Here is a 56,071-nt window from a genome sequence, read left to right on the forward strand (position 1 = left end):
GCCGACCACCCGCGCATCCGCTTCTCCCTCGTCCAGAACTACGGCGAGGCCATGCTGGAGAAGCTCCGGGCCGGCGAACTCGACCTGTGCCTGACCTCTCCGCTGCCGGACGCCCCCGACCTGGTCGCCCGGCGCCTCGACGAACAGCGGCTGCGGCTGGTGGTCCCGGACGACCACCGGCTCGCGACCCGCAAGCGCATCCGCCTCGCCGAGGCCGCCGAGGAAACCTTCGTCACCCTGGAGCCCGGCTACGGCATGCGCCGCATCACCGACGACCTGTGCGCGGAGGCCGGGTTCACCCCGAAGGTCGCCTTCGAGGGCGAGGAGGCCGAGACCCTGCGCGGCCTGGTCGCCGCCGGCCTCGGCGTGGCCCTGCTGCCGCCCCCGGCCGTGGCCCGCCCCGGCGTGGTCGAGCTGACGGTCACCGCCCCGCGGGCCGTCCGCGAGATCGGCCTCGCCTGGCTCGACGGCCACCCCGACACCCCGCCGGTGGCGGAGTTCAAGCGCTTCCTGCTCTCCCGCCGCGGCCGCCTGATCCCCGAACTGGAACCCCTGCCCTAGCCGGGCCACTGCCGACCGACCTACCCCGCCCGGTCCGGCCAACTCCACATTCCAGCCTCGCCGGCGTTTGAGGCGCGGGGTCTGGGGCGGAGCCCCAGGAAACCCGGCTCCGCCGGGCAGGGGGGGGGGGGGGCCGCCCCCCGCGCCCCCCCCCCGCGGCGGGGGGGGGGGGGCGGGGGGGCGGGGGGCGGCCCCCCCCCCCCCCCGAAACCCGGCTCCGCCGGGCACCGGGCTCGGCCCGGACCCGCGCCTCAAACGCCGGCGAGGCTGGGTTTGGCTCCGGCGAGGCTGGATACGGCCCCCGGCGGGGCTGGGTGCCCCTGAGGCAGGCTGGATTGGCCTCGGGCGTTACGGGCCCGGCGGTCGGGGCGGGGACAGCAAGTAGCCCGCCTGGAAGCGGGACTTGGCGCCCACCGCTCGCATGATCTCGGCGATGTGCCGCTGGCAGGTCCGCTCCGACATGCCCAGCCGGCGCGCGATCACCTTGTCCTCCAGCCCCTCCGACAGCAGCCGGACGATCGTCTGCCGCAGCTCGTCCGAGATCGACCGGGCCGCCTCCGGGCTCACCGACATGGGGAAGGGCTCCGCACCCACCCAGGAGCGTTCGAAGGCCGCCGTCATGAAGTGCACGACACTCGGCTCCCGCACCACCAGCGCCGCCCCGCTGCGGTCCGGCACCGCCATCAGCCCCGTGTGGTCGTCGAAGATCAGCATCCGCATCAGCCCGTCGCCCAGGGTCCGTACCTGGGCGCCCAGCGCCGTCACCCGCTCGACGTACGCCGCCGTGGGGCGTGAGTAGCGTGCCGTGTGCTGGTAGATCGTGCGCATCCGGACCCCGCGCGTCAGCAGTGACTCGTCCCGCCCGATCGACTCCTCCAGCGTCTCCAGCGGGCGGCCCCCACCCGGCTGCGAGGTCAGCAGCTCCCGCTCGCACGCCGCGACCAGTTCCGCGATCAGCCCCCGCACCGCCCCGAGGTCCGTGACCAGCTCCAGCCGGCCCGATGCGCTGAGGTCCCGGTGCGCGGTCCCCGCCTCGTACGCCGGCACCAGCGCCTCCAGCCGCCCGCGCAGCCGGTCCATCTCGTCGTGGGTCTCCCGTACGAGCAGGGCCAGCGGGGCCAGGGCCCGGGCCGCCGCGGCCCGGGGGGCCACCGCGCTCCAGCGGTCCGGGTCGTCGCCCGGGGCCCGCTGGAGCAGATGCGCGGCCGCCAGCTCGGTGATCGCGGCGGCCGCGCGTACGCCCAGGGCCCCGGTGGCCTCGCACAGGTCAAAGGCGTGCCGCTCGACGGCGTACGCGTACAGGCGCCGGGCGGCGGGGCTCAGCTCCCCGGCAGTTCCGGCCGGCCCGGATTCCTCGGGAGGCATATGCGTATGCGTCCCGAGTTGTGCCCATTTATAAACCCCTCGTGTTCCCGCAAGGCGGCAAGACGACGCCTGGACGGCCACCATCGGCATATGCCGAAGAGGCACAGTGGCAACACGGCGTGAGGGGGAAGCGCGGTATGCGGCAGCGGACACCCAGGCGAGCACGGGGGCCCGTGTCCTGCTGAGCCCGCGGCCCGCCGTGGTGGTCGCGCCAGATCCATCGGTGCCATCCGACCGTGAGGGGGCGGAGCGGCGGGTACGGACGGACTGGCGCGACCCCGAAACGCGACCCCGAAGCCTGCCCCCGAAACCGTCAGCCCGCGGCCGGCTTCGCGTAGTCGGTGTAGCCGGTCCAGTCCAGCGCCACGCACGGCTCGTCACCCAGGACCCAGGCGTCGTGCCCGGGGGCGATCTGGATGAAGTCGCCCGGGCCGATCTCGCTGCTCTCCCCGTCATCCATGACGATCTTCATCCGGCCGCTCACGACGTACCCGGTGTGGGCGGAGCGGCAGCTGTCCGTGCCGGCCAGCGGCTTGATGTGCAGCGACCAGCGCCAGCCCGGTTCGAAGACCGCGCGCCCCACCGCCCCGCCCTCGGTGTTGAAGAGGTCCAGCCTGCCCGTGCCGGCCTCGAAGGGCCGCGTCTCGTCGGGCTTGTCGAAGTTCCTGTGGACCAATCCGCCCATGGCCGGTCGCCTCCGGAAGTCGAGCAGCGCCCCGAGTCCGCTTCCCACGGTACGCGCGCCGAGCCGGGCCCGTGGATCACCGCCTCAGTGACCTCCCGAAGCCCGAGGCCAGCGGCATCCGCAGGCCCAGCGGCGGGGGCGCGGCCAGGGCGTCGGTCACCGGCCGCGAGTACCGCCCCGAGGAGACCGCGCCCAGGATGAAATCCACGGCCAGCGCCACCACTTCCGGCTGGTGCTCGCGCAGCCCGTGCCCGTCCGAATGCACCTCGAAGCGGCAGGTCGAACGATTCGCCTTCTTCGCGCGCGCCGCCAGCCGGAAGGAGTCCTCCGGGTCGCTGCGCGCGTCGTTGGTGCCGTGCACGATCAACACCTGCCGTCCGGACAGCTGTTTCACCGGTTCAGGGGAGTCGGTCCGGGACGCTGCCTCTAAGCAAGGGGCGATCACCACGACCGAGTTGACGGCCCCGTGGCCCGCCGCCCGCAGCGCGGCCAGGCCCCCCGCGTCATAGCCGGCCAGGCACACCGGCACGTCCCCGTACCGCCGCACCGCCTCGTCCGCGGCCCACCCCGCCTGTTCCTCCCGGGCGGAGTCCCCGCCGTGGATGACCATGTGCGTGACCAGCCCCTCCGCCGCGCCCGCCCGGGCCAGTGCCCGCGCGAGCGGACGCAGGGGACCCGGGGAGAATCTGGAGGCCCCGGGAAGCAGGAGCACCACCCCGTTGACCGCACTTTCCGTCGAACCCGAGCCGGTTCTCGCGCCGGCCGCCCGCCCCAGGCGGGCCCCGCGCGCCGGCGGCGCATGCTGTGCCATGGCGGAACAGTCTCAGACCTTCAGGTGTACGCCATCCGTCCGCGCGGTCTCTGTTACATATCGACGCCCGCCGGGGACATTCCGCTCTACGCGCGTAGGAGTAGAGTGCGCAGATGACGAGCGAGACCCCCAACCTGCCGACCCCGGATCAGATCCGTCGTTCCCCGAAGGTGCTGCTGCACGATCACCTCGACGGTGGACTGCGCCCCGGGACCATCATCGAGCTGGCCCGTGAGGTCGGTTACGAGAACCTCCCCGAGACCGACGCCGACAAGCTCGGCGTCTGGTTCCGCGAGGCCGCCGACTCCGGCTCCCTGCCTCGCTACCTGGAGACCTTCGCGCACACCTGCGCGGTCATGCAGACGAAGGCCGCCCTCTTCCGGGTCGCCGCCGAGTGCGCCGAGGACCTGGCCGAGGACGGCGTCGTGTACGCCGAGATCCGCTACGCGCCCGAGCAGCACCTGGAAGCCGGCCTTTCCCTCGAAGAGGTCGTCGAGGCCGTGAACGACGGCTTCCGCGAGGGCGAGCGCCGCGCGAAGGCCAACGGCCACCGCATCCGCGTCGGCGCCCTGCTGACCGCGATGCGCCACGCCGCCCGCGCGCTGGAGATCGCCGAGCTGGCGAACCGCTACCGCGACAACGGCGTGGTCGGCTTCGACATCGCCGGCGCCGAGGCCGGGTTCCCTCCCACCCGCCACCTCGACGCCTTCGAGTACCTCAAGCGCGAGAACAACCACTTCACCATCCACGCGGGCGAGGCCTTCGGCCTGCCGTCGATCTGGCAGGCCCTGCAGTGGTGCGGCGCCGACCGCCTCGGTCACGGTGTGAAGATCATCGACGACATCGAGGTCGCCGAGGACGGTTCCGTGACCCTGGGCCGCCTGGCCTCGTACGTCCGGGACAAGCGCATCCCCCTGGAGATGTGCCCGACCTCGAACCTGCAGACCGCCGCGGCCGCCTCGTACGCCGAGCACCCGATCGGTCTGCTGCGCAAGCTGCACTTCAGGCTCACGGTCAACACGGACAACCGCCTGATGAGCGGCACCAGCATGAGCCGCGAGTTCGAGCACCTGGTCGACACCTTCGGCTACACCCTCGACGACATGCAGTGGTTCACCGTCAATGCGATGAAGTCCGCGTTCATTCCTTTCGATGAACGACTGGCCATGATCAATGAAGTGATCAAGCCCGGCTATGCGGAGCTGAAGTCGGAGTGGCTGTTCCAGCAGACCGCTTCCACCAGGGGTTCTGTCTCGGCCTAGGCCACGGCATGACCTAGCGGAAGCGCCCGGGGGAGATAATCCCCGGGCGCTTTCTCGTATTTAAGGATGTTTGCGGACGGGGGTTTGAAGTGACTAGTTTGCGGAGCCGCTCAATTCCCCGTCGCAAGGACAACTTTTCATGAAGAAGTCAGCTGCCAAGACCCTCGGTACCGCCGTTCTCGGTGCCGCGTTCGCCGCGGTCGCCGCCGGTACCGCCTCCGCCGCCGTCCCGGCGATCGGAGTGACCGACATGGTGGGCACCGCCACCGGCGCGCTCCAGGGCGTCACCAGCCAGCAGCAGGTGGGCGGCGAGGCCCAGCAGTCGAGCGACCCCACCACCCAGATCACCGGAGCCCTGACCCCGCTCACCGGCGCCCTGAACGGCCTCGGCGGCTGACGCTGCTCCTGCCGTGAATTCGTACGCGCGTGCGGTGGGTGCATGCCCCTCGATCGGGCATGTGTCCCGCCGCGCCGTGTGCCACGATCGCCACCAACTGCCCGCCGACGTCTTGGGTACGAGGTTCTCGGTCATGCGCATGAAGGCACGAGCGACGATGGTCGCGCTGGTCCCCACCCTGCTGTTCGCGGCGGTGGGATGCAGCACCACACACACCCCCGCGACGGGCAAGGCCCCCGACCCCAAGGGCTCCGCGGGCAGCGCCTCCGCCGCACCCGGAGCCCCGGCGCCCTCCGCCGTGGCGACGGGAGCGGCCGCGCCGAAGACCGGTGGCAGCAGGCTTGAGCGGTCCGCGCTGGCACAGGGCGACCTGCCCGGCTACCAGATCTCCGCCCAGGGCAAGAACCCGGGCGCCCCGGACGGCCAGCCGCAGGCCGACAGGAAGGCCTGCCAGCCGCTGGCCGACATCATGGGCGACAAGCCGGACCCGTCCGCGCGCGAGACCCTCAGCCGCGGTGTCGGCTCCCAGAAGCAGGTCGGGCTGGCCGTCTCCGCCTCCGTCAGCTCCTACTCCGAGAGCGACGCCAAGGCGCTGATCGCCCGGCTCAAGGCCGCCGTCGCCGCCTGCGGTACGGGCTTCTCGGCCACGGTCGGGAAGCAGACCGGCGCCTACCGTGAGGTGCGCCCCGTCGACTACCGCGCGGGCGGCGACGAGAGCGCCAGCTGGACCATGACCGCCGCCGCCCAGGGTGTCTCGGCGCAGGTCCACCTGGTCGTCGTACGCGAGGGCGACACCGTCGTGCGGCTGACGGCCCTCAATGTGGCGGCGGCGGCCCAGCAGAAGGCGCAGGTGCCGCAGGAAGTGGCCGACAAGCAGCTGGAGAAGATCCAGAAGGTCCAGCGGACCGGCTGACCGGACGATCCGGCGCGGCCGGACGACCGCCCGGCCGCCGGACTACCAGGCTGCCGAAGCGGGCTTCTCGTTCGGCAGCAGCACCCACAGCGCTATGTAGACCAGGAACTGCGGGCCCGGCAGCAGGCACGAGACGACGAAAATGGCGCGCATCGCGTTCGTCGAAATTCCGAAACGCCGCGCCAGTCCGGCGCAGACTCCGCCGATCCAGCGGCCGTCACGGGGGCGGACCAGGGCGCTCATGAGATTCTCCTTCGTCGGTATCGCTTTCTGCGATGGCTCAATACTCCCGCTGGACCGCCGACAGAACGTCGGTCCAGGGGCCGAGCCCGACCCTGGAAATCTTCGGGGTATCCCCCTGATAAACGGTGTGTGAGCGCCTCAGCCGGGCGCGCAGCGCCGGTACGACGGCCACGTGCGCGAGCACCACACCGACCGTGTTCAGCAGCACCGAGTCCACGTCCACGACCTGCCCCGGAACCGCGGTCTGCAGCATCTCGATGCACACCGACACCAGCGCGCCCGCGGCGGCCGTCCGGGCCAGCGAGGACCACGCCGACAGGGCGGACGGCGCGAGCCGTCCGCTGATCAACGGCACCAGCACCCCGAGCGGGGCCAGCAGCGCGAGCCCCTCGCCGATCTGCCGGGCGGCCTCCAGCGGACCGAGGGCCAGATCCGCCGTGATCCCCTCCAGCGGGCTCAGATTGGCCGCCGCGGCCCAGGGCACGTCCAGCGGCCGCAGAGTCAGCCAGCCGACGACCACGAAATGGGCGGCGAGCAGGACCCCGGCCAGGAGTCGGAGACGGAGGTGGATCGCGGTGGCGGCGCTTTCGCCGGCCTCATGACGCTGCACACCTGCGAGGACGCATCACCCGGTAGCCCCGGTTCCGGCCCGGAGGGGGGTGTGGCGGGGAGCACCCGACAGGGTCGTACCCGGCGTCCTGGCCGGTCAGCGCGTGGCGATGAGAACGATCAGAACCAGCGCGCCGACCAGGGCGGGCGCGATGATCTCGTACGACCAGCGCACGCGCACGCTGCCCTGCGCGCCCGGCCGCGCGGCGTTCAGCTCGGCCAGTCCCTGAAGCTCGTCGACGATCCGGTCGGCATTGGCCCGCATCGGTTCGGAGGCGGCGGCTGAGGTACGGGACCGCGCGCCGGGGTCGCCCGAGCTGCCCGGGTCGCGGCGGTCGATCGCGTTGCGGCGCATCTGCTGCCGGTTGGCCTTCTTCCGTTCCCGCAGCGAGACCGGCACGGACCAGAGCTGGTACTTCGACCCCTCGGCCAGCACCTCGGCCGAGTAGCCGGCGCGCACCGCGTCCACGGCCGCCCAGGGCAGCTCGATGATCCGGAAGGGGTTCCGCACGCGCAACCGGTCCTCGTTGGCGAAGACGGCCGGGCGGATCGTGAACGCGACGATCAGCGGAACGACGCACAGCGCCACCGCCAGTCCGATCCACGGGGTGTTGCCGGAGCCCCGCAGCACGGCGTCGCCGCAGAGCCAGGCGGTCAGCGCGAGCAGCAGTACCCCCGAGACGACGCCCATGGAGGATCGGTAGACCCGGTCTGCGTACACCGGCTCGTCGGTCGGCTGCTGGCTGCTCATGGGGTCGATTCTGCCCCACGCCATCTCAGCCCACGAGATCGGCGTACAGGATGAAGTCCTCGGGCCGGTGGCCGTCGGTGAGAGCCGGGTGCGTGTCCGGCGGGCTGCCGAGAACAAAGTCATGGATTTCGTCCGTGCGGACGATCTCGCTCCTGTCAGGGGCGCGTGGCAAAGAGGGGAGGTGTCGATTCCATAGCGGATCCGGGGGCGGGGGTGACAGGTCGCTACGCGCGTAGATATGCTCATCTGGTGACCATGCCCACCACCCTCACCGCATTCGCTGACGTGACGACGTCCGACAGTGCGCTGCGCCGCTTCCTGCACGGGCTGCCCGGCGTCGACGCTGTCGGCCTGGAGGCCCGCGCGGCCTCCCTCGGCACCCGTTCGATCAAGACGACGGCCAAGGCGTACGCCATCGACCTGGCCATCTCGATGATCGACCTGACGACGCTGGAAGGCGCGGACACCCCGGGCAAGGTCCGGGCGCTCTCCGCCAAGGCCGTCAACCCCGATCCGACCGACCGTACGACGCCCATGACCGCCGCGGTCTGCGTCTACCCCGACATGGTGGCCACCGCCAAGGCCGCGCTGAACGGCGCCGACGTCAAGATCGCCTCCGTCGCGACCGCCTTCCCGGCCGGCCGCGCCGCGCTGCCGATCAAGCTCGCGGACACCCGTGACGCCGTCGCCGCCGGCGCCGACGAGATCGACATGGTCATCGACCGTGGCGCCTTCCTCGCCGGCCGCTACCTGGAGACGTACGAGCTGATCAAGGCCATCAAGGAGGCCTGCGTCCGCGAGGACGGCAGTGCCGCGCGCCTGAAGGTCATCTTCGAGACCGGTGAGCTGTCGACCTACGACAACATCCGCCGGGCCTCCTGGATCGGCATGCTCGCGGGCGCCGACTTCATCAAGACGTCGACCGGCAAGGTCGGGGTCAACGCCACTCCGGCGAACACCCTGCTCATGCTCGAAGCCGTACGCGACTTCCGCGCGCAGACTGGAATCCAGATCGGCGTGAAGCCGGCCGGCGGCATCCGCACCACCAAGGACGCGATCAAGTTCCTGGTCCTGGTCAACGAGACCGCGGGCGAGGACTGGCTGAGCAACCACTGGTTCCGCTTCGGCGCCTCCAGCCTGCTCAACGACCTGTTGATGCAGCGCCAGAAGCTGAGCACCGGCCGTTACTCCGGTCCCGACTACGTGACGGTGGACTGATCACCATGGCATCTGCATTCGAGTACGCACCGGCTCCCGAGTCCCGCTCGGTCGTCGACATCGCCCCCTCCTACGGGCTCTTCATCGACGGTGAGTTCACCGACGCCGCCGACGGCAAGGTCTTCAAGACCGTCTCGCCGAGCAGCGAGGAGGTCCTCGCCGAGGTCGCCCAGGCGGGCGCCGCCGACGTGGACCGCGCCGTCAAGGCCGCCCGTAAGGCCTTCGCCTCCTGGTCCGCGCTGCCGGGCTCCGAGCGCGCCAAGTACCTCTTCCGCATCGCCCGGATCATCCAGGAGCGCAGCCGCGAGCTCGCCGTCCTGGAGACCCTGGACAACGGCAAGCCGATCAAGGAGACCCGCGACGCGGACCTTCCCCTGGTCGCGGCGCACTTCTTCTACTACGCGGGCTGGGCCGACAAGCTCGACCACGCGGGCTACGGCCCGAACCCGCGCCCGCTCGGCGTGGCCGGCCAGGTCATCCCGTGGAACTTCCCGCTGCTGATGCTGGCCTGGAAGATCGCCCCGGCGCTCGCCACCGGCAACACCGTCGTGCTGAAGCCCGCCGAGACGACCCCCCTCTCCGCGCTGTTCTTCGCGGACATCTGCCGCCAGGCGGGCCTGCCCAAGGGTGTCGTCAACATCCTCACCGGATACGGCGACGCGGGCGCGGCTCTCGTCGAGCACCCGGACGTCAACAAGGTCGCCTTCACCGGCTCGACCGCCGTGGGCAAGAAGATCGCCCGCCACGTCGCCGGCACCGACAAGAAGGTCACCCTGGAGCTGGGCGGCAAGGGCGCCAACATCGTCTTCGACGACGCCCCCATCGACCAGGCCGTCGAGGGCATCGTCAACGGCATCTTCTTCAACCAGGGCCAGGTCTGCTGCGCGGGCTCCCGCCTGCTGGTCCAGGAGTCGATCCACGACGAGCTGCTGGACTCCCTCAAGCGCCGGCTCTCCACGCTGCGCCTGGGCGACCCGCTCGACAAGAACACCGACATCGGCGCGATCAACTCCGCCGAGCAGCTCGCCCGGATCACCGCGCTCGCGGAGACCGGCGAGGCCGAGGGCGCCGAGCGCTGGTCCCCGGCGTGCGAGCTGCCGTCCTCCGGCTACTGGTTCGCCCCGACGCTCTTCACGAACGTCACCCAGGCGCACACCGTCGCCCGCGACGAGATCTTCGGCCCGGTGCTGTCCGTGCTGACCTTCCGTACGCCCGACGAGGCCGTCGCCAAGGCCAACAACAGCCAGTACGGCCTGTCCGCCGGCATCTGGACGGAGAAGGGCTCGCGCATCCTCGCGGTCGCGAACCAGCTCCGCGCCGGAGTCGTCTGGGCCAACACGTTCAACAAGTTCGACCCGACCTCGCCCTTCGGCGGCTACAAGGAGTCGGGCTTCGGCCGCGAGGGCGGCCGCCACGGCCTGGAGGGCTACCTCGATGTCTGAGTCTTCTGCGACCCGTCTGAACGTCTTCAAGACCTACAAGCTGTACGTCGGGGGCAAGTTCCCCCGCTCCGAGAGCGGCCGGGTGTACGAGGTGAGCGACTCCAAGGGCAAGTGGCTGGCCAACGCCCCCCTGTCCTCCCGCAAGGACGCGCGTGACGCCGTCGTCGCGGCCCGCAAGGCCTTCGGCGGCTGGTCCGGCGCGACCGCGTACAACCGCGGCCAGATCCTCTACCGCATCGCCGAGATGCTGGAGGGCCGCCGCGAGCAGTTCGTCCGCGAGGTCGGCGAGGCCGAGGGCCTGTCCAAGTCGAAGGCCGGCGCGGTCGTCGACGCGGCCATCGACCGCTGGGTCTGGTACGCGGGCTGGACCGACAAGATCGGCCAGATCGTGGGCGGGGCCAACCCGGTCGCGGGCCCGTTCTTCAACCTCTCCACCCCGGAGCCGACCGGTGTCGTCACGGTCGTCGCCCCGCAGGAGTCGTCCTTCCTGGGCCTGGTCTCGGTGATCGCCCCGGTGATCGCGACGGGCAACACCGCCGTCGTCATCGCCAGCGAGAAGTCCCCGCTGCCGGCCCTCTCCCTGGGCGAGGTGCTCGCCACCTCCGACCTGCCCGGCGGCGTGGTCAACATCCTGTCCGGCAAGGCCGGCGAGATGGGCCCGCACCTGGCGTCCCACCAGGACGTCAACGCGATCGACCTGGCCGGAGCCGATACGGCGCTGGCGAAGGAGCTGGAGATCGCGGCGGCCGACAACCTCAAGCGCGTCCTGCGTCCACAGCCTGTGGACGACTGGAGCGCCGACCCGGGCACGTCGCGCATGACGGCGTTCCTGGAGACCAAGACCGTCTGGCACCCCACCGGGTCGCTGGGCGCGGGCGGCTCGTCCTACTAGTTCCCGGGACAGGCCCCCGTACGAGACCGGCCCCGGCAGCGTCCCCCGCGCTGCCGGGGCCTTCTCGCGCCCTGTGTTCGCGCCTACGCCTTCGGGAGCACCGGTCCGAGCAGCGAGGTGGCGGCGGCGGTCGGCAGCTCGCCCACCGAGGGCCCCTGGGTCACGATGTCGGTGACCATCCCGGTCCCGACGGACGGGAAGTCCGCGACCTGGGTGGCGACGCCGTTGTCCAGCGGGTCCACGCCGGTGTGGGCGAGCGGGTTCACCTTGAGGTTCGCGATCGGGTCGGTGACCCCGGCCAGGGCCGCCGGGACGTCGAGCTCACCGGCCTGCGCGCCGCCCGCGGCCATCGCCAGGGCCGCACCCGCCATCGAGACGGTCAGTCCGGCGCTGCGGAGCCGGTTCGGAAGGGAAGGGGCTGCGTGACGTGCCATGGTGATCCCGCCTGAGGTCGTGGTCGCGTGCGCACGCAGCGTAGTTGAGGTGTGTTCCTGGACACCAACCGGTCACCGGGAGGATCCCCTACCCGGGGGAATGGTTCAGACTGGTGTCCCGTGAGCTCCCCCTCTACTTCGCCGACCCGTGTCGTCCTGCTGACCGGTCCGTCGGGCTCAGGAAAATCCTCGCTGGCCGCCCGCTCAGGGCTGCCCGTGCTGCGCCTCGACGACTTCTACAAGGAGGGCGTCGACCCCACCCTCCCGCTCGTCGACGGCAGTTCCGACATCGACTGGGACTCCCCGCTGTCCTGGGACGCGGACGCGGCGGTCGCCGCGATCGCCGAACTGTGCGCGGCGGGGCGGACCGACGTCCCCGTCTACGACATCGCGACGAGCGCCCGCACGGGCACCGAGAGCCTGGACATCGCCCGCACCCCGCTGTTCATCGCGGAGGGCATCTTCGCCGCCGACGTGGCCGCCCGCTGCCAGGAACTCGGCCTCCTCGCGGACGCCATCTGCCTGCGGGGGCGCCCCTCGACGACCTTCCGCCGCAGGCTGGCCCGTGACCTGCGGGAGGGCCGCAAGTCGGTGCCGTTCCTGCTGCGCAGGGGCCTGCGGCTGATGCGTGCCGAACGCGGCATCGTGGCCCGCCATGTGGCGCTGGGCGCGCACGCCTGCGCCGGCGACGAGGCACTCGGCCGCCTGGCGGCGGCCGCCGCGGGCCGCCACCGCACGGCGACCCCGGCCTAGTGCTGTGGGGTGTCTTGCCGATCAGGTCGGGCTCGCGGTGGCCGGCACCGCTCCCTGATCCGGCCTGACCGGCACGACACCCCCCCAGGGGTCCTTCCTCACCGGCGGGACCAGCGTTCCGTCAGGGTGGTGATCGCGGCCGCGGCCCGGTCGAGGCCGCGGTCGTCGCCGCGGAGCGTCTTGTTCAGTTCGACGTGGAGGAAGCGGGACTGCCGGTCGGCGGCGGTCCGGCCCTGTTCGTTCTCCCGGCCGGCGAGCTTGCAGCGCGCGGAGTACGCCGTGCAGACCTCCAGGCCGTCGCGGCGCAGCGCGGCGGTCAGCTGTTCCGCGTCCGCCAGGGCGCTGTCGCCGGCTCCCGTGGAGACCACCACGTCGCGCCCGCGGAACGACTCGTCGGCGAATCCGTGCAGCTGGACCCCCGGCAGGTTCCGCCGCGCCAGCTCCTCCACCACGGCGTGGAAGACCGAGTCGTCGCGGTGTGCGACGTCCGCCGCCCCGTCCTCGCCCGCATCGCGGTGGGCGCCCGCGAGCACCAGCACCCCGCCGGGTGCGCCGCGCAGCACCCGTGCCCCGAGGAGTTCGGTACGGCTGTCGGCGACGGGGTGGGGGACCTGGACCGACCAGCGTGCGGGCCGGTCCAGGTCGACGTAGACCCGGCCCCAGCCGCGGCTGGTGTGGCCCGATTCACTCACCCCGTCCGCCACCTCGGCGTACCGGTGTCCGCCGACGCCGTCCGTGACGGTGCGGAGGGCGAAGTCGATCTCGGAGAAGCCGGTCCGCGCCGCTTCCGGATCGCCGTCGAGCAGGTGGGCGAACGCCTTGGTGAACGCCAGTCGTTCCTGGTCCACGGGGGTGCGGTACCCCCCGCGTTCGCTGAAGCCGGCGGTGAAGGCGGCGATCCGCCGCTCCAGATCGGGGTCGGCGGAGCGCTGGGGAGCGGGGCCGGCCGGGCGGGCCGGCGGTGCGTTGTCCGGGCTCTCCGGCCGAAGCACCAAAACGGCACAAAGGGCGATGAAAACGCCGCACAGAACCGCAATCGTTATTCGCCTGGTCGGTAGAGCGCTCATAGTCATACGAAAATAGCGGAGTGATGCATTCCGGTTTTCGTCCCTCCGCTCTTCGTCCTGGCCCGCCCGGCACCGGGCGCCGCCGGCCGACCGGCCCGCGCTGACCGGACGCCCCGAGGCCCTCGCGGCACCCGCCGCGCCCCCGTAAGCCCAGATCATCACACTCCCTAGGCCGCACCGGCTCCAGGACAGAACGAAGAGGAGCCCGCGTTGGCCGCGTCGCGACCGCAGCGGCGGCACCGGAACCGCCGTCGGGCCGACATGTCGCTGCTGGGCGGCATCCGTCCGCCCATCGCGGCCCTGTCCGCCCTGCTGCTGGCCCTCGCCGCCCTCACCGCGTTCCAACTCGGGCACGTGGGCAGGGAGACCGTACCGCCTGCCGTCCTCACCTCCCAGCAGTACTTCGCGGAGGACGGCGCCATCGCCCTGCGCGCCTCCCTGGACGAGAGCATCACGGACATCGGCAGGACCGCCTCCCTGTTCAGCTCCGGCAAACCGGTCTCGCCCGACTCCGTGCTCGACAAGCTCGGCAGCGTCTACCAGAAGTGGCGCGGCACGGCCGTGATCGAGATCAAGTCGGGCCGGCTGGAGGCGCAGCGCGGCGAGAACCTCCCGCTGACCGCCCTCGACCTGACCGCGCTCGACGGGGAGTCCGGCCTCGCCCCCCGCATGGTCCGGCTGGAGAACGGCGAGACCCGCCTGCTCACCCTCGCCCTGCTGTCCTGGCCCGACCGCCCCCAGCAGCTCCTGGTCGCCTCCAGCAGCCTGAAGGTTCCGGGCGTCAGCCTGGGCAGGTCCCGCGCCATCGCCGTCCTCGACTCCTCCGGCCAGGTCCTCGGCAGCGACGGTGTCGGTGGTTCCGGGCAGGAGAAGAAGCAGCTCGCGAAGTTCGCGGAAACCGTCGCCCAGAAGGCCGCGCGGCACCCCCTCCAGGCCAAGGAGCCCGGCTCCGGCGGCTTCGCGGGCGTCAGCGGCAGCCTCCTCGGGGACTCCAGGGACGGTCACCGCTCCGTGGCCGGATATGCGAAGCTCACCGGCTCGCAGCCCGGTGTGGGCACCGACGCGACCGCCCTCGGCCTCACCGTCGTCTCGTTCGTCGGTGTCGCGGAGGAACGTTCCGCCGCCGTCGACTCCTTCTTCTGGATCGCTGCGTCCGCCGCCCTGCTGGTGCTCGGAGCACTGGCCGTGGCCCTGCTCGTGACCACCGTGCAGCGCCCGCTGCTCCGGCTGTTCCTGGAGAGCCGCCGGATCGGCCGCGGCGACCTGAACCGGCCCGTCACCGTGCCGAAGTACGGCGAGGCCGCCCGCATCGGCGCCGCCCTCGACCGGCTGCGCCGACAGCTCCTCGGCGAGCCCGCAGCGCAGACCGAGGGCCCTCGCGGGGGCCGCCGCTCCCGGATCGGGACCCGCGCCCTCCTCGGGGTGTGCGGGATCCTGCTCCTGGTCTGGTCGGCGCCGCTCCTGCTGACGCTCAACCGCGCGGGGACCTCCGCCGCCGTCCCCAGGACGATCGTCGACGACCAGCGCGAACGCACCGACACCCTGGCCGACCGGGTACGCCGCGCCCTCAACGAAGGACACGCCGACCTCACCTCCGTCGCCTCCGTCATCAGCGACAAGACCACCCCCGCCGACCTGACCAAGCTGCTGGAGCGCACCCGCAGCCAGCACGGACGCTACGAATCCCTCTACGTCCTGAACGCCGACGGCACCGTCCTGGCCCGCGCCGGCGGCACACCCCACCACCCCGCCGGCCAAGGCCCCTCGAAGCAGCCCGTGACCCTGGTCGACAGCGGCAACCGGCCCGTCATCACCGAGTACGCCGAGGCGCCCGGCCTGGCCGGCGCCGCCGTGGTCGGCGAGCTGCGCATCGACTTCCTCAACGGCCTGCTCAAGCGGCCCGGCCTGGGCGAGGTCCGCGTCGTCGACGCCGGGCACCGGGTGATCGGCGGCAACAACGGCTACCTGGCCTTCGCCCCGCTGGCGGACGCCAAGCTCGACGCCCTCGTGAGCGCCGCCGGCGACAAGAGCGGCGCGAACGAGAAGAGCGGCGCCGACGGGAAGCCGGACAAGGGCCCGCGCGCCAAGAGCGCCCTGCTCCGCGACGGCGGCGTCGCCATCGCCGCCGCGGCGCCGATGACCGGCGGAGGCGTGGCCCAGCCCCTGGACTGGACCGTCGTCACCCGGCAGCCGGCCAAGGGCCTGGAGATCCCCGCGTACACCGCGCAGAACCGCACCGTCCTGGCCGGACTGCTCGGCCTCACGGGCGCCGTCGCCTGCCTCGGCTGGATCCACATCATCGTGGTGCGGCCCCTGCGCGACCTCGCCCGGCGTGCGGAGGCCCTGGCCGACGGCGACCGCCGCACCGTCGTCTACCCGACCCACCACGACGAGGTCGGCGCCGTCACCCGCAGCCTCGAAGTCATCCGCCTGCAGCTGCTGGAGCAGCGCAAGCGGGACGCCGCCGGCGGCAGCACCGGCCGGACGCCCGGCCGTGCCACCCCGGCCGGAAGGAACTGATCCGCCGTGCTCTTCCTCTACTGCGTACTGCTCTTCTGCTGCCTGGTCATGCTCGTCGCGGGCGTCGTCGAGCAGCGCCGGCACTACGCCAACCTCGCGCACATACCGAACCGGGTGCTGGTCAACGGCATCCGCGGCAAGAGCTCCATCACCCGGCTGTGCGCGGGAGCCCTGCGCGGCGGCGGGCTGGTGACGGTCGCCAAGACCACCGGCACCGCGGCCCGCTTCATCCACCCGGACGCCACCGAGGAGCCCGTCTACCGGAAGTTCGGCATCGCCAACGTCGTCGAACAGATCGGCATCGTCCGGCGTGCCGCCGCCTACCGGCCGCACGCCCTGGTCATGGAGTGCATGGCGGTCATGCCGGCGCTCCAGGAGATCAACCAGTCCAAGCTGATCCAGTCGACCATCGGCGTGCTGTGCAACGTCCGCGAGGACCACGTCGCCGAGATGGGCCCCACCCTCGACGACATCGCGCGCTCCCTGTCGCGCTCGATGCCGCACGGCGGAATCTGTGTCACCGCCGAGAAGGAGCGCTTCCACGTGCTCCAGGAGGAGGCCGACGCGAGGAACTGCACGCTCGTCTACGCCGACCCCGACACGGTCAGCGACGACGAGCTGCGCGGCTTCAGCTGGTTCACCTTCAAGGAGAACGTCGCCATCGCGCTCACCGTCGCCGAGCTTCTCGGCGTCGACCGCGAGACCGCCCTCCAGGGGATGTACGACGCCCCGCCGGACCCCGGCGTGCTCTCCGTCGAGCGGTACGTGGCCCCCGGCGGCAAGCGGGTGCGCTTCGCCAACGTCTTCGCCGCGAACGACCCCGAGTCGACGCTGATGAACATCAACCAGCTCCTCGACCTCGGCGCAGTCGACCGCCCCCTCAACGTCGTGATCAACTGCCGCCCGGACCGCGTCGAGCGCAACGGCCAGATGGGCGCGATCGTCCCGGACCTGATGCCCGACAAGGTCTTCGTGATCGGACACCCGGCCAAGAGCGCCATCGACGCGATCCCGGCCGAGTGGCGCGGGCGCGCCGTCGACCTCGGCGGCGACCAGCGCGACGGCGAGGAGTTCATGAACGAGCTGCTCGGCCACCTGGGCGAGAGCTCCTCGCTGGTCGCCATCGGCAACATCCACGGCCAGGGCGAGATCCTCCTGGAACACCTGGCGGAACTCCCCGGCTTCGAGGACGAGCCCGACCGGGAGGAGCCCCACGCGGTGGCCCCGGACCGCGAGCCCGCCGCACCCCGGCAGGCCGCCCCCGCCCAGCCGCGCTACGTCCCGCACCTCGACCCGTACGCCGACCTCACCGCCGCCCAGGAGGCCAGGTTCGCGCAGCCCCCCGTGCCGCGGCAGTACGTCCACCCGCCGCAGCAGCACACTCTGCCCGCCGCCCAGGGCCGACCGCCGTACCAGGCGCAGGACCCGTACCCGCGGCAGCCGGACGGACCGTGGCACCAGGGCCCCTACCCGCAGCAGCCGCACCCGCACGGACAACCCTGGCCGCCCCACCCGTACGAGCCCCACCCGTACGAGCCCGACCCGAACCCGCAGTGGCAGAGCCCAGGAGAACCCCGTTGATCCCCGCCGTCCTCACCCCCGAGATCGCCGCGATCGGCATCGCGCTGGGCCTGCTGTTCTCCCTGCTCTGCTACCTGACGACGAACCTCTCGCCCGGCGGCATGATCACCCCCGGCTGGCTCGCGCTCACCCTCATCGAGGACCTGCAGCGCGCCGCGCTGGTCGTCGGCATCACCGCCCTGACGTACGCGCTCACCCTCGTCACCCAGAAGTTCGTCATCCTCTACGGCAAGCGCCTGTTCGCCGCCGTCGTCCTCATCGGGGTGCTCCTCCAGGCCACGGTGGTGATCGTGCTCCAGATGAAGTTCCCCCTGCTGTACGCGAACCAGACCCTCGGCTTCATCGTCCCCGGACTGATCGCCTATCAGCTCGTCCGCCAGCCCAAGGGCGCCACGCTGCTCGCCACCGGGTCCGCGACCCTCATGACGTACGTCGTCCTGACCTCGGGCATCCTCCTCGGCTTCATGCCGCACGCCTGACCGACGCCTGACCGACGCCGGCCCGACCACCCGCACCGCCCGGAGCACACCGATGACCGCCAAGCCCGCCCGCCGCACCCGACCCGTCCTGCACGCCGCCGTCGTGGGGATCCTGCTGGCCGGCAGCGCGTACTTCACCTACGAGCTGCGCAAGGAGGAGCAGGCCAAGGCCCCCGAGGTGCTGCGCGTCACCGACCAGGTGCAGCAGGGCGGTCTCCAGGAGGGCGCCCAGAAGTGGGAGCGGCTGAAGAACCCGGAGCGCTCGGTCCTGCGCGGCGCGGACGGTGCCGTCCTCGCCACCTTCACGGACGGCGCGCGCACCGCGTCGCTCACCGGCAAGAGCCGTACCTTCACCGAGCCGGCCACCACCAAGACCCGCGTCGTCACCGACAACTGGGTCCGCCTGCTCCCCGAGAGCTGGCGCAGCGGCGCGGAGCGCGAGCGGTGGTTCCAGGACTGGTTCAAGAAGTACTACGGGAGCGAGGAGGACGACCTCTTCGCCATCGCCTTCCAGTACGGCGACCAGGCCCCGCTCAAGAAGGACGCGGCCGGCGTCCAGTACGGGGGCGACGCGGCCTTCGGACCGCTCAACCCGAAGGGCTCCGAAGGCAACGACCTCCGCCTGGAGCAGTCGGACTTCTACGACTACCTCGGCATCCCGTACACCTTCCGCAACGGCACCACGGAACAGCCGGAGAAGGCCAAGCACCGGGCCCTGGACTGCTCCGGCTTCATCCGCACGGTCTTCGGCTACCGCGGCCGCTTCCCCCTGATGGCCTCCGACACCGGCGGCAACGGACTCCCGCGCACCGCCAACGGAATGGCCCGCTCGAAGGCCGGCGTGGACATCCTGGCCCTGGGGGGCGTCGGACCGCAGGACCGGCCGGCCTCCGTCGACGTCCTCCAGCCGGGCGACCTGGTGTTCTTCAAGCTCGACGCGCGCACCGGCGACCGTCTGGACCACACCGGCATGTACCTCGGCAACGACACCGACGGGCACAAGATCTTCATATCGAGCCGGGAAGAGGCCAACGGCCCCACCATCGGCGACAAGGGCGGCGCCTCCCGGCTCGACGGCAACGGCTACTACGCCGCTGCCCTGCGCAGCGCCAAACGCCTGTGACCCGCCCGTCCGCGCGGCCCGCGGACGCACCGGACATGTGAAAACCGGACATGTGAAAAGGCGGGATCAGGCGGACCCCCGTCCGCTCGATCCCGCCTTTTCCCCCCGCGGCCCCCGCCCCACCCCCGTAGGACGGGCCCCCTGGCCCGATGGCTTCTGTGTGTGCCGCGTTACGCGACGAGCTCCTCGAAGGACTCCGCCTCGTCACGGCCGAAGCTGAGCGCCTCGTCCTCCCGCAGGCGGCGCAGCGAGCGCCAGATGCTCGACTTCACCGTGCCGACGCTGATGCCGAGGATCTCCGCGATCTCCGGGTCCGTGCGGCCCTCGTAGTAACGGAGCACCAGCATCGTGCGCTGCGGCTCCGGGATACGGGTCAGGGCCTGCCACAGCACCGCGCGCAGCTCCGTACCGCGCATCGCGTCCGTGTCGGAGGCCGTCTCCGGCAGCTCCTCCGTCGGGTACTCGTTCAGCTTCCGCCGACGCCACGCGCTGATGTGCAGGTTCGTCATCGTGCGGCGCAGGTAGCCGCCGACGGCCGCCTTGTCGCTGATCCGGTCCCAGGCGCGGTACGTGGAGAACAGCGCGCTCTGCAGCAGGTCCTCGGCCTCGTACCGGTCGCCGGTGAGGTGGAAGGCCGTCGCGTACAGGGCGGCACGCCGCTCCTGGACGTACGCCGTGAACTCCGCCTCCGAGGTGGAGGAAGGAGCCTGCTCGGCGGCGGGAACCGCCTGGTACTGGTTTGCGTCAATGGCTACGACGTGGGCCGGCCGGGGACGGGCGACCGCCACCGTACGGACACCCGCCCGGCGGTTCACATCGTGCAGCCGCGTGACAACCGCGCTGGTCGTGGTGCTGTGCAGCGTGTTCATCTCGCGCCCCCCGTCGTGGAGTGTGTCTGCTTCGGTCCGTTGTGCGTTGATAGAAGATTGCCCCGCCGACTTAACCGGGGTGTCCGTCGACTGTCACAGCCGTGTCACAGCGACTTCTGACAGGACCGCGACAGGATCACGTCGCGCGACGGTCGAACTCCCGACTGCCGATGGGACAGAATGAGCCCGTGCCTTTCCTGTTGCTGATCGAGGACGACGACGCCATCCGCACGGCCCTCGAACTCTCCCTGTCTCGCCAGGGCCACCGTGTGGCCACCGCGGCGACGGGCGAGGACGGCCTGAAACTGCTGCGCGAGCAGCGGCCGGATCTGATCGTGCTGGACGTGATGCTGCCCGGGATCGACGGCTTCGAGGTGTGCCGGCGGATCCGCCGCACCGACCAGCTGCCGATCATCCTGCTCACCGCGCGCAGCGATGACATCGACGTGGTCGTCGGACTGGAGTCCGGAGCCGACGACTACGTGGTCAAGCCCGTCCAGGGCCGGGTCCTCGACGCCCGGATCCGGGCCGTACTGCGCCGCGGCGAGCGCGAGTCGAGCGACTCGGCGAGCTTCGGCTCCCTGGTCATCGACCGGGCCGCCATGACCGTGACGAAGAACGGCGAGGACCTGCAGCTCACGCCGACCGAGCTGCGGCTGCTGCTCGAACTGAGCCGCCGGCCCGGGCAGGCGCTCTCCCGCCAGCAGCTGCTGCGGCTGGTCTGGGAGCACGACTACCTCGGTGACTCGCGCCTCGTCGACGCCTGCGTGCAGCGGCTGCGCGCCAAGGTCGAGGACGTGCCGTCCTCGCCCACCCTGATCCGTACCGTCCGGGGCGTCGGCTACCGCCTGGACTCACCGCAGTGATCCGCGCGTTGCTCGCGGGCCGGCGCTGGACCAGCCTGCGGCTGCGGCTCCTCATGGTGTTCTGCCTGGTCGCGCTGACGGCCGCGGTCTCGGCCTCGGGCATCGCCTACTGGCTCAACCGCGAGGCCGTCCTCACCCGCGTCCAGGACGCGGCCCTCGGCGACTTCCGGCAGGAGATGCAGAACCGGGCCGCCGCGCTGCCCGCCGACCCCACCGCCGAGGAGCTGCAGCGCACCGCCGAACTGATGGCGGGCAGCAGCCCCGGATACAGCGTCCTGCTGGTGCAGGTGGGCAAGGACAACCGGCAGATCTTCGGCGCGGCGGGGCCCGATTCCTTCGGGCTGGCCAACGTACCGAAGTCCCTGCAGAACGCGGTGAACGACCGGCAGAAGACCACCGCCGCGAACGACTCCGAGTACCACGTGTACTGGCAGCGGACGAAGCCGCGCGGCAATCCGTACCTGGTCGGCGGGACGCGGATCGTGGGCGGCGGGCTCACCGGCTACATGTCCAAGTCCCTCGCGCAGGAGCGGGACGACCTGAACGCGCTCGGCTGGTCGCTGACCATCGCCACCGGTCTCGCGCTGCTCGGCTCCGCCCTGCTGGCGCAGGCCGCGGCCCGTACCGTGCTCAAGCCCGTACAGCGGCTCGGGGACGCGGCGCGGCGGCTCGGCGAGGGCGAGCTCGACCACCGCCTCGACGTGTCGGGCACGGACGAACTCGCCGACCTGTCGCACACCTTCAACAAGACGGCCGAGGCGCTGGAGAAGAAGGTCGCCGACATGAGCGCGCGGGAGGAGTCGAGCCGGCGCTTCGTCGCGGACATGTCGCACGAGCTGCGGACGCCGCTGACCGCGCTGACGGCGGTCGCCGAGGTGCTGGAGGAGGAGGTCGACGACCTCGATCCGATGATCGCACCGGCCGTGGCGCTCGTCGTCAGCGAGACACGCCGCCTCAACGACCTGGTGGAGAACCTGATGGAGGTCACCCGCTTCGACGCGGGTACGGCCAGGCTGGTGCTGGACGACGTGAACGTCGCCGACCAGGTCACGGCCTGCATCGACGCCCGGGCCTGGCTCGACGCGGTCGAACTCGACGCCGAGCGGGGCATCGTGGCCCGCCTCGACCCGCGCCGCCTCGACGTCATCCTCGCCAACCTGATCGGCAACGCGCTCAAGCACGGCGGCTCGCCGGTACGGGTGTCGGTCACGGTGGAGGGGGAGTGGCTGGTGATCGCGGTCCAGGACAACGGTCCGGGCATCCCCGAGGAGGTCCTGCCGCACGTCTTCGACCGGTTCTACAAGGCGAGCGCGTCGCGGCCGAAGTCGGACGGCAGCGGGCTCGGCCTGTCGATCGCCATGGAGAACGCGCACATCCACGGCGGCGACATCACGGCCGCCAACGTGGCGGGCGGCGGGGCGCTGTTCACGCTGCGGCTGCCGGTGGACGTGGGAAAGGTGATCGCGGGTGACGAGGATGCGTAGGGCTCTGCCGGTGGTGCCGGCGGTGCTGGTCCCGTTCGTCGGGGTCCTGCTGCTCGCGACGTCGGCCTGCGGGATCCGGGCGACGACCGTACCGGTGGACGTGGGCGCGGCACCGTCACGGGTGTCGTGCGACACGCAGGAGCAGCCGAGCGGGGTGCAGGGCTTCCGGGCCACGGTGGAACTGGTCTGCGGATCGCAGCTGGTGGGCGTGGAGCGAGTGGTTCCGGTGCCCGAGAAGAAGCTCGTACGGGACCCCCTGGCGATGGTCGCGCAGGCGCTGCTGGAAGCGCTGGAGCGGACGCCGACCACGGAGGAGCGGGACGCGGGCTTCACGAGCGAGGTCCCGGTCGGGCTGTCGGCGGGAGCGCCGAGGGCGGGCGACCCGGCGGGCACGGTGCGGCTCAGCCGCAAGCCGGAGGACCTGCCGCCGGTGGCGCTCTCGCAGATCGTGTGCACGCTGGCGGGCAGCGAGGCCCTGAAGGCGACCCCGGGCCCGGTGACCCTGGGCGGTCCGGACGCCGATCCGCCGCGGACGTGGGAATGCACGGAGGCGGTCCGCTCGCGGCCGGAGTCGGTCCCGACGCTGGGCGAACTGGTCCGCCCGACCCCCACTCCTTCCTGACGCGCCGCACTCCTTCTCCACGCGCCGCACTCCTTCTCCACGCGCCGCTCGCGCGGCTCGGCGCCGGGGCGCCTCCCGGCTTCGCGCCGCTGCGCCGGCCTCCGGCCGGCGTGCGTCCGGCCCTGTCGTGGAGGCCGGCAGGATCGCCGCGCTTCGGCGCGGCGCGCCCGACGCCCGGTCCCGCCGAGGCCGCCGAAAAACGCCACCGGCCCCCGAGCCGGAGCTCAAGGGGCCGAGAGGAGTTGATGGCCCGGTCCCGCCGGACGGGACGGGACCGGGCCGGGCAGGGGGCCGAAGCCCCGGCTTCGTGCCCGACGGACGGAGTCCGGCGCAGCGGCGCGAAGCCGGTGAGGCCCCCTGGGCCGAGGCGCGCGAGCGGCGCGGGAAGGACTAGATGCCCATGGCCACCGAGAGGTCCTTCTTGATCGCGTCCAGGACCTCCTGGCCGCGGACGCGGGCCGCCGCCAGGTCGGAGGCCTCGGCCACCGGGACCACGACCTCCAGGTAGCACTTCAGCTTGGGCTCGGTACCCGACGGGCGGGCGATGACCCGGGCCTTGTACTCGCCGTCCAGGTAGTAGCGCAGGCCGTCCGTGGGCGGGAGGCTCTCCGTGCCCTTGGACAGATCCTCCGCCGAGACCACCCGCAGGCCCGCCAGCGACACCGGCGGCTGCGCGCGCAGCGCCGCCATCGCGTCGGCGATGATCGACAGGTCCGAGACGCGCACCGACAGCTGGTCCGTGGCGTGCAGGCCGTGGGCCATCGCCAGGTCGTCCAGCAGGTCGGTCAGGGTGCGGCCCTGCTCCTTGAGCACCGAGGCCAGCTCCGCCACCAGCAGGGCGGCGGTGACGCCGTCCTTGTCGCGGACGCCCTCGGGGTCCACGCAGTAGCCGAGCGCCTCCTCGTAGCCGTAGCGCAGGCCCTCGACGCGGGCGATCCACTTGAAGCCGGTGAGGGTCTCCTCGTAGCCGACGCCCGCCGCCTCCGCGATCCGGCCCAGGAGGCTGGAGGAGACGATGGACTCGGCGAAGACGCCCCGTGCGCCCTTGTGGACCAGGTGGGCCGCCAGCAGCGCGCCGACCTCGTCGCCGCGCAGCATCCGCCAGCCGTCCACGGTGGGCACGGCCACGGCGCAGCGGTCCGCGTCCGGGTCGTTGGCGATCACGACGTCGGGCCGGACCTCGGCGGCCTTCGCGAAGGCCAGGTCCATCGCGCCCGGCTCCTCCGGGTTCGGGAACGCCACGGTCGGGAAGGCCGGGTCGGGCTCGGCCTGCTCGGCGACGAGCACCGGCTCCGGGAAGCCGTGCCGGGCGAAGGCCGCCATGACGACGTCCTTGCCGACGCCGTGCATGGCCGTGTAGACGGTCCGCACGCCCCGGGGGGAGCCGGGGGTCAGGACGGCGTCCGTGCGCGCCAGGTAGGCCTCCAGGACCTCGTCGCCGAGCTCCTGCCAGCCCGCCTCGGGGCGCGGTACGTCGGCCAGCTTCCCGACCGCCGCGATCTGCGCCGCGATCTCGGTGTCGGCCGGGGAGACGATCTGCGAGCCGTCGCCGAGGTAGACCTTGTAGCCGTTGTCCCGGGGCGGGTTGTGGCTCGCGGTCACCTCGACGCCGGCGACGGCGCCGAGGTGCCTTATCGCGTACGCGAGGACGGGCGTCGGCAGTGGGCGGGGCAGGAGGGCCGCGCGCAGCCCGGCGCCGGTCATGACGGCCGCGGTGTCGCGGGCGAAGTCCGCCGACTTGTAGCGGGCGTCGTAGCCGACGACGACCAGGCCGCCGTCGTGGCCCTGGGCCTTCAGGTAGGCCGCGAGGCCCGCCGCGGCCCGGATGACCACACCGCGGTTCATCCGCATCGGGCCGGCGCCGATCTCACCGCGCAGTCCGGCGGTGCCGAACTGCAGGGTGCCCGAGAAACGGTCCGCGAGCTCCGCGGTGTCGCCGGCCTCGATGAGCGCGGCCAGTTCCGCGGCCGTCTCCGGGTCCGGGTCCTCGGCCAGCCAGGCCTGCGCCCGGATGATCAGGTCGTCCTGTGCCTGTGCCTGTGCCTGTTCCTGCACTGCTTCCGCCTTAGCTCTCGTACGTCGATCAGATGCGGGCGAGGACCTGCGTCAGCAGCGTGCCCATGCGGGCGGCCGAGTCGCGGCCGGCCTGGAGGACCTCTTCGTGGTTCAGCGGCTCGCCGGACAGGCCCGCCGCCAGGTTGGTGACCAGGGAGATGCCGAGCACCTCGGCGCCGGCCTCACGGGCGGCGATGGCCTCCAGGACGGTGGACATGCCGACCAGGTCGGCGCCCATGACGCGGATCATGTTGATCTCGGCCGGGGTCTCGTAGTGCGGGCCGGGGAACTGGACGTAGACGCCCTCTTCGAGGCTCGCGTCGATCTCCTTGCACATCGCGCGCAGGCGCGGCGAGTACAGGTCGGTGAGGTCGACGAAGTTCGCGCCGACGATCGGCGAGGTGGCCGTCAGGTTGAGGTGGTCGCTGATCAGGACGGGCTGGCCGGGCTTCATGCCCTCGCGCAGACCGCCGCAGCCGTTGGTCAGCACGACGGTCTTGCAGCCGGCGGCGACGGCGGTGCGCACGCCGTGGGCGACGGCGGCGACGCCGCGGCCCTCGTAGTAGTGGGTCCGGCCGAGGAAGACCAGGGCGCGCTTGTCGCCGATCTTGTACGAGCGGATCTTGCCGCCGTGGCCCTCGACGGCGGCGGGCGGGAAGCCGGGCAGCTCGGTGACGAGGAACTCGGCCTCGGGGGCGCCGAGCGCCTCTGCGGCGGGGGCCCATCCGGAGCCCATGACGAGGGCGACATCGTGGGTGTCCACGCCGGTCAGCTCACGCAGGCGGGCGGCTGCGGCGTCGGCGGCGGCGAAGGGGTCGGTAACAGATGCGTTCACGCGGACGAGCGTAACTCCTTCGGGCCTACGCGCGTAGATGGCACAGCTCACGGTGTTCGGATCGTTGCCTTGTCGTTTCCGCCGAAACGTCCCCGAAGGGGTGGCGGGGGCCGTGCGGTGCCCGGCCGGGGGCCTCGCGCCGTGGGTGTCGGCGGAGCCGAAAGACCGGGGCTCCGCCCCAAGGAGGTGTCCCCTGGCGGGCTGGAACAGCGGGGCCTCTGCCCTTGGCGCCGTGCCGCAGGCGCAGGCCCGGACCCGCGCCGTGGCGGGGCTGAATCGGTCGAGCAGCCCCGCAGGGGGTCAGCAGGGGCGCTTGCGGATTTCCATCACGTAGTCGTGGGGGGCGCCCGCGGACTCGGCGGCGTCTGCGATCTCGCCGAGGTAGCGCGCCGAGGGCAGGCCGCCCTCGTAGCCGTTCAGGACGTACACCCAGGCCGCCTCCTCGCCGTCCAGCGTGTGCACGCGCACCCGCATCCGGCGGTAGATGTCGAGCCCGACACCCTCCCAGCGGTCCATCGAGTCCTCGTCCAGCGGCGCGATGTCGTACAGCGCGACGAAGACCTGGTGGCGCGGGGCTTCGACGATCGTGGCGAGAGCGCCCTCCCAGCCCATCTGCTCGCCGCCGAAGGTCAGCCGCCAGTCGTTGATCCAGCCCGTGCCGCGCAGCGGCGAATGCGGAGCGCGGCGCGTCATCAGCCGCGGGTCGAGGTTGCCGGCGTACGCGGCGTAGAGCGACATGTGGTCGAGAGTACGGGAGGGGTGCCGGTGCACGCGTGCCCGGATGGCGGGACCGGGCGCGAAGCACCTTGAAGCGTGCGGGACAATGGAGCACGGAATGCATCCCCCGGGGAGACCCCCCGGAACACCGGCCGGGGCGGCAGCCGGCCGGGTAGACGTGAGGCGGACTTTTCGTGACCCGGATCGTGATCATCGGCGGCGGACCCGGCGGGTATGAGGCAGCCCTGGTGGGGGCCCAGCTCGGCGCGGAGGTGACCGTCGTCGACTGCGACGGTCTGGGCGGGGCCTCGGTCCTGACCGACTGCGTACCTTCCAAGACTTTGATCGCGACCGCCGAGGTGATGACGACCTTCGACTCCTCGTACGAGGAGCTCGGCATCGTCGTCGCGGACGACACCCCGCACATCGAGCAGGCCGCGCGCGTCGTCGGCGTGGACCTCGGCAAGGTGAACCGGCGTGTCAAGCGCCTCGCGCTCGCCCAGTCGCACGACATCACCGCCTCCGTCACCCGGGCCGGCGCCCGCGTGGTGCGCGGCCGCGGCAAGCTCGGCGGGCCGCAGGGCATCGACGGCACCCGGGACGTCATCGTCACCGCCGCCGACGGCACCGAGACGATCCTGACGGCCGACGCCGTGCTGATCGCGACCGGCGGCCACCCCCGTGAGATCCCGGACGCGATGCCCGACGGCGAGCGGATCCTGAACTGGACCCAGGTCTACGACCTCGACGAGCTCCCCGAGGAGCTCATCGTGGTCGGCTCCGGTGTGACCGGCGCCGAGTTCGCCGGCGCGTACCAGGCCCTCGGCTCCCGGGTGACCCTCGTGTCCTCCCGCGACCGCGTGCTGCCCGGTGAGGACCCGGACGCCGCCGCCGTGCTGGAGGACGTGTTCCGGCGCCGCGGCATGAACGTCGTGGGGCGCTCGCGCGCCGAATCCGCCAAGCGGGTGGGCGACCGGGTCGAGGTCACCCTCTCCGACGGCCGCGTGCTGACCGGGACGCACTGCCTGATGGCGGTCGGCGCGATCCCCAACACCAAGAACATGAACCTGGAGGAGTCCGGCGTCCGGCTCAAGGACTCCGGGCACATCTGGACCGACAAGGTCTCGCGCACCTCCGCGCCCGGCGTGTACGCCGCCGGTGACGTCACGGGCGTCTTCGCGCTCGCGTCGGTCGCGGCGATGCAGGGCCGCATCGCGATGTACCACTTCCTCGGTGACGCGGTGGCCCCGCTGAACCTCAAGACGGTCTCCTCGAACGTCTTCACCGACCCCGAGATCGCCACCGTCGGCTACACCCAGGCGGACGTGGACGCCGGCAAGATCGACGCCCGCGTGGTGAAGCTCCCGCTGCTGCGCAACCCGCGCGCCAAGATGCAGGGCATCCGGGACGGCTTCGTGAAGCTGTTCTGCCGTCCGGGCACCGGCATCGTCGTCGGCGGTGTGGTCGTCTCCCCGCGCGCGAGCGAGCTGATCCACCCCATCTCGATCGCCGTCGACAACAACCTGACGGTCGAGCAGATCGCAAACGCGTTCACCGTGTACCCCTCGCTCTCCGGCTCGATCGCCGAGGTGGCCCGCCAGCTTCACACGCGAAAGGCCGCCGGGGAGGCCTGATCCCGGCTAACCGCCGCATGCCGTAAGGGGTTTGGGGCGGGGCGCTGATTCGTGGCGAGAAGTTCACGCAACTCTCGGGCTGCGTATACCACTAGTCGCCCCGCCTTATGGACAACTTCGGTATTCCGGCGTAAAGAGCTGAAAGCAGACGGTCGTTGGGGTTACTGTCAGTTTCGTGTTCGCTGCAGAACGTCGCCAATTGATCCTCGAAATGGTGCGGGCCAACGGAGCGGTTTCGCTCCGGGAGCTCGCCCGCGTCGTCCAGACCTCCGAAGTGACCGTACGGCGGGACGTGCGGGCACTGGAGGCAGAAGGACTCCTCGACCGCCGACACGGCGGTGCGGTCTTGCCGGGCGGTTTCACGCGGGAGTCCGGCTTTCCGCAAAAGTCCCATCTCGCGACGGCGGAGAAGACCGCCATTGCCGATGTCGCGGCCTCCCTCGTGGAAGAGGGCGAGGCCGTCGTCGTCGGCGCGGGCACCACGACGCAGGAGCTGGCCCGCCGGCTCGCCCGCGTGCCCGGACTGACCGTCGTCACCAACTCGCTGCTCGTCGCCCAGGCCCTGGCCCACGCGAACCGGGTGGAGGTGGTCATGACCGGCGGCACCCTGCGCGGGTCCAACTACGCCCTCGTGGGCAGCGGAGCCGAGCAGTCCCTCCAGGGGCTGCGGGTCTCCCGGGCCTTCCTGTCGGGCAGCGGTCTGACCGCCGAGCGCGGGCTGTCCACGTCCAACATGCTGTCCGCCAGCGTGGACCGGGCGCTGGTGCAGGCGGCGGCGGAGGTGGTGGTGCTGGCCGACCACACGAAGCTCGGTACCGACACCATGTTCCAGACCGTGCCCACCGATGTGATGACGCGGCTGGTGACGGACGAGCCGCCACCGCACGACGACCGGGCGGGTACGGAGCTGCAGGCGCTGGCGGACCAGGGCGTGCAGATCACCGTGGCCGGCGGGGCGGTGGCCTCCGGCGGTGTGGACGGGATGCAGGGGCGGCGGCCGCGCCGCGAGTCGCCGCTGCCGGTGCAGCGGCGGGGCGGGCCGACGGCGCAGCTGCGGAGTGCGGCCGGCGGGATGCTGGAGCCGCAGGCGGAGCGGGCCCGCGTGGCGGACATGCGCCGCCGCTAGCCCCGGCGGGCCGTGCACGGGGGGCGCTGCCCCCAGACCCCCGCGCCTCGAACGCCGGCGGGGCTGAGAGATCAGCCCCGCCGGCGTTTCAGGCGCGGGGGTCTGGGGGCAGCGCCCCCGGAACGGCGCCGCACATGCGAAACGGGGCCCCCGGGGCGGGAAGCCCCGGGAACCCCGTCGAAGGACGTCAGTCCTTGATCTCGCAGATCGTGGCGCCCGAGGTGACGGACGCGCCGACCTCGGCGGTGAGGCCGACCACGGTGCCGGAGCGGTGCGCGTTCAGCGGCTGCTCCATCTTCATGGCTTCGAGTACGACGACCAGGTCGCCCTCGTTGACCTGCTGGCCCTCCTCGACCGCGACCTTGACGATCGTGCCCTGCATCGGCGAGGCGAGGGTGTCGCCGGAGGCGGCCGGGCCGGACTTCTTGGCCGCGCGGCGCTTCGGCTTCGCGCCACCGGCGGCGGCCGTGCGGGCCAGGGTCATGCCCAGGGACGACGGGAGCGAGACCTCAAGGCGCTTGCCGCCGACCTCGACGACCACCGTCTCGCGGCCCGGCTCGTCCTCCGTGTCCTCCGCGGCCGGGGCCGTGAACGCCGGGATCTCGTTGACGAACTCGGTCTCGATCCACCGGGTGAAGACGGTGAAGGGGCTGCCGTCCGTGGGGGCGAACGCCGGGTCGGCGACGACCGCACGGTGGAAGGGGATGGCCGTGGCCATGCCCTCGACCTCGAACTCGGCGAGCGCGCGGGCGGCGCGCTGCAGGGCCTGCTCGCGGGTGGCACCGGTGACGATCAGCTTGGCCAGGAGCGAGTCCCAGGCCGGTCCGATCACGGAGCCGGACTCGACGCCCGCGTCGAGGCGGACGCCCGGGCCGGACGGCGCGGCGAACTTCGTCACCGTGCCGGGCGCCGGGAGGAAGCCGCGGCCCGGGTCCTCGCCGTTGATGCGGAACTCGATGGAGTGGCCGCGCAGGACCGGGTCGCCGTAGCCGAGCTCCTCGCCGTCGGCGATGCGGAACATCTCGCGGACCAGGTCGATGCCGGAGACCTCTTCGGTGACCGGGTGCTCGACCTGGAGGCGGGTGTTGACCTCCAGGAAGGAGATCAGACCGTCGGCGGAGACGAGGAACTCGACGGTGCCGGCGCCGACGTAGCCGGCTTCCTTCAGGATGGCCTTGGAGGCGGCGTACAGCTCCGCGTTCTGAGCCTCGGTCAGGAACGGCGCCGGGGCCTCCTCCACGAGCTTCTGGTGGCGGCGCTGGAGCGAGCAGTCACGGGTCGACACGACGACGACGTTGCCGTGCGAGTCGGCCAGGCACTGGGTCTCGACGTGGCGGGGCTTGTCGAGGTAGCGCTCGACGAAGCACTCGCCGCGGCCGAAGGCGGCGATGGCCTCGCGGACGGCGGAGTCGTAGAGCTCCGGCACCTCTTCGAGGGTGCGGGCGACCTTCAGACCGCGACCGCCACCACCGAAGGCCGCCTTGATGGCGATCGGCAGGCCGTGCTCCTTGGCGAAGGCGACGACCTCCTCGGACCCGGAGACCGGGTCCGGCGTACCGGCGACCAGCGGCGCCCCGGCGCGCTGGGCGATGTGACGGGCGGCCACCTTGTCGCCGAGGTCACGGATGGCCTGCGGCGGCGGACCGATCCAGGTCAGGCCGGCGTCGATCACGGCCTGGGCGAAGTCGGCGTTCTCGGAGAGGAAGCCGTATCCGGGATGGATGGCGTCCGCACCGGAGTCGGCTGCGGCCTGGAGGACCTTGGAGATGTCCAGGTAGCTGGCGGCCGGGGTGTCACCGCCCAACGCGAAAGCTTCGTCGGCCGCGCGGACGTGCAGAGCGTCCCGGTCCGGATCGGCGTAGACGGCTACGCTCCCGATCCCGGCGTCCCGGCAGGCCCGAGCAACGCGGACAGCGATTTCGCCACGGTTGGCGATGAGCACCTTGCGCACGATGGCTCCCTCCTTGAAACAAGCTGAGTTTAGGGACAGCCCACACGGCCTTTCGACCCTTCCCCGGTGGTGACCTTGCCCACACAGAGTGTGATGCGAGGGCCGATCCGCCGGGGAACCCTTGTGGCGCCCCAGGTCAGGGGGATCCCCGACTGCACAGTAACCCCGTCGTGTATCCAAGGTCTCTGTCCCCCCGGTCAGCGGCCCCGGGTGATTCTTTGTCGAGTCCCTACGAACGGCCCACGGTTTCTTTGCGGTCGTGAGAGGAGTTGTCCCCTTGTTTACTGATTGGTAGCCCGGTCGTCCCGCAGGGCGAACAGGGACAACACCGTACCCACAGCGATGCGGCCCGCACGGGCCCGGGCGGGCGGCAGCGCGCCGGGCGTGTCCTACGGATGGACGACATCGGGGCCCGCGACCGTGCGGCGGCGGTGATACCGGCGAGTTGACAACCCGGGCGGGCCGAACGGCGTCTTACGGACGGCGCGCGAACGGCGACGGCGCGACCACGACGCGACCACGACGAGACGACGGCGAGACGAGGGCGAGGCACATGGCGTTACAGGACTCCTTCCCGGAGCCCGTTCCCACCCGGTCCGACGCGGCAGGGGCCGGGTGCTGCTCACCGGCCGCCGAAGCGTGAGCGCCGGGACGAAGGCGCCCGCGGATCCGGCCGGGCGCCGGGTCCTGTCGGCGGCGCTGTTCGCGAGCGCCCCGGCGGAGGTGCTCGATTTCCTGCTGCCGCTGTGGGCCGGGTCGACGCTGGGCGCGGGGGCCTCCGTGGTCGGCGCGCTGATCGCCTTCGAGGCGGTGCTGTCGCTGATCGTGCGCCCGCTGGCCGGGGAACTGGCCGACCGCTTCGACCAGCGGCGGGTGGCCGCGGCCGGTGCGGGTCTGTACGCCCTGTCGTTCGCGGGGTACGCGCTCGCCGACTCGCTGGCGGTGGCCTTCGCCGCGGCGGGTCTGGGCGGCGCCGGCGGTGCCCTGTTCTGGGTCGCGCTGCGGGCCTGGACCGGGCAGCGGGCGCAGGACGGTGACGGCACCTCCGCGTACGGCAAGTTGCTGTCGGCGGAGGGTCAGGGCGCCTTCGTCGGCTACCTGGTGGCGTTCTCGCTGCTGGAACGCGGCGGCTATCCGCTGCTGTTCTGGCTGGGCAGCGCCGCCTGCGCGGTGGCCATGGCCTCACTGCTGCGCGGACCCCGCCAGGAGCGGGCGGGCGCCGCGACCGGGCGCCGGGAGCGGTGGGGCGCCGCGGAGCGCCGGCTGCTGCCGCTGATGGCGGTGTCCGCGGTGACGGCCGCCGCCGAGGCGGGGCTGTGGATGCTCCTGCTGCTGCGGCTGCAGGCGGACCTGGGGCTGTCCCCGAACGAGATCGCGCTGGTCTTCGCCCCCGGCTTCGTGGTGTTCGTCCTGCTGCCGGCGCACGCGCACCACCTCACCGACCGGCTGGGCCGTACGCCGGCCATGGTGACCTCGTTCGCGGCGAGTGCGCTGTTCGCCGCGGGGCTCGCGGTGCTCTCCACGCCGCCGGCCATCGCCGTCCTGTGGACCGTGGCCGCCGCCTGTTTCGCCGCGCAGATCCCGGTGGAGCAGGCGACCGTGGCCGCCGCCTCCGGGGGGCGGATCGGCCGGGCCATGGGCCTGTACGAGAGCGCCCGCCTGGCCGGTGTGGTGGCCGGTCCACTGGTGATGGGCCTGCTCTACGAGGAGGCCGGCTGGGCGGCCGCCTGCGGGGCTGCCGCGGCCACCTCGGTCGTGGGGGCGCTCGTGGTGCCGTACGCGGTCCGCACCCTGGGCCTGGCGCAGGACAGGAAGAAGGCCGGGCCGCGGACCGGCGGCGCGGGAGAGGACCGGGCGGACCGGGAGGACATCGACATCGACACGGGCGGGGACGCGGAGACGGGCATGGGCACGGACAGGGGCACGGACACGGACACGGACACGGACACGGACACGGACACGGACACGGACATGAGCGAGCGGGAAGCGGCGCGGCAGCCGTCGGCGGAGACCGACCCCGGGCCGAAGGCCCACGCACGCAAGGAGCGGCGGGAGTGGTACATCCACACGGCCGCGTTCGCGCTGGGGCAGCTGGTCCTGTGGGCCCTGGACTCCAGCTGGCTCGTGTGGCAGATCACGGACGGCGGCGTGCCCGGCGAGCAGCGCGGACCGCTGGTCTGGGTCGGCCGGATCTGGCTGACGATCTGGGTGATCGACACCATCTGGTCCTGGTCGTACACCGTCTGGCCGCGGGAGAAGAAGCCGAAGTCGTCGTCGTAGTCCCGCCGTACGGCCTGCCGCGGGGCGGGAGGCGTCCGCAAGCCGGGTGCGCGGATGTCTTGCCCGCCGGGCTACCCGTTAGTAGCCTCCAGGGCGTCGAACGGGCTTGTGACACGTGGGGGTGGGGGCATCGTGCTGCGAAGACTCGTGGCCGGACTGGCTGCGATCGTGCTCGTCGTGGAAGCGGCGGTGCTCGTGCTCGTCCACATCGTGCTGGGCCGGACCACGGCGAACCAGTCGATGTCGATCGCGGGCAGCGATCCGGACGTCATGTCCAAGGCGACTTACGCCATGGGGGCGGGCATGGGCGCCTTCCTCGTCCTGTGCGCCGTGCTCGCCGCCGTCACCGCGCTCCGCGACCGCTCCCCGGGCCGCTTCGGCCGCGTCGTGCTCATCGGCGGCGCCGTCATCCACGGGGTGCTCGGCATCCTCTGCGTCGTCCTGGTCACCTGGGCCGCCTTCGCGACGATGATGCTGATCCTGTGTCTCCTCGTACTGACCCTGACGTCCTACGCCGCCCGGACCGACGGGAACGGCGGCGGCGAGGGCGATGCGGGCGGGGACACCCCACCCCTGCCGCCTCCGCCGCCGTACGGGGAGCTCAAGCCCACAAGTCCGTGATGGACACGTCCAGTTCGCCCAGCAGGGAACGCAGCAGCGGCAGCGACAGTCCGATGACGTTGCCGTGATCCCCGTCGATGCCGTCGATGAACGGCGCCGACAGCCCGTCCAGGGTGAACGCCCCCGCCACGTGCAGGGGCTCCCCGCTCGCCACGTACGCCGCCACCTCCGCGTCCGTGGGCTCACCGAACCGGACCGTCGTCGACGCCGTGGCCGAGACCTGGCGGCCGTCCGCCGTGTCGATCACGCAGTGCCCGGTGCGCAGCACGCCCGACCGTCCGCGCATCGACTTCCAGCGCGCGGTGGCCTCCTCGGCGTCCGCCGGCTTGCCCAGCGCCTCGCCGTCCAGCTCCAGCACCGAGTCGCAGCCGATCACCAGCGCGCCCGCGGCCTCGTCCAGCCCCGCCACGACGGCGGCCTTCGCCTCGGCCAGGGCCAGCGCCAGGGCGGCCGGCTCGTCGTGGTTCAGGGTGTCCTCGTCGAACCCGCTGACGATCACGTGCGGGGCGAGCCCGGCCTGCCGCAGCAGGTTCAGCCGGGCGGGGGAGGCGGAGGCGAGGACGAGCTTGCGCCCGGTCGTCGAGGGGTCAGGTGTCGCAGTCATGGAGGCCATCGTAGGCGCGGCCCGCACCCCCCGGACAGCGTCTAGAAGTGGCCCACACCCAGGACGTACACCACCACGAGCATGGCGATGGCGAGCACCAGGGTCAGCCGCCGGATCATCGCCTGCGCGTCGCGCATGTCCTTGGGCGGCTCGTTCTTCGGGTCGGACCAGAGCATGCCTCGATCCTGGCCCGGGAACGGGTGTGGCGCCTGAGTACGGGTACTCAGGCGCCACCGTCCGTTCACACCACGTCGGGCTACGCGGGCCAGTACGTACGGCCCCAGGCCCGCGGTCCCGGATGCGGAACCCGGCGCCGGGCCACCCGGGCCGGCGCCGACCACTCGTCCGCGACCGGCGGAGCGCCCGACGGAGCCATGGCCAGCACCGCCGCGCGCGCTTGGACCACCGCCAGTGCGGCGGCCAGCTCCTCCGGGGTCGGGTTGCCCTTGACGACCTTGATCACCACAGAGTCCTCCTGGAGGGGCTAGAGCGGGATGTTGCCGTGCTTCTTCGGGGGCAGGGACTCCCGCTTGGTACGCAGCTGCCGCAGCCCCTTCACCACGTGCGCCCGGGTCTCGGACGGCATGGTCACCGCGTCGATGTACCCGCGCTCGGCCGCCGTGTACGGGTTGAGCAGCGCGTCCTCGTACTCGGCGATGAGCCGTGCCCGGGTCTCCTCCACATTGTCCGCCTCCGCGATGGTCCGGCGGTGCAGGATGTTCACGGCACCCTGCGCGCCCATGACGGCGATCTGCGCGGTCGGCCAGGCCAGGTTCAGGTCCGCGCCGAGGTGCTTGGAGCCCATGACGTCGTACGCACCGCCGAAGGCCTTGCGGGTGATGACGGTGATCAGCGGAACGGTGGCCTCGGCGTACGCGTAGATCAGCTTCGCGCCGCGCCGGATGATTCCGTTGTACTCCTGGTCGGTGCCCGGAAGGAAGCCCGGGACGTCCACGAAGGTCAGCACCGGGATGTTGAAGGCGTCGCAGGTCCGGACGAACCGCGCCGCCTTCTCGGAGGCGTCGATGTCCAGGCAGCCGGCGAACTGCATCGGCTGGTTGGCGACGACACCCACCGGGTGGCCCTCGACGCGGCCGAAGCCGGTCAGGATGTTCGGCGCGAAGAGCGCCTGCGTCTCCAGGAACTCCGCGTCGTCGAGCACGTGCTCGATCACGGTGTGCATGTCGTACGGCTGGTTGGCGCTGTCCGGGATCAGTACGTCGAGCTCGCGGTCGGCGTCGGAGACCTCGGTGTCCGCCTCCTCCGGGAAGGCGGGCGGCTCGGAGAGGTTGTTCGACGGCAGGTACGCGAGCAGTGACTTCACGTACTCGATGGCGTCCTTCTCGTCGCCCGCCATGTGGTGCGCGACGCCGGACGTGCTGTTGTGCGTGCGCGCCCCGCCCAGCTCCTCGAAGCCGACGTCCTCGCCGGTGACCGTCTTGATGACGTCCGGGCCGGTGATGAACATGTGCGAGGTCTGGTCGACCATGACCGTGAAGTCGGTGATGGCCGGGGAGTACACGGCGCCGCCCGCACAGGGCCCGACGACCAGGCTGATCTGCGGGATCACGCCGGACGCGTGGACGTTGCGGCGGAAGATCTCCCCGTACATGCCCAGCGCGCTGACGCCCTCCTGGATCCGGGCGCCGCCGGAGTCGTTGATGCCGACGAGCGGGCATCCGGTCTTCAGCGCGAAGTCCATGACCTTCATGATCTTCTGGCCGTAGGTCTCGCCGAGAGCCCCGCCGAAGACGGTGAAGTCCTGCGAGAACACGGCCACCGGGCGGCCGTCCACCGTGCCGTAGCCGGTGACGACGCCGTCGCCGTAGGGCCGGGTCTTCTCCAGCCCGAAGCTGGTGGAACGGTGCCGGGCGAACTCGTCGAGCTCGACGAAGGATCCCTCGTCCAGCAGCAGGGCAACCCGCTCACGCGCCGTCAGCTTGCCCTTGGCGTGCTGCTTCTCCACGGCACGCGCGGACCCGGCGTGGGTGGCTTCGTCGATGCGGCGCTGCAGATCCGCGATCTTGCCCGCGGTGGTGTGCATGTCGATCGGCTCTGACGGATGTGACATCGGGGTCGCGGCTCCCTGCGTGGTGTCAACTGCCTGGTCAATTGATTGACTACTGCTGGCTACTGGTGCGTAGCGTATCGGCGGGCATGGCGCTCGGCAGTGCGGCGTTTGACACACCTGATGTGGCTTGCCTGGCCTCGCTGCCTTCCTTAAGGGGAAGGGATCCCACCCTCGCGGGTGAGGTTTCCTGCCCGTCGCGGTCGTGGGCCGTACCGCAGTCCGTGCACGTCCGGTGGCGGACGCGAAGCGTGGGCAGCGCGACCGCTCCTCCCGGAACGCGGCGACCGCGCTCTGGAGGTGTCGCAGCGCCTGCTGGAGGGGCACGCAGGACACCTCGGCCGGATAGGCCAGTTCACCGGTCCGCTTCCAGGCGGTGAGCAGGGCGGAGGTCTGCGCGTGGCCCACTCGCTCCCGACGGGTCCAGGCCACGGCTCGGGCGGAGAGCGCCGGGTCGTGGACCTTCCGCACGCACCCGAAGGTTCGGGACAGTTCCGCGGCCTGCGCGTCGTCGGGGTAGAAGCGGAACTTGAATGCCCTCTTTACCGCAGAATTCCCCACAGGGCGGGAAGCTAGGGTCAGGCAAGATCCGAACGCAATCCCGGGTCAGAGGATCACACACGGCGACGTAAGGAATCCGATCATGCCATCAGATGCCTCAGCAGGTGCCTCCGCCGGTCGCTGGTCGAGCCTGGACCGGCCGCCCCTCAATGCCGCCGCCCTCCAGAGAGCCCTCGTCACCGGGGACGGGCTGTGGACCTCCGTGGAGGTCGTCGCCAGTACCGGGTCCACCAATACCGACCTCGCCACCCGGGCGGCGGAGCTGCCCGAGGGGGCCGTGCTCGTAGCCGAGGAGCAGAGTGCCGGGCGCGGGCGCCTCGACCGGAGCTGGGTCGCGCCCGCGCGGTCGGGGCTGTTCTTCTCCGTCCTGCTCAAGCCGGGCGACGCGGTGCCGCAGGAGCGGTGGGGGTGGCTGACCCTGCTGGCCGGCGTGGCCACCGCGACCGGGCTCTCCCGGGCGGCCGGCGTGGACACCGCCCTCAAGTGGCCCAACGACCTGCTGGTCAGCGTGGACGGCGAGGAGCGCAAGACCGGCGGGATCCTCGCCGAGCGGGTCGAGGACGGCGTGGTCCTCGGGATCGGGCTCAACGTCAGCCTGACCGAGGACGAGCTGCCGGTACCGGCCGCGGGGTCGCTGGCGCTGGCCAAGGCCTCCGTGACCGACCGTGACCCGCTGCTGCGGGCCGTCCTGCGGTCCCTGGAGGAGTGGTACGGGAACTGGCGCGCGGCCGGCGGCGACCCCGCGGCCAGCGGCCTCCAGGAGACCTACGCGGCGGGCTGCGCGACCCTCGGCCGGCACGTCCGCGCGGAACTGCCCGGCGGGCGCACCCTCACCGGAACGGCCGAAGCGGTGGACACCGATGGCCGCCTGGTGATCCGTACGGCCGAGGACCGGCACGAGACGGTGGGTGCGGGCGACGTCATCCACCTGCGTTCCGTGCACTGACAGGGGCGCGGGTGCCGGGTGCGGCGCCGCACCCGGGGCCGCGGCCCCGGAGCCCGCACCCGGTCGCGGGCGGGCCGGAAGCGGGGAGGGGGAGTGAGCTACGGCACACCTGCCGTATGGTTTAGGCGATCCCGGTGCTCGTGGTGATCAACCGGTTCGCAGGGCAGTGCGCACGGAATGGACAGGAGGCGGCCCTTGACCGTCGACGACCCTACGTCCAGCGCGTCCGCCGGTGGCGGCTCCGCGTCCGGCCCGGGCACCCCGATCGGCCGTGACCAGCACACTCCGCACCACGAGGTCGATCACACGGCCCAGCCGACGGCGGATCCGCTCGCCATCCGGCTGGAGCAGCTGATCCTCGGTGCCGAGCGCCGGTACACGCCCTTCCAGGCCGCCCGGAGCGCGGGCGTGTCCATGGAGCTGGCCTCGCGCTTCTGGCGGGCCATGGGCTTCGCCGACATCGGGCAGGCCCGGGCGCTCACCGAGGCCGACGTGCTGGCCCTGCGCCGGCTGGCCGGTCTGGTGGAGGCCGGGCTGCTGTCCGAGCCGATGGCCGTGCAGGTGGCGCGGTCCACCGGGCAGACCACGGCCCGGCTGGCGGAGTGGCAGATCGACTCGTTCCTGGAGGGGCTGACGGAGCCGCCGGAGCCGGGCATGACCCGTACGGAGGTCACGTACCCCCTGGTGGAGCTGCTGCTGCCCGAGCTGGAGGAGTTCCTCGTCTACGTGTGGCGGCGCCAGCTGGCGGCCGCGACCGGGCGCGTGGTGCAGGTGGCCGACGACGACGAGATGGTCGACCGGCGGCTCGCGGTGGGCTTCGCCGACCTGGTGGGCTTCACGCGCCTGACGCGGCGGCTGGAGGAGGAGGAGCTCGGCGAGCTGGTCGAGTCCTTCGAGACGACCGCGGCGGACCTGGTGGCCGCGCACGGCGGCCGGCTGATCAAGACCCTCGGTGACGAGGTGCTGTACTGCGCCGACGACGCGGCGACGGCGGCGGAGATCGCGCTGCGGCTGATCGAGACGATGGAGCTCGACGCGCAGATGCCCGAGCTGCGGGTCGGGATCGCCTTCGGCACGGTGACCACCCGGATGGGCGATGTCTTCGGGACCACGGTGAACCTGGCCAGCCGGCTCACGTCGATAGCCCCCAAGGACGCGGTCCTGGTGGACGGGGCGATGGCCGAGGAACTTTCCCGGACCGGGGCCGCTCCGGTGTCGGAGAAGGAGGCCGAGACGGCCCCCGACGAGGGTGCGTCCTACCGGTTCGCGCTGCAGCCGATGTGGCAGCGGCCGGTGCGCGGGCTCGGCGTCGTGGAGCCCTGGTCGCTGACGCGGCGCAAGCCCAAGAACCCCGCCTGACGCGACTGCGGGCCCCGAGCGGGCGGGCGGCCCCGTACCTCCTGCCGACGGGCCGGGGCGCAGCCGTGCCCCGCAGCGGCGCAGCCTTGACCCGATGGCCTCCCCGCGCACTAGAGTGCGGCGATAACGCTCGTTAACCGGGAGGGTCGCAGGCATGTCTGAGCAGCGCTTCGGAGAGTTCGTCGCGGTACGTCGGGAGGGCGACGGGCACGTCGCGGAGCTGGCGATGGACCGCCCCAAGGCGATGAACGCGGTGTCGACGGAGATGGCCCGGTCGATCGGCGCCGCCTGTGCGGCGCTCGCGGCGGACCCGTCGGTGCGGGTGGTGGTGCTGTCCTCCACCGCGGAGCGGGCCTTCTGCGTCGGCGCGGACCTCAAGGAGCGGAACTCCCTCTCGGACACCGAGCTGGTCCGGCAGCGGCCGACCACGCGGGGCGCGTACGGGGGCGTGCTGGCGCTGCCGATGCCCACGATCGCGGCGGTGCACGGGTTCGCGCTGGGCGGCGGCTTCGAGCTGGCCCTGGCCTGCGACGTGATCGTCGCCGACGAGGCGGCGGTGGTGGGCCTGCCCGAGGTGTCGGTGGGCGTGATCCCCGGCGGCGGAGGCACGCAGCTGCTGCCGCGCCGGGTGGGTGCGGCGCGGGCCGCCGAGCTGATCTTCACGGCGCGCCGGGTGGAGGCGGCCGAGGCGCTGTCCCTGGGGCTGGTGGACTCGGTGGTCCCGGCCGGCCAGGACACGGCGGAGGCGCTGGCGCTGGCGTCCCGGATGGCGGCGAACTCCCCGGTGGGTCTGCGGGCGGCCAAGCGGGCGCTGCGGCTGGGGCACGGGATGGACCTGGAGGCCGGTCTGGAGATCGAGGACGCGGCCTGGCGGACGGTGGCCTTCTCGGGCGACCGGGTGGAGGGCGTCGCGGCGTTCAACGAGAAGCGCAAGCCGAACTGGCCGGGGGAGTAGCCGCCCGAGCCCCGGTGCCGCCGATCACCCTTGGTGATCTTGGCGGCACCGAAAGTCGCGCCAATTGTCTCCAAATCTAACAAAAGTCCCTAGCCTGGGGTGATGGGAGTTGACGGGCGGCTACGAGCCGTGGTGGGACTCGCTCAGGCGATGGCCGCGGCCTGCGCGCCGCGGGACAGTGTGCGGGCGGCCGCGCGGGGGGCGCGCGTGGCGCTCGACGGCTCGTTCGCCGCGATCTCCGCGTGGGAGCGGGAGCGGGGGCGCCTGCGGGTGCTCGTGAACGAGGGCGAGCGGCGGGCGGGCGAGGAGGAGTTCCCCGAGGACGAGTCCTACCCCGTGCACGACTTCCCCGAGATCACCGAGTTCCTGCACGAGCTCTGGGTGGGCGGCGGCGGTCCGCACGCCTGGGTCGAGAGCGCCGTGGGTGACCGGCCCGGGCGGCGCGGGGAGGCCCTGCGCCGCCGCGGCCGCGGGACCTGTGTGGTCGCGCCCATCGTGCTCAGCGGCCGCGCCTGGGGCGAGCTGTACGTCGCGCGGGACGAGGGGCTGCCCGACTTCGACGAGGACGACGCCGATTTCGCCACCGTGCTCGCCGCCGTGGTCGCGGCCGGTCTCGCGCAGAACGAGCGGCTGGAGGAGGCCCGGCGGCTCGCCTTCACCGACCCGCTGACCGGGCTCGCGAACCGGCGGGCGGTCGACATGCGGCTCGACGAGGCCCTGGAGGAGCACCGGCGGACCGGGGTGGTCGTCAGCCTCGTCGTCTGCGACCTGAACGGGCTGAAGAAGGTCAACGACACCCTCGGCCACGCCATGGGCGACCGGCTCCTGGAGCGGTTCGGATCGGTCCTGAGCCTGTGCGGGGCCATGCTGCCCGGATCGCTGGTGGCCCGGCTCGGCGGCGACGAGTTCTGCCTGGTCGGGGTCGGCCCGACGGCGGACGAGATCGTGCGCGTCACCGAGGAGGTGTGCACCCGGGCGGCCGAGCTGGAGCTCGGTGAGGGGGTGGCCTGCGGCGTGGCCTCCACCGGGGACCCGATCGGGCTGGTGAAGTCCTCCCGGAGGCTGTTCCGGCTGGCGGACGCCGCCCAGTACAAGGCGAAGGCCGCGCGCTCGCCGAAGCCCGTCGTGGCGGGCCGGGACACCGCGGTGGTCCGGCTCGCGGACGCCGCCGCCGAAGAGGCTCCCGGGGAGCGCCGCCGCTTCCGCGGCCGTCAGTGACCGGCCGCTCGCGCTACCGGTCCGTAAGGGGTCCAACCGCGTCGCGATCGTGACGAAACCAGCTAGTGACATGAAGCGATTCAATCCGTAGGGTGCTGAATATGGATATGCACACTGTCGTGGTGGGGACGTCCGGGACCACCGCCGAGGACGTCATCGCCGTAGCCCGCGGCAACGCACGCGTCGAGCTCTCCGCGGAGGCGCAGGGCGCACTCGCCCGGGCCCGTGAGATCGTCGACGCCCTCGCCGCCAAGCCCGAGCCCGTCTACGGCGTGTCCACCGGGTTCGGTGCGCTCGCCTCCCGGCACATCAGCCCCGAGCTGCGTGCCCAGCTCCAGCGCAACATCGTCCGCTCGCACGCCGCCGGCATGGGCCCGCGCGTCGAGCGGGAGGTCGTCCGCGCGCTGATGTTCCTCCGCCTCAAGACCGTCGCCTCCGGTCACACCGGCGTACGCCCCTCCGTCGCGCAGACCATGGCCGACGTGCTCAACGCCGGGATCACCCCCGTCGTCCACGAGTACGGCTCCCTGGGCTGCTCCGGCGACCTCGCGCCGCTGTCCCACTGCGCGCTCGCCCTCATGGGCGAGGGCGACGCCGAGGGCCCGGACGGCACCGTCCGCCCCGCCGGTGAACTGCTCGCCGAAGCCGGCATCGAGCCCGTCGTGCTTCGCGAGAAGGAGGGCCTCGCCCTCCTCAACGGCACCGACGGCATGCTCGGCATGCTGGTCATGGCCCTCGCCGACCTCGGCAAGCTCTACACCTCCGCCGACATCACCGCCGCCCTCACCCTGGAGGCGCTGCTCGGCACCGAGAAGGTGCTCCAGCCCGAGCTGCACGCCATCCGTCCGCACCCGGGCCAGGGTGCCTCCGCCGCGAACATGGCCGCCGTCCTGAAGGGCTCCGGGCTGGTCCGCCACTACCAGGAGGAGACCGCCCCGCGCGTGCAGGACGCCTACTCCGTGCGCTGCGCCCCGCAGGTCGCCGGCGCCGGCCGCGACACCATGGCGCACGCCGCCCTGGTGGCCTCCCGCGAGCTGGCCGCCGCCGTCGACAACCCGGTGGTGCTGCCCGACGGGCGCGTGGAGTCCAACGGCAACTTCCACGGGGCCCCGGTCGCCTACGTGCTGGACTTCCTCGCCATCGCGGCCGCCGACCTCGGTTCCATCGCCGAGCGCCGCACCGACCGGCTGCTCGACAAGAACCGCTCTCACGGCCTGCCGCCGTTCCTCGCGGACGACGCCGGCGTGGACTCCGGTCTGATGATCGCCCAGTACACGCAGGCCGCCCTGGTCAGCGAGATGAAGCGGCTCGCGGTGCCGGCCTCGGCCGACTCGATCCCCTCCTCCGCCATGCAGGAGGACCACGTCTCGATGGGCTGGTCGGCCGCGCGCAAGCTCCGTACGGCCGTCGACAACCTGACGCGGATCATCGCGATCGAGCTCTACGCGGCCACCCGCGCCATCGAGCTGCGCCACGGCTTGACCCCGGCCCCGGCCAGCCAGGCCGCGATCGCGGCCGCCCGCGCGGCGGGTGTGCAGGGTCCCGGGCCGGATCGTTTCCTCGCGCCCGACCTGGCCGCCGCCGACGAGTTCATCCGTACCGGCGGCCTCCTGGCCGCGGTGGAGCCGGTGACGGGTCCGCTCGCCTGACGGCAGGCCGCGTACGCGGCGAAGGGCCGCCCCGGGATCAGCTCCCGGGGCGGCCCTTCGCGTGTCTGCGGCGCGTGTCTACAGCGCGTGCGAGCGGCGGACCGAGAAGGCCACGAAACCGGCCCCGACGCCGAGGAAGAGGGTGCCGCCCAGGAGGTAGGGGGTGGTGTCCACGGATCCGGTGTCGGCGAGCAGGGGCAGCGGGCGCGAGGCCGGACCGGAGGCCGTCCCCGTGACCGTCCCGGGGGAGTCGGAGCCGGCGGAGCCGGTCGCGTCGGTGGTCGTCCCGGCGGCGTTCGCGCCCGCGGGCACGCCGGAACGGGTCTCCTCGGCACCGGCTGAGGTGGCGCCCGCCGAGGGTACGAACCACAGGGCGGCGAGGAGGGTGGTCGCTCCGAGAGCGGTGAGCAGCGGTCGGCGTGCGGACACGGTGCGATCCCCCTTGTGGCAGCAGCGAATTGGCCGTGTGCGGTGATGCTACGGAAAGGGGCGGGTCGTGGGAAAGTCGGGGCTTCCGCGGGCTTACTCTCCGTCGTATGAACGCTTCTGAGACATCACGTTACGTACGACTTCGGGTGGATTTGGTGCTGGAAGTGCCGGACGTCCAGGCACTCACCGGAGCCGCGCTCGCGCACATCAAGGCCGACGAGTTCATGCCGGACGAGGAGCGCGGCCACGCCGAGTCCGCCGTCCGCGAGGACGAGTCGGAGGCCCTCGCCTACCTCGTCGACCCCACTGACCTGGTCGCGGACATCCCCGGCGTGGAGCTCGCCCAGGCTTCCTGGAGCAGCGAGCCCGTCGAATACGACCCCGAGTCCATGGAGTGGGACCTGGACGAGGAAGATGGGGACTTCGACGAGGAACCCGACAACGCCTGACCGTGTGGTGGACCACATCCGAACGGAATGTGGAACCGGCCGGTGCCGTTAACGCGTTGTCAGGACCAGGCAGGGGGTCTGCCCCCTGCCCGGCCAACCCCGGGGACGGCCAGCCTCCGGGGTATCCGGCAACGATGGAGTGGCGTGTGAGGACGGACAGTATGCGGCGGAGAAGGTCCCTGGTGGCCATATCCGCCGTGCTCGGTGGGGTACTGATGCTCACGGCATGCGGCGGCGGAGACGACGCGAAGCCGAAGGGCTCCGAGGCCGGCAAGGCCCAGGCGGACGCCGACGCGGCGGCCGCCAAGGACACCTCCAAGGCCAAAATAACCATCACGCCGAAGGACGGGGCCACGAACGTCGGCCTCAACGACGCGGCCAACGTGGCCGTCGCCGACGGCACCCTCACCCTGGTCGAGCTGAAGACCAGCGAGGGCGCGGCCGTGGCCGGCAAGATCGCCGCCGACGGCAAGAGCTGGAAGCCCGACGCCGCGCTGAAGCGCTCCACGAAGTACGCCCTGGCGGCGACCGCCAAGGACGCCGACGGCAAGGAAGCGCACGAGAACGCCTCCTTCACCACCGTCTCCCCGGAGAACAGCTTCGTCGGCTCGTTCATACCGGACGAGGGCCAGACGGTCGGCGTGGGCATGCCGGTCTCGATCACCTTCAACAAGCCGATCCAGGACAAGAAGGCCGTCCAGGCGGCCATCTCGGTCAGCTCCAGCAGCGGCCAGGAAGTCGTCGGCCACTGGTTCGGCACGCAGCGCCTGGACTTCCGCCCGGAGAACTACTGGCAGGCGAACTCCACCGTCACGATGAAGCTGGCGCTGGAGGGCGTCCAGGGCGCTCCCGGCGTCCAGGGCGTCCAGAACAAGACCGTCACCTTCAAGATCGGCCGCAGCCAGGTCTCCGAGGTCGACGTGCAGAGCAAGAAGATGACGGTCACCCGGGACGGCGCGGTCATCAAGACCATCCCGATCTCGGCGGGCTCCCCGGAGAACCCGACCTACAACGGTCAGATGGTGATCTCCGAGAAGTTCAAGGAGACCCGGATGGACGGCTCCACCGTCGGCTTCAAGGACAGTGAGGGCAAGGGCGAGTACGACATCAAGGACGTCCCGCACGCCATGCGGCTGTCCCAGTCCGGCACCTTCATCCACGGCAACTACTGGGGAGCCGACTCGGTCTTCGGCAGTGCGAACACCAGCCACGGCTGTGTCGGCCTGAACGACGCCAAGGGCGCGGGCGACCCGAACCAGCCCGCCGCGTGGTTCTTCGACAACTCGCTCATCGGCGACGTGGTCACCGTGAAGAACTCCCCGGACAAGACCATCAAGCCCGACAACGGCCTCAACGGCTGGAACATGGGCTGGGCGGAGTGGAAGGCCGGCTCGGCCGCCTGACCTCCCGACCACACACCGCGAACGGCGGGGATCCCTCACGGGGTCCCCGCCGTTCGGCGTGAATTCGGCCGGGTCCGCCCGTACGTGATCACCTAGGGTCCCCGGTATGACCATTCGCGCGCTGCCGCTGCCCCCGACCGACGCCGAGACAGACGCCTGGACCGCGGTCCTCACCGCCGCCCAGGCCGTCGACCTGCCGCAGGCGCCGCCGCCCGCCCGTACGGAAGTGGCCGGACGGCTGCGCGTGACACCCGCACGCGGCCGCGCCGCACTCTGGGCGGCGGACGGGGGAGCGGGGGTGGCCGCGGGGGTGGCCGCGCTGCTGCTGTTCACGGACGAGGCCAACGCGCACACCGCCTACCTCGACGTGCTCGCCGTACGCCCGGACGCCCGGCGCCGCGGCCTGGGCCGCGCCCTGTGGGAGCGGGTCCGGGCCGAGCTGCTCGCGCAGGGCCGGTCCTCCGTCATGACGCTCGTGGACCTGGGCGGGCCGGGCGAGCGGTTCGCGCGGTCGCTCGGCTTCCAGAACGTCCTGCCCATGGCCTGGTACGAGCAGGACGTGACGCGGCAGCCGCAGGCAGCAGCGGGGGCCACCTCCCCGGCGACCGCCGAGATCGCCCCGGGATACGCGCTGCGCGCCTGGCACGGCCTGGTGCCGGACGACTGGGCCGGGCCGCTGGCCACGGCCCACGGGGCGATGGAGGACGCGCCCACGGGCGACATCGACGAGAAGACCGAGACCTGGACGCCGGACAAGCTCCATGCCGCGCACCGGCTGATCCTGGACCGCGGCGGCGAGATCACCACCGTCGCCGCGGTCACCGCCACGGGCGAGGTGGCCGCGTACACCGAACTGGTCCTGCCCGACCCGGCCGGCCCGCGCGCTCTCCAGTACGACACCGTGGTCGCCCCCGCCCACCGGGGCAACGGCCTGGGCCGCGCGGTCAAGCTGCACATGCTGGAGCAGGCCCGCCGCCGGTACCCCGCCCTGCGCCGGATCGCCACCACGGTGGCGGACGAGAACACCCCGATGCGCGCGGTGAACGAGAGCCTGGGCTACCGCCTCGACCGCCCCGCCGCGTACTACCAGCTCAGCCTGTAGCCATCGGGTTCCGTGCCCCGGCCCCCTCCGACGGGGCCGACCACGACGCCAGCAGACGCAGGGCGTCCGCCGACGGGGAGCCGGGGGCGGCGTGGAAGGTGACCAGCGACTGCGCCGGGTCGTCCGGGAGCTTCAGCGTCTCGAAGGACAGCCGCAGCTCACCCACGATCGGGTGCCGCAGCAACTTCTCCCCGTGCGTCTTGTCCGCCACCGTGTGCGCCGCCCACAGCCGCCGGAACTCCTCGTTCTTCACCGACAGCTCCCCGACCAGTGCCGACAGCTGCTCGTCGTCCGGGTGCTGGCCCGCGTACATCCGCAGGTTGCTCACCACTTCGCACGCCCGGCACTCCCACTCCCCGTACAGCTCCGCCGTGGCCGCGTCCAGGAACACCAGCCGCACCAGGTTCCGCTCGGCGGCCGGCAGTGCCCCGAAGTCCCCGAAGACCGCGGCCGCCAGCCGGTTCCAGCCGATGACGTCCTGCCGGTGCCCCACCAGGTACGCCGGTACGCCGTCCATCGCGTCCATCAGCGTGCGCAGTTCCGGCCGCACCTGCTGCGGGCGCCGGCTGTGGCGGCGCCGGTGCGCCTTCGGCCGCGCCAGGTCCATCAGGTGCGCCCGCTCGCTCCCGTCGAGACGCAGGGCCCGCGCGAGCGCGTCGAGGACCTCCACCGACACGTTGTGCCCGTCGCGCTGCTCCAGCCGCGTGTAGTACGCGACCGACACCCCTGCCAGCTGCGCCAGTTCCTCGCGGCGCAGCCCGGGCACGCGCCGGTGGCGCCCGTGGTCGGGCAGGCCCACGTCCTCGGGGCGCAGCCGCGCACGGCGGGAGCGGAGGAACTCGCCGAGGCAGGCTCGCTGATCAAGCTGGTCCATCGGGTCAGTATCCCCGGGCGGCGCGCCCGGGCGCAGGCGTGAGCCTGACCCCGCCAGGAGTAGGTTCACCGGGCGTAGGCAGGACAGGGGGATGGCTGCCCACCGGACGAACCGGCAGCGTGGGGGCCACCGCAGAGGCACGACCCCGTTTGAGGAGCACCCCCATGTCCGCCACCCAGGCCGCCCAGGCCACCCAGGCCACCCAGGCCACCCACGGCACGCCGGTCGCCGCGTACGCCGCTCCCGCCGCCAAGGCCCCGCTGGAGCGCACCACCATCACGCGCCGCCCCGTCGGCGCGCACGACGTCCTCATCGACATCAAGTACTCCGGCATCTGCCACTCCGACATCCACCAGGTGCGCGACGGCTGGGGCGAGGGCATCTACCCGATGGTCCCCGGCCACGAGATCGCCGGTGTCGTCTCCGAAGTCGGCCCGGCCGTCACCCGGTTCTCCGTCGGGGACCGGGTGGGCGTCGGCTGCTTCGTCGACTCCTGCCGCCGTTGCGAGTACTGCCTGCGCGGCCAGGAGCAGTACTGCACCGAGGGCATGACCGGCACCTACAACGCCCTCGACCGCAGCGGCGAGCCCACCTACGGCGGCTACTCCACCCACCTCGTCGTCGACGAGAAGTACACCGTCCGCATCCCCGACGGCCTCGGCCTCGACGTCGCCGCCCCGCTGCTGTGCGCCGGCATCACCCTCTACTCCCCGCTCAGGCACTGGCAGGCGGGCCCCGGCAAGAAGGTCGCCGTCGTCGGCCTCGGCGGCCTCGGCCACATCGGAGTGAAGATCGCGCACGCGCTCGGCGCGGAGGTCACCGTGCTGTCGCAGACCCTGCGCAAGAAGGAGGACGGCCTGAAGCTGGGCGCCTCCCACTTCTACGCCACCAGCGACGAGGCGACCTTCGAGGAACTGGCCGGCCGCTTCGACCTGATCCTGTCCACCGTCTCCGCGCCGCTCGGCCTGGACGCCTACCTGGGCCTGCTGAAGGTCGACGGCGCGCTGGTGAACGTCGGCGCCCCGGAGGAGCCCGTCGCGCTCGACCTCTTCTCCGTCATCGGCGGCCGCAAGACCCTCGCCGGATCGATGATCGGCGGGATCGCCGAGACCCAGGAGATGCTGGACTTCTGCGCCGAGCACGGACTGGGCTCGGAGATCGAGCTGATCACCGCCGGGCAGATCAACGAGGCGTACGAGCGGGTGCTGGCGAGCGACGTGCGCTACCGCTTCGTGATCGACGCGTCGACGATCTGACCCCGGGAGCGGGAGCGGGAGCGGGACCGGGACCGGCGGCCGGCGGCGCTGTCACACAGTCTTCATGCCGCGTGCATGGCCCCCGCGGCACACGGCCGCGGATGATCTCCACACACCGACCGCCACCCGCAACCGCGCAGGAGTCCGCCATGCCCAGCCGCCGCCACTTCCTCGCCGGATCGGCGGCGGCCGCCGCCGGCCTCGCGACCCTGCCCCAACTGGCCGCCCCCGCACCGGCGTCCGCCGCCGAGAGCGCGGCGCCCCCGCCCCACCTGGTGGTGATCCTGGCCGACGACCTCGGCTACGGCGACCTCGGCGCGTACGGCCAGAAGCTGATCACCACCCCGCACATCGACCGGCTCGCCGCCGAGGGCCTGCGCTTCACCGACGCCTACTCCGCGGCCGCCGTCTGCGCCCCGTCGCGCGCCGCACTCCTCACCGGCCTGCACACCGGCCACGCCGCCGTCCGCGCCAACCCCGCCGTCGGCGGCCAGGGCAGCCTCGCCGCCGGGGACACCACCTTCGCCGAAGTGCTGCGCGCGCGGGGCTACCGTACGGGCCTGTTCGGCAAGTGGGGCTTCGGGCCGGAGGCCGCGGACCAGCCCAGCCACCCGGGCGCGCGGGGCTTCGAGGAGTTCTACGGATACATCGACCACAGCCACGCCCACCAGTACCGCCCCGCGTACCTGTGGCACAACGACACCAAGGAGACCCTCCCCGCGGGCACCTACGCCCCCGACGCGATCGCGGCGCGCGCCCTCGGCTTCATCGACACCCACGCGGCCGGACCCGACCCCTTCCTGCTCCTCCTCGCCCCCAACCTCCCGCACGCACCCAGCGAGATCCCCGACGTCGGCGCCTACGCCGCGCGGCCGTGGACCCAGGCGAACAAGGCCCACGCGGCCCAGATCAGCCTCCTCGACGCGCAGGTCGGCGCCGTCGTGGACCGGCTGCGCGCACGCGGGATCGCGGAGCGGACCGTGGTCCTCGTGGCCTCCGACAACGGCCCGCACGAGGAGGGCGGGGTCGACCCCGACCTGTTCGACGCCAACGGCCCGCTGCGCGGCTACAAGCGCAACCTCTACGAGGGCGGCGTCCGGATCCCGCTGATCGCCTGGTCCCCGGGCCGCATCGCCCCCGGCACCACCAGCGCCCGGCCCACCCCCCTGTACGACGTGCTGCCCACCCTCGCCGAGCTCGCCGCGGCCCCCGCCCCCACCGACATCGACGGCCTCTCCGCCGCCCCCGTCCTGGGCGGCGCGGCCGCCCTCGCCCCCCTCCACGGCCACCTGTACTGGTACCGCGACGAGCAGGGCGTCACCGGCCGGGCCAACACCCAGGACGGGGGCCGGGCCAAGCAGGTCGCCGAGGCCCTCCGCAAGGACCGGTGGAAGGCCGTACGGTTCGCCCCCGGGCGGGACCGCACGGTCGCCGACTCCGCGTGGGCGTTCGAGCTCTACGACCTGGCCGCCGACCCCGGCGAGAAGAACGACGTGGCGGCCGGGAACCCCTCGGTGGTCGCCTCGCTGACCACCCTGCTGCGCGCCTCGTGGACCGACACCTACGTGCGCCGCCCGTGGGGCCTGACCGCGGTCGCCGACCCGTCGGCCTCGACGCTCACCACCACCGTCGCGAACGGCAGCGCCCGCCCCTGGCCCGACGTACGCGTCACCCTCCCGCTCCCGTCCGGCTGGACGGCCACGCCCACCGGCCCGGCCGCCACGGCCTCCCTCGCGCCGGGCCAGGCCCTGACCACCACCTGGCGGGTGGGCGCGCCCTCCTCCGCCCCGGCCGTGCTCGTCCCGCAGGCGACCACGTCCTCGTCCTTGCGTTTCACGGCGGCGACCCGGTTCACCCCGCTCCCGGCGCCGCCCACGCGGGACAGCCACCTCAGCGACCTCCCGTGGGTCTCGGCCACCAACGGCTGGGGCCCGGTGGAGATCGACCGCTCCAACGGCAAGCAGGCGGCGGGCGACGGCACACCGATCGCCTTCGGCGGCGTGACCCACGCCAAGGGCCTCGGCGTCCACGCCCCCTCGGAGATCGTCTACCACCTGGGCGGGCGCGCCTCCCGCTTCACGGCCCTCGTCGGCATCGACGACTTCTCCACGAACCAGTCGGCGGCCGGCGCCACCCGCGCCGTCGTCCGCGCCGACGGCCGGACCCTGCTGACCACCGCCACCCTGACGGGAGCCGCCGGCCCCACCGCCATCGACCTCGACGTGACCGGCGTCCGCCTCCTCCACCTGCTGGTCGAGGACGCGAACGCCCGCTCCTCCTTCGACCACACCTCCTGGGCCCGCCCGTACGTGACGGTCGTCTGACCCGCCCCGGCCGGCCTCAGTACCCCTGGGGATGTGCGGACAGCCAGCCGGCGTGCCGCTCGCGCATCCGGTCCCGCTCCTGCCGCGTGGGCAGGATGACATCGGCACCGCCGTCGTACGGGTGGTACATCCGGGTGAGCCCGGGGTCCGTGACGAAGGCGCCCGACAGCGTGTCGTCGGCCACCGCGCGCAGCAGCCGGTCGAGGCAGCCCCGCTGCCAGCGGCGGCGGTCGGCGTAGAAGTACCAGCGCAGGTGGAAGGCCGGATCCGGGTCGTAGGTGTCGTCCTCGGTGGTCCACAGCGTGCCCTCCGGGTGGAAGGCCCGCCGCTTCACCGACCGGTCCGTGTGCTCGGACACCTCGGACCGGCCGGTGGTCACCACATACACGTCGCCGCCCGCGAAGAGCTCGTCCAGGACCGTGTTGTACCGGTCCAGGAGCACCGCGTACTCCGCCTCGCCGTCCGGGTGGCGCTTCGATTCCGGCAGGCTGTGGAAACGCACCCACCGGTGGGCGTACACCGTCTTCAGCTCGTGCGGGAACAACGGGCCGGGAGGCCTGTGCTCCCGCCACAGACGGGTCAGCCCCTCGTGCGCGGGGTCGGCGACGGGGGCACTCACGCCCCGGGGGCCTTCGCGACACCGATCGGGCAGGACACGCCCGTGCCGCCGATGCCGCAGTAGCCGCCCGGGTTCTTGTCCAGGTACTGCTGGTGGTGCGCCTCCGCCGGCCAGAAGGGGCGCTCCGCGGCCGGCAGCACCGCCGTGGTGATCGGGCCGTAGCCCGAGGAGGCCAGGACCTGCTGGTAGGCCGTACGGGAGGCCTCCGCCGTCGCCTGCTGGTCGGGGGAGTGGGTGTAGACCGCAGAGCGGTACTGGGTGCCGACGTCGTTGCCCTGGCGGAAGCCCTGGGTGGGGTCGTGGGACTCCCAGAACAGCTTCAGCAGCGCGGCGTAGGAGACCTGGGACGGGTCGAAGACCACGCGGACCACCTCGGTGTGACCGGTCAGACCCGAGCAGACCTCCTCGTAGGTCGGATTCTCGGTGAAGCCGCCCTGGTAGCCGGCCAGAGTGGTCCACACCCCGGGCGTCTGCCAGAACTTGCGCTCCGCGCCCCAGAAACAGCCCAGACCGAAGTCGGCGACCTCAAGGTGCGCGGGGTAGGGGCCGGACAGCGGGTTGCCCAGCACGGTGTGCCGGTCGGGCACGGTGAACAGCGGCTCCGCGCGGCCCGTCAGGGCCTCCTCGCGGGTGGGGAGCTCGGGCGTACGGCGGTACGAGAACATGGATTCCCTCCTTGTGGGAGTGACAACGTGCGAAGGGCGGGCCGGGATTCCCCGACCCGCCCTCCGCCGCCGCACGGGTCACAGACCCGGCGTCACCTCGCGTACCGCCCAGTCGCGCGCGTGCACGTAGCGGGACTTCGGCCAGTAGTACCAGGGCATCGCCCCGATGTGTCCGTCGATGTGGCGGAACTGCTCGACCGCCTCCGCGTCCCGGTCCTGCCAGAACAGGAACCACGCGAGCGGGTGCCGCAGCCGGATCGACCGCCAGTCGTCCGGATCGGCCGCCGCCAGGTCGACGAGGGCGGCATCCACCGCCGCGACGATCTCCGGCTCCTTGAAGAAGGTCTCCGGCTTCAGTTCCGACTCGTGCAGCTCCTGCTCGACGTAGGCGATGAGCGGCAGCACGGACAGCAGCTCACCCGGCTCGGCCCCGGCGGCGCACTCGCGGGCGAAGGCGAGCGCCAGCTCGTGCGAGCCGCGCCACTTCTGGCTCCAGTACTGCATGGCGTTCGTGTGGGCCGAAAGGATCTTCGGGTCACGCTTCATGATCTGCGACCACAGCTGCTGGTACTGCTCGTGCGGGTAACCCAGGCCCAGGCTGATGTTCTGCTCCACCATGTACGGAACCGGGTCCGCGGGGTCCGCCAGCCGCTGGGCCTCCCGCGTCTGCTCCTGCGCCTTGACCAGCAGCTCGCGGAAGATCCGGAACTGCTCCTGGGTGGTGTGGCTGGCCCGCGCGGAGCCCCGCACGTTCCACGCCACCATGATGCCCGTGTCCGCGTTGACCAGCGCCGCGGACGCGTCCGACGGCCTGGCCGTGCGCCACGCCAGCAGCCAGGCGTCGTCCTCGCAAGCCAGCTCGGACAGGACGCGGACGCGCTGCCAGCGCTCCTCCCAGTCCTGCCCGGCCGCCTCAAGATAGGCCGCGCCCGCTTCCCAGTCGCCGGCCTTGACCGCCGCGACGGCGGCGGTCTGCTCGGGCGACACGGGCAGCGCGTTGTCCGTGTCGAGCTCGTCCTCCGGCACGAAGCCCAGCGCGACGACCGCCGCGGCCTGCTGCGCCTTCCGCTCGGCCTTGACGGCGGCCGTCTCGGCGTTCGTGGCCTCGGTCCGGCCCTCGATGACGGCGATCTCCGCCTCCAGCCGCTTCGCCTTGCGGATGAAGTAGACGCCACGCAGAACCTTGAACGCGCCGAAGAGCAGCATGGCGCCCAGGATGTAGAGGCCGATCACGGGGCAAGCACCAGCTTTCGCAGGGGTTCGGTGTCGGGCAGGTCGGCGACGGCCGCGTCCAGGGCGGCGCCCAGGCGCTCCTCGAAGCCGTCGGCCGGGTAACTCAGGGAGGCCGAGTCGGACCACGACAGCTGCCAGCGGGCGGCGCCGCGGGCCGTCAGTTCGACGGTGACCAGCTGGTTCAGCGCGCGCCGGACGACCGGGCGGGCGAACTCGCGGGCCGTGCGGCCGGTGGCGGCCTGCGCCTCCTCCGACTTCGGGAAACGGTCGGCGATGCGCCAGCGCACTGCCTGGTCGGCGTCGAACGCGTCCAGCACGGCGTCGAGCCCGGGGCCCGCGCCCTCGGCGGCGAAGGCCTCGCGGATGTCCTCCGCGCCCTGGCCGACGTACACGGTCATGGACTCGTGGACGAGGTCCTCCCAGTCGACCCGCTTGAGCGCGAGCGCCTCCGGGGTGAGGACGACCTGCTCCAGCGCGGCCAGCGCCGCGTCGGCGTCGGCCAGCAGCTCCAGGGCCGGCCGGGCGGCCTGCCCGGAGCGGCCGTCGTCGGGCAGGGCCTCGATGCGGGCCACGCGCTCGGCGAGCGCGGGGTGGGAGTCGTAGGGGGAGGTGGGCTCGGTCGACAGTTCCTGGCGCAGCTCGTCCAGGTCGGCCGAGCGCGCGTCCAGGAGCCGGCGCAGGCCGCCGAAGACCTCACCCGGGCGGGGCAGCAGGCCGGCGCCGACGCCGAGGGTGGCGTAGGAGCCCATGTAGAAGTCGTGCGCCGAGTCGAGGGCGTTCAGCTCGCGCAGCGCGGACGCGGCGGAGTCGCGGCCGGCGACCCGGACCGAGGCGAGGTCGGCGGCGAGCTCCTGGCGGCGGGAGGTGGAGCGGGTGGCGCGCATGTAGAAGTTGCCGTACGCGATGTAGATCTTGGCCATGGCGCGGTACATCGCCCCCTCGCCCGCGGTGTCGACGCCCTTGGCCTTCTTGCCCTTGGCGATCCGCTTCTCGTCCTTGCGCTCCTGCTTCGCGCGCTCCTTGGCCACCTTCTTGTCGGCGCGGTCGTGGAAGTAGCCGATGGTGCGGATCAGCTGGGCGCGGCCGCGGGCGATCAGCGGGGTGAGACGCGTGTCGAAGTTGGCGTAGTGGCCCATCTCGTGGGCGAGCACGGCGCGCAGCTGCATCTCGTCCAGGCCCGTCATCAGCGGCAGGCCGAGGTAGAGGCGGCGGGTGCCGGGCCGCAGGCCCAGCAGCCTGGCGTCCTCGCCGACGGCCGCGTTCACCTCGTCGATCAGCACGATCTCGTCGGGGGCGCGGGTGCCGACCTGCTGCGCGATGTCGCGCACGACCGCCCACAGCTCGGGCTCCTGCGCCTCGCTGACCGTGATGCCGGCCGGGGGCTCGCCCTGGGGGGTGCGCAGCATGAACATGCCGCGCACGATCGGGACGGTGAGGACCAGCGAGACGAGAACCAGCTTGGCCACGATCGGGCCGTGCAGGGTGGTGACGACCGCGTAGTCGATGCCGCCGAGCGCGGCCAGCAGGAACACGCCGAGCAGGTAGAAGCCTGCGAGCAGGACGAGAGCGCGCAAGGCGCGCAGTGAAGCGCCCATATGGACAGATCCCCCCACGGGAACGAAAGGAAGTGGGTGGCAGGGCAGAAGGCCACGGCCACCGCCGCATCATGCGGCCTGCGATTACTTACAGCAACTTTATTCGCCAAGGATCCCCGCGGGGCAGCCGGGGTGGACGCACCGGGCAGTGCCCCCACCCCACGCCGCGGCGACGGACCGCCCGACGGGCGAAGCCGAGCCGCAGATCCGCCGACCGGCCCGGAGGGCTACCGTGCCAGGGTCGCCGGCGATCCGCCGTTCGCCTCGTACCCCGCCACCGCCATCGCCCGGCACATCGCGTACTCCGCGGCCGGGTCGTCCGCCTCCGACCAGGGCAGCGCGCCCACGTACCCGTCCACGTGCCGGACCTGCTCCATCGCCTCCGCCCAACGCTCCATGCAGACCAGGAACACCAGCAGCATGTGCCGTACGTGCGCCACCATCGGGTCGTCCTCCCGCGCCGTGTGCACCGCGTACAGCGCGCCCTCCACCGCCCGCGTGACGACCGCGCCCCGGTAGAAGGTCGGGCTCAGCACGATGTCCGGCCGGTTCTCGCGCAGCGCGAACATCGGCAGGGCCGCCAGCAGCGAGCCCTG

The 56,071-nt window shown here is 72.3% G+C and carries 53 protein-coding genes and 1 pseudogene (2 of these 54 cut by a window edge); 29 read left to right on the forward strand and 25 right to left on the reverse strand.

Annotated elements, in window-relative coordinates; all coding sequences use genetic code 11:
- Positions 1-561, forward strand: the 3' portion of a protein-coding gene (locus tag ACFY0D_RS18200; protein ID WP_390799344.1) for a LysR family transcriptional regulator. Its footprint begins 414 nt before the window's first position; 561 of the gene's 975 nt are visible here — the last part of the coding sequence; its start codon lies off the left edge, out of view; its stop codon occupies positions 559-561.
- A 348-nt stretch (positions 562-909) separates the two neighbouring features.
- On the opposite strand, the gene ACFY0D_RS18205 is transcribed toward ACFY0D_RS18200, so the two are convergent.
- The 3 genes from ACFY0D_RS18205 to ACFY0D_RS18215 form a co-directional block, all read right to left on the reverse strand.
- Complete coding sequence (locus tag ACFY0D_RS18205) at positions 910-1,926, reverse strand: LuxR C-terminal-related transcriptional regulator (protein WP_390799223.1); 1,017 nt, start codon at positions 1,924-1,926, stop codon at positions 910-912.
- Between the two features lie 313 nt (positions 1,927-2,239).
- Positions 2,240-2,611 (reverse strand): cupin domain-containing protein, encoded by a 372-nt coding sequence (locus ACFY0D_RS18210; protein WP_390799224.1) that lies wholly within the window; start codon positions 2,609-2,611, stop codon positions 2,240-2,242.
- A gap of 76 nt (positions 2,612-2,687) precedes the next feature.
- Positions 2,688-3,422: an alpha/beta hydrolase gene (locus ACFY0D_RS18215; protein WP_390799225.1), complete on the reverse strand. Its 735-nt coding sequence runs from the start codon at positions 3,420-3,422 to the stop codon at positions 2,688-2,690.
- 113 nt (positions 3,423-3,535) lie between these two features.
- Here ACFY0D_RS18215 and ACFY0D_RS18220 point away from each other — a divergent pair, with 113 nt between their 5' ends.
- The 3 genes from ACFY0D_RS18220 to ACFY0D_RS18230 all read left to right on the forward strand — a co-directional run bounded on the left by ACFY0D_RS18220 (position 3,536) and on the right by ACFY0D_RS18230 (position 5,994).
- Positions 3,536-4,684, forward strand: coding sequence for an adenosine deaminase (locus ACFY0D_RS18220; protein ID WP_382539959.1), 1,149 nt, complete (start codon positions 3,536-3,538; stop codon positions 4,682-4,684).
- 139 nt (positions 4,685-4,823) lie between these two features.
- Positions 4,824-5,081 (forward strand): hypothetical protein, encoded by a 258-nt coding sequence (locus ACFY0D_RS18225; RefSeq protein ID WP_390799226.1) that lies wholly within the window; start codon positions 4,824-4,826, stop codon positions 5,079-5,081.
- Between the two features lie 133 nt (positions 5,082-5,214).
- Positions 5,215-5,994, forward strand: a complete 780-nt coding sequence (locus tag ACFY0D_RS18230) for a hypothetical protein (protein ID WP_390799227.1) — start codon at positions 5,215-5,217, stop codon at positions 5,992-5,994.
- A gap of 42 nt (positions 5,995-6,036) precedes the next feature.
- Here the strand turns inward: ACFY0D_RS18230 and ACFY0D_RS18235 are convergent, their stop codons facing one another.
- From ACFY0D_RS18235 to ACFY0D_RS18245, 3 genes are all read right to left on the reverse strand, one after another.
- Positions 6,037-6,237, reverse strand: coding sequence for a PspC domain-containing protein (locus ACFY0D_RS18235; protein WP_390799228.1), 201 nt, complete (start codon positions 6,235-6,237; stop codon positions 6,037-6,039).
- 37 nt (positions 6,238-6,274) lie between these two features.
- Positions 6,275-6,847, reverse strand: coding sequence for a VanZ family protein (locus tag ACFY0D_RS18240; RefSeq protein ID WP_373042630.1), 573 nt, complete (start codon positions 6,845-6,847; stop codon positions 6,275-6,277).
- 96 nt (positions 6,848-6,943) lie between these two features.
- A complete protein-coding gene (locus ACFY0D_RS18245; protein ID WP_390799229.1) occupies positions 6,944-7,597 on the reverse strand; it encodes a PH domain-containing protein in 654 nt (217 codons plus the stop codon).
- 255 nt (positions 7,598-7,852) lie between these two features.
- Between ACFY0D_RS18245 and deoC the strand changes: the two genes are divergently transcribed.
- From deoC to ACFY0D_RS18260, 3 genes are read left to right on the forward strand one after another with little or no spacing between them, the layout of a single operon-like run.
- Positions 7,853-8,815 carry a deoxyribose-phosphate aldolase gene (gene deoC / locus ACFY0D_RS18250; RefSeq protein WP_390799345.1) on the forward strand — a complete coding sequence of 321 codons (963 nt, stop codon included), beginning with the start codon at positions 7,853-7,855 and terminating at the stop codon, positions 8,813-8,815.
- Between the two features lie 5 nt (positions 8,816-8,820).
- Entirely contained in the window at positions 8,821-10,257 is a 1,437-nt protein-coding gene (locus ACFY0D_RS18255; protein WP_030010884.1) for an aldehyde dehydrogenase family protein, read from the forward strand.
- On the forward strand, positions 10,250-11,149 hold the full coding sequence (locus tag ACFY0D_RS18260) for an aldehyde dehydrogenase family protein (protein WP_301367035.1): 900 nt from the start codon (positions 10,250-10,252) through the stop codon (positions 11,147-11,149). Before ACFY0D_RS18255 ends, ACFY0D_RS18260 begins: the two co-directional genes overlap by 8 nt.
- An 83-nt stretch (positions 11,150-11,232) precedes the next feature.
- Here ACFY0D_RS18260 and ACFY0D_RS18265 read toward each other — a convergent pair whose 3' ends face one another.
- Positions 11,233-11,583, reverse strand: a complete 351-nt coding sequence (locus ACFY0D_RS18265) for a hypothetical protein (protein ID WP_390799230.1) — start codon at positions 11,581-11,583, stop codon at positions 11,233-11,235.
- Between the two features lie 51 nt (positions 11,584-11,634).
- On the opposite strand from ACFY0D_RS18265, the gene ACFY0D_RS18270 reads away from it, so the two are divergent.
- On the forward strand, positions 11,635-12,336 hold the full coding sequence (locus ACFY0D_RS18270; protein WP_390799231.1) for a uridine kinase: 702 nt from the start codon (positions 11,635-11,637) through the stop codon (positions 12,334-12,336).
- A 98-nt stretch (positions 12,337-12,434) separates the two neighbouring features.
- Here ACFY0D_RS18270 and ACFY0D_RS18275 read toward each other — a convergent pair whose 3' ends face one another.
- Positions 12,435-13,328, reverse strand: a complete 894-nt coding sequence (locus ACFY0D_RS18275; RefSeq protein ID WP_390799346.1) for a hypothetical protein — start codon at positions 13,326-13,328, stop codon at positions 12,435-12,437.
- Between the two features lie 336 nt (positions 13,329-13,664).
- Here ACFY0D_RS18275 and ACFY0D_RS18280 point away from each other — a divergent pair, with 336 nt between their 5' ends.
- Genes ACFY0D_RS18280 through ACFY0D_RS18295 form a run of 4 tightly spaced genes read left to right on the forward strand, consistent with a single transcriptional unit; the run spans position 13,665 to position 19,106 of the window.
- On the forward strand, positions 13,665-15,923 hold the full coding sequence (locus ACFY0D_RS18280) for a HAMP domain-containing protein (protein WP_390799347.1): 2,259 nt from the start codon (positions 13,665-13,667) through the stop codon (positions 15,921-15,923).
- 6 nt (positions 15,924-15,929) lie between these two features.
- Positions 15,930-17,504, forward strand: a complete 1,575-nt coding sequence (gene pgsB / locus ACFY0D_RS18285) for a poly-gamma-glutamate synthase PgsB (RefSeq protein ID WP_390799232.1) — start codon at positions 15,930-15,932, stop codon at positions 17,502-17,504.
- A complete protein-coding gene (locus ACFY0D_RS18290; RefSeq protein WP_030009641.1) occupies positions 17,501-17,983 on the forward strand; it encodes a poly-gamma-glutamate biosynthesis protein PgsC/CapC in 483 nt (160 codons plus the stop codon). The genes pgsB and ACFY0D_RS18290 overlap by 4 nt, the downstream gene beginning before the upstream one ends.
- Positions 17,984-18,035: 52 nt before the next feature.
- Positions 18,036-19,106 carry a C40 family peptidase gene (locus ACFY0D_RS18295; RefSeq protein ID WP_390799233.1) on the forward strand — a complete coding sequence of 357 codons (1,071 nt, stop codon included), beginning with the start codon at positions 18,036-18,038 and terminating at the stop codon, positions 19,104-19,106.
- 170 nt (positions 19,107-19,276) lie between these two features.
- Here the strand turns inward: ACFY0D_RS18295 and ACFY0D_RS18300 are convergent, their stop codons facing one another.
- Entirely contained in the window at positions 19,277-19,975 is a 699-nt protein-coding gene (locus ACFY0D_RS18300; RefSeq protein ID WP_327383605.1) for a SigE family RNA polymerase sigma factor, read from the reverse strand.
- Positions 19,976-20,163: 188 nt separating this feature from the next.
- Here ACFY0D_RS18300 and afsQ1 point away from each other — a divergent pair, with 188 nt between their 5' ends.
- The 3 genes from afsQ1 to ACFY0D_RS18315 are packed head-to-tail and all read left to right on the forward strand — an operon-like array spanning position 20,164 to position 22,947.
- The gene (afsQ1, locus tag ACFY0D_RS18305) at positions 20,164-20,841 is read left to right on the forward strand and encodes a two-component system response regulator AfsQ1 (protein WP_063754818.1); all 678 of its coding nucleotides are present in this window, start codon (positions 20,164-20,166) and stop codon (positions 20,839-20,841) included.
- A gap of 53 nt (positions 20,842-20,894) precedes the next feature.
- Positions 20,895-22,325, forward strand: a complete 1,431-nt coding sequence (locus ACFY0D_RS18310) for an ATP-binding protein (RefSeq protein ID WP_390799348.1) — start codon at positions 20,895-20,897, stop codon at positions 22,323-22,325.
- Entirely contained in the window at positions 22,318-22,947 is a 630-nt protein-coding gene (locus tag ACFY0D_RS18315; RefSeq protein ID WP_390799234.1) for a hypothetical protein, read from the forward strand. Before ACFY0D_RS18310 ends, ACFY0D_RS18315 begins: the two co-directional genes overlap by 8 nt.
- Positions 22,948-23,337: 390 nt before the next feature.
- Here the strand turns inward: ACFY0D_RS18315 and ACFY0D_RS18320 are convergent, their stop codons facing one another.
- The 3 genes from ACFY0D_RS18320 to ACFY0D_RS18330 form a co-directional block, all read right to left on the reverse strand.
- Positions 23,338-25,002 (reverse strand): phospho-sugar mutase, encoded by a 1,665-nt coding sequence (locus tag ACFY0D_RS18320; protein WP_390799235.1) that lies wholly within the window; start codon positions 25,000-25,002, stop codon positions 23,338-23,340.
- Positions 25,003-25,030: 28 nt separating this feature from the next.
- Positions 25,031-25,837, reverse strand: a complete 807-nt coding sequence (locus ACFY0D_RS18325; RefSeq protein WP_030012483.1) for a purine-nucleoside phosphorylase — start codon at positions 25,835-25,837, stop codon at positions 25,031-25,033.
- 300 nt (positions 25,838-26,137) lie between these two features.
- Positions 26,138-26,575, reverse strand: a complete 438-nt coding sequence (locus ACFY0D_RS18330; protein ID WP_030012228.1) for a gamma-glutamylcyclotransferase — start codon at positions 26,573-26,575, stop codon at positions 26,138-26,140.
- 173 nt (positions 26,576-26,748) lie between these two features.
- On the opposite strand from ACFY0D_RS18330, the gene ACFY0D_RS18335 reads away from it, so the two are divergent.
- Together ACFY0D_RS18335 and ACFY0D_RS18340 are read left to right on the forward strand one after the other, a co-directional pair.
- Positions 26,749-28,188: an NAD(P)H-quinone dehydrogenase gene (locus ACFY0D_RS18335; RefSeq protein ID WP_390799236.1), complete on the forward strand. Its 1,440-nt coding sequence runs from the start codon at positions 26,749-26,751 to the stop codon at positions 28,186-28,188.
- 175 nt (positions 28,189-28,363) lie between these two features.
- Positions 28,364-29,314: a DeoR/GlpR family DNA-binding transcription regulator gene (locus tag ACFY0D_RS18340; RefSeq protein ID WP_189733088.1), complete on the forward strand. Its 951-nt coding sequence runs from the start codon at positions 28,364-28,366 to the stop codon at positions 29,312-29,314.
- A gap of 187 nt (positions 29,315-29,501) precedes the next feature.
- Here ACFY0D_RS18340 and ACFY0D_RS18345 read toward each other — a convergent pair whose 3' ends face one another.
- A complete protein-coding gene (locus ACFY0D_RS18345) occupies positions 29,502-31,265 on the reverse strand; it encodes an acetyl/propionyl/methylcrotonyl-CoA carboxylase subunit alpha (RefSeq protein WP_390799237.1) in 1,764 nt (587 codons plus the stop codon).
- A gap of 639 nt (positions 31,266-31,904) precedes the next feature.
- Here ACFY0D_RS18345 and ACFY0D_RS18350 point away from each other — a divergent pair.
- Both ACFY0D_RS18350 and ACFY0D_RS18355 read left to right on the forward strand, forming a co-directional pair.
- Complete coding sequence (locus ACFY0D_RS18350) at positions 31,905-33,545, forward strand: MFS transporter (RefSeq protein WP_390799238.1); 1,641 nt, start codon at positions 31,905-31,907, stop codon at positions 33,543-33,545.
- 132 nt (positions 33,546-33,677) lie between these two features.
- Positions 33,678-34,166, forward strand: a complete 489-nt coding sequence (locus tag ACFY0D_RS18355) for a hypothetical protein (protein WP_382542438.1) — start codon at positions 33,678-33,680, stop codon at positions 34,164-34,166.
- On the opposite strand, the gene ACFY0D_RS18360 is transcribed toward ACFY0D_RS18355, so the two are convergent.
- The 5 genes and pseudogenes from ACFY0D_RS18360 to ACFY0D_RS18380 all read right to left on the reverse strand — a co-directional run.
- Positions 34,147-34,770 carry a Maf family protein gene (locus tag ACFY0D_RS18360; protein WP_390799239.1) on the reverse strand — a complete coding sequence of 208 codons (624 nt, stop codon included), beginning with the start codon at positions 34,768-34,770 and terminating at the stop codon, positions 34,147-34,149. The two genes, ACFY0D_RS18355 and ACFY0D_RS18360, sit on opposite strands and share 20 nt — an antisense overlap.
- Positions 34,771-34,811: 41 nt before the next feature.
- A complete protein-coding gene (mmpB, locus tag ACFY0D_RS18365; protein WP_266817120.1) occupies positions 34,812-34,946 on the reverse strand; it encodes a morphogenic membrane protein MmpB in 135 nt (44 codons plus the stop codon).
- 80 nt (positions 34,947-35,026) lie between these two features.
- A complete protein-coding gene (locus ACFY0D_RS18370; protein ID WP_301374521.1) occupies positions 35,027-35,233 on the reverse strand; it encodes an acyl-CoA carboxylase epsilon subunit in 207 nt (68 codons plus the stop codon).
- A 21-nt stretch (positions 35,234-35,254) separates the two neighbouring features.
- Positions 35,255-36,841 (reverse strand): acyl-CoA carboxylase subunit beta, encoded by a 1,587-nt coding sequence (locus ACFY0D_RS18375; RefSeq protein ID WP_390799349.1) that lies wholly within the window; start codon positions 36,839-36,841, stop codon positions 35,255-35,257.
- A 420-nt stretch (positions 36,842-37,261) separates the two neighbouring features.
- Positions 37,262-37,399 (reverse strand): annotated as a pseudogene (locus ACFY0D_RS18380) (helix-turn-helix domain-containing protein); the annotation flags it as partial.
- An 82-nt stretch (positions 37,400-37,481) separates the two neighbouring features.
- Here ACFY0D_RS18380 and ACFY0D_RS18385 point away from each other — a divergent pair.
- The 5 genes from ACFY0D_RS18385 (at position 37,482) to hutH (ending at position 43,526) form a co-directional block, all read left to right on the forward strand.
- Complete coding sequence (locus ACFY0D_RS18385; protein ID WP_390799240.1) at positions 37,482-38,345, forward strand: biotin--[acetyl-CoA-carboxylase] ligase; 864 nt, start codon at positions 37,482-37,484, stop codon at positions 38,343-38,345.
- A gap of 195 nt (positions 38,346-38,540) precedes the next feature.
- On the forward strand, positions 38,541-39,704 hold the full coding sequence (locus tag ACFY0D_RS18390; protein WP_301367019.1) for an adenylate/guanylate cyclase domain-containing protein: 1,164 nt from the start codon (positions 38,541-38,543) through the stop codon (positions 39,702-39,704).
- Positions 39,705-39,858: 154 nt separating this feature from the next.
- Positions 39,859-40,659, forward strand: a complete 801-nt coding sequence (locus ACFY0D_RS18395) for an enoyl-CoA hydratase/isomerase family protein (protein ID WP_390799241.1) — start codon at positions 39,859-39,861, stop codon at positions 40,657-40,659.
- Between the two features lie 102 nt (positions 40,660-40,761).
- Positions 40,762-41,877: a GGDEF domain-containing protein gene (locus ACFY0D_RS18400; protein ID WP_301367017.1), complete on the forward strand. Its 1,116-nt coding sequence runs from the start codon at positions 40,762-40,764 to the stop codon at positions 41,875-41,877.
- Between the two features lie 107 nt (positions 41,878-41,984).
- Positions 41,985-43,526 carry a histidine ammonia-lyase gene (hutH, locus tag ACFY0D_RS18405; RefSeq protein WP_390799350.1) on the forward strand — a complete coding sequence of 514 codons (1,542 nt, stop codon included), beginning with the start codon at positions 41,985-41,987 and terminating at the stop codon, positions 43,524-43,526.
- A 78-nt stretch (positions 43,527-43,604) separates the two neighbouring features.
- On the opposite strand, the gene ACFY0D_RS18410 is transcribed toward hutH, so the two are convergent.
- The gene (locus ACFY0D_RS18410) at positions 43,605-43,955 is read right to left on the reverse strand and encodes a hypothetical protein (RefSeq protein WP_390799242.1); all 351 of its coding nucleotides are present in this window, start codon (positions 43,953-43,955) and stop codon (positions 43,605-43,607) included.
- A 107-nt stretch (positions 43,956-44,062) separates the two neighbouring features.
- Between ACFY0D_RS18410 and ACFY0D_RS18415 the strand changes: the two genes are divergently transcribed.
- From ACFY0D_RS18415 to ACFY0D_RS18425, 3 genes are all read left to right on the forward strand, one after another.
- On the forward strand, positions 44,063-44,404 hold the full coding sequence (locus tag ACFY0D_RS18415) for a hypothetical protein (RefSeq protein ID WP_301367015.1): 342 nt from the start codon (positions 44,063-44,065) through the stop codon (positions 44,402-44,404).
- A 134-nt stretch (positions 44,405-44,538) separates the two neighbouring features.
- Entirely contained in the window at positions 44,539-45,807 is a 1,269-nt protein-coding gene (locus ACFY0D_RS18420) for an Ig-like domain-containing protein (protein WP_390799243.1), read from the forward strand.
- A gap of 106 nt (positions 45,808-45,913) precedes the next feature.
- Positions 45,914-46,909 carry a GNAT family N-acetyltransferase gene (locus ACFY0D_RS18425; RefSeq protein ID WP_390799244.1) on the forward strand — a complete coding sequence of 332 codons (996 nt, stop codon included), beginning with the start codon at positions 45,914-45,916 and terminating at the stop codon, positions 46,907-46,909.
- Here the strand turns inward: ACFY0D_RS18425 and ACFY0D_RS18430 are convergent.
- Positions 46,899-47,783, reverse strand: a complete 885-nt coding sequence (locus tag ACFY0D_RS18430; protein WP_390799245.1) for a helix-turn-helix transcriptional regulator — start codon at positions 47,781-47,783, stop codon at positions 46,899-46,901. The two genes, ACFY0D_RS18425 and ACFY0D_RS18430, sit on opposite strands and share 11 nt — an antisense overlap.
- A 164-nt stretch (positions 47,784-47,947) precedes the next feature.
- On the opposite strand from ACFY0D_RS18430, the gene ACFY0D_RS18435 reads away from it, so the two are divergent.
- On the forward strand, positions 47,948-49,039 hold the full coding sequence (locus tag ACFY0D_RS18435) for an NAD(P)-dependent alcohol dehydrogenase (protein WP_390799246.1): 1,092 nt from the start codon (positions 47,948-47,950) through the stop codon (positions 49,037-49,039).
- A gap of 149 nt (positions 49,040-49,188) precedes the next feature.
- Positions 49,189-51,363 carry a sulfatase-like hydrolase/transferase gene (locus tag ACFY0D_RS18440; RefSeq protein WP_390799247.1) on the forward strand — a complete coding sequence of 725 codons (2,175 nt, stop codon included), beginning with the start codon at positions 49,189-49,191 and terminating at the stop codon, positions 51,361-51,363.
- A gap of 16 nt (positions 51,364-51,379) precedes the next feature.
- On the opposite strand, the gene ACFY0D_RS18445 is transcribed toward ACFY0D_RS18440, so the two are convergent.
- The 5 genes from ACFY0D_RS18445 to ACFY0D_RS18465 form a co-directional block, all read right to left on the reverse strand.
- Complete coding sequence (locus ACFY0D_RS18445; RefSeq protein ID WP_390799248.1) at positions 51,380-51,982, reverse strand: hypothetical protein; 603 nt, start codon at positions 51,980-51,982, stop codon at positions 51,380-51,382.
- Entirely contained in the window at positions 51,979-52,647 is a 669-nt protein-coding gene (gene msrA, locus ACFY0D_RS18450; RefSeq protein ID WP_390799249.1) for a peptide-methionine (S)-S-oxide reductase MsrA, read from the reverse strand. The genes ACFY0D_RS18445 and msrA overlap by 4 nt, the downstream gene beginning before the upstream one ends.
- A gap of 78 nt (positions 52,648-52,725) precedes the next feature.
- Entirely contained in the window at positions 52,726-53,880 is a 1,155-nt protein-coding gene (locus tag ACFY0D_RS18455) for a hypothetical protein (RefSeq protein ID WP_390799250.1), read from the reverse strand.
- Positions 53,877-55,475 (reverse strand): M48 family metallopeptidase, encoded by a 1,599-nt coding sequence (locus ACFY0D_RS18460; protein ID WP_390799251.1) that lies wholly within the window; start codon positions 55,473-55,475, stop codon positions 53,877-53,879. Before ACFY0D_RS18460 ends, ACFY0D_RS18455 begins: the two co-directional genes overlap by 4 nt.
- A gap of 227 nt (positions 55,476-55,702) precedes the next feature.
- Positions 55,703-56,071, reverse strand: the end of a protein-coding gene (locus ACFY0D_RS18465; protein WP_390799252.1) for a hypothetical protein. The gene runs 738 nt beyond the window's last position; 369 of the gene's 1,107 nt are visible here — the last part of the coding sequence; the start codon falls outside the window, past its right edge; it ends in the stop codon at positions 55,703-55,705.

Origin of the sequence: Streptomyces sp. NPDC001502 (genome assembly GCF_042894785.1) — a bacterium.
In the GTDB taxonomy this organism is placed as follows: domain Bacteria; phylum Actinomycetota; class Actinomycetes; order Streptomycetales; family Streptomycetaceae; genus Streptomyces; species Streptomyces kutzneri.

Bases quoted from the DNA above. Each gene is read 5' to 3' on its own strand.
- ACFY0D_RS18205 (WP_390799223.1), bottom strand. From the start codon at position 1,926: ATGCCTCCCGAGGAATCCGGGCCGGCCGGAACTGCCGGGGAGCTGAGC.
- ACFY0D_RS18210 (WP_390799224.1), bottom strand. From the start codon at position 2,611: ATGGGCGGATTGGTCCACAGGAACTTCGACAAGCCCGACGAGACGCGG.
- ACFY0D_RS18215 (WP_390799225.1), bottom strand. From the start codon at position 3,422: ATGGCACAGCATGCGCCGCCGGCGCGCGGGGCCCGCCTGGGGCGGGCG.
- ACFY0D_RS18220 (WP_382539959.1), top strand. From the start codon at position 3,536: ATGACGAGCGAGACCCCCAACCTGCCGACCCCGGATCAGATCCGTCGT.
- ACFY0D_RS18225 (WP_390799226.1), top strand. From the start codon at position 4,824: ATGAAGAAGTCAGCTGCCAAGACCCTCGGTACCGCCGTTCTCGGTGCC.
- ACFY0D_RS18230 (WP_390799227.1), top strand. From the start codon at position 5,215: ATGCGCATGAAGGCACGAGCGACGATGGTCGCGCTGGTCCCCACCCTG.
- ACFY0D_RS18235 (WP_390799228.1), bottom strand. From the start codon at position 6,237: ATGAGCGCCCTGGTCCGCCCCCGTGACGGCCGCTGGATCGGCGGAGTC.
- ACFY0D_RS18245 (WP_390799229.1), bottom strand. From the start codon at position 7,597: ATGAGCAGCCAGCAGCCGACCGACGAGCCGGTGTACGCAGACCGGGTC.
- deoC (WP_390799345.1), top strand. From the start codon at position 7,853: ATGCCCACCACCCTCACCGCATTCGCTGACGTGACGACGTCCGACAGT.
- ACFY0D_RS18255 (WP_030010884.1), top strand. From the start codon at position 8,821: ATGGCATCTGCATTCGAGTACGCACCGGCTCCCGAGTCCCGCTCGGTC.
- ACFY0D_RS18260 (WP_301367035.1), top strand. From the start codon at position 10,250: ATGTCTGAGTCTTCTGCGACCCGTCTGAACGTCTTCAAGACCTACAAG.
- ACFY0D_RS18265 (WP_390799230.1), bottom strand. From the start codon at position 11,583: ATGGCACGTCACGCAGCCCCTTCCCTTCCGAACCGGCTCCGCAGCGCC.
- ACFY0D_RS18280 (WP_390799347.1), top strand. From the start codon at position 13,665: ATGTCGCTGCTGGGCGGCATCCGTCCGCCCATCGCGGCCCTGTCCGCC.
- ACFY0D_RS18295 (WP_390799233.1), top strand. From the start codon at position 18,036: ATGACCGCCAAGCCCGCCCGCCGCACCCGACCCGTCCTGCACGCCGCC.
- ACFY0D_RS18300 (WP_327383605.1), bottom strand. From the start codon at position 19,975: ATGAACACGCTGCACAGCACCACGACCAGCGCGGTTGTCACGCGGCTG.
- ACFY0D_RS18310 (WP_390799348.1), top strand. From the start codon at position 20,895: ATGGTGTTCTGCCTGGTCGCGCTGACGGCCGCGGTCTCGGCCTCGGGC.
- ACFY0D_RS18315 (WP_390799234.1), top strand. From the start codon at position 22,318: ATGCGTAGGGCTCTGCCGGTGGTGCCGGCGGTGCTGGTCCCGTTCGTC.
- ACFY0D_RS18330 (WP_030012228.1), bottom strand. From the start codon at position 26,575: ATGTCGCTCTACGCCGCGTACGCCGGCAACCTCGACCCGCGGCTGATG.
- ACFY0D_RS18360 (WP_390799239.1), bottom strand. From the start codon at position 34,770: ATGACTGCGACACCTGACCCCTCGACGACCGGGCGCAAGCTCGTCCTC.
- mmpB (WP_266817120.1), bottom strand. From the start codon at position 34,946: ATGCTCTGGTCCGACCCGAAGAACGAGCCGCCCAAGGACATGCGCGAC.
- ACFY0D_RS18375 (WP_390799349.1), bottom strand. From the start codon at position 36,841: ATGTCACATCCGTCAGAGCCGATCGACATGCACACCACCGCGGGCAAG.
- ACFY0D_RS18385 (WP_390799240.1), top strand. From the start codon at position 37,482: ATGCCATCAGATGCCTCAGCAGGTGCCTCCGCCGGTCGCTGGTCGAGC.
- ACFY0D_RS18395 (WP_390799241.1), top strand. From the start codon at position 39,859: ATGTCTGAGCAGCGCTTCGGAGAGTTCGTCGCGGTACGTCGGGAGGGC.
- ACFY0D_RS18400 (WP_301367017.1), top strand. From the start codon at position 40,762: ATGGGAGTTGACGGGCGGCTACGAGCCGTGGTGGGACTCGCTCAGGCG.
- hutH (WP_390799350.1), top strand. From the start codon at position 41,985: ATGCACACTGTCGTGGTGGGGACGTCCGGGACCACCGCCGAGGACGTC.
- ACFY0D_RS18415 (WP_301367015.1), top strand. From the start codon at position 44,063: ATGAACGCTTCTGAGACATCACGTTACGTACGACTTCGGGTGGATTTG.
- ACFY0D_RS18420 (WP_390799243.1), top strand. From the start codon at position 44,539: ATGGAGTGGCGTGTGAGGACGGACAGTATGCGGCGGAGAAGGTCCCTG.
- ACFY0D_RS18425 (WP_390799244.1), top strand. From the start codon at position 45,914: ATGACCATTCGCGCGCTGCCGCTGCCCCCGACCGACGCCGAGACAGAC.
- ACFY0D_RS18430 (WP_390799245.1), bottom strand. From the start codon at position 47,783: ATGGACCAGCTTGATCAGCGAGCCTGCCTCGGCGAGTTCCTCCGCTCC.
- ACFY0D_RS18435 (WP_390799246.1), top strand. From the start codon at position 47,948: ATGTCCGCCACCCAGGCCGCCCAGGCCACCCAGGCCACCCAGGCCACC.
- ACFY0D_RS18440 (WP_390799247.1), top strand. From the start codon at position 49,189: ATGCCCAGCCGCCGCCACTTCCTCGCCGGATCGGCGGCGGCCGCCGCC.
- msrA (WP_390799249.1), bottom strand. From the start codon at position 52,647: ATGTTCTCGTACCGCCGTACGCCCGAGCTCCCCACCCGCGAGGAGGCC.
- ACFY0D_RS18460 (WP_390799251.1), bottom strand. From the start codon at position 55,475: ATGGGCGCTTCACTGCGCGCCTTGCGCGCTCTCGTCCTGCTCGCAGGC.